Origin of the sequence: Methylocystis sp. (genome assembly GCF_051062815.1) — a bacterium.
Lineage (GTDB): Bacteria > Pseudomonadota > Alphaproteobacteria > Rhizobiales > Beijerinckiaceae > Methylocystis.
The window spans coordinates 1-41,494 of record NZ_JBPFDU010000018.1 but is presented as its reverse complement, the minus strand read 5'-3'; the positions used below and the strand labels follow the sequence as shown (position 1 = coordinate 41,494).

Below are 41,494 nucleotides of genomic sequence, written 5' to 3'. Positions count from 1 at the left end.
GAACCCGCAGCCTCGTCTTTTTCCGCCTCGGTCATCGGAGATAGTGTCCATCATCGATAGTGGACACGATCCCCGCGCCACGCGCACGACTATCGCCGCCGTCAGCCCCAATCGCCAGACGGCCCTCGGCGGAGGCTTACGCTCTTCGAGGAGTGCGAATGGGGCTGCACGAACGCCGTGTGCAATCCGCCGCCGCAGCCGAAGATCATCACGTGGAAGGTCAGTCCGACGCTCGTCAAGAAGAACGATACGACCGGTGTCTTCTGGAACGTAATCAACGTCATCGGCTGCACCGTTTCGGGCACCAATGGCGACTCGTGGACGACCACCACCCGCGGCTCCTCGAAAGGCAGCGAAGTCTCGCGCGGCATCATCGCTCGCACCACCTACACGCTCCACTGCACGCCGTACCGTGGTGCAAGCTGGACAGATCAGACCGCAGTGGTCAACATCGTGCCAATATTCCAGGAACAGTAGCGATCTATAAACCAAGAGCGATCGCACCGGCTCGCATCCTTCATTCAGGGCGTCGATTTCATCCTTCTCAGCGCGATTATCAGCGAACATACGAGGCGTGCGCACAGAAGCGCCGCCCTATGAGGTCGACTTTGTTCTTGTCTACCTTCTCCGATTCCCCATCCCGGCCAACACTTGCACCGCGCTGATGTAGGTGCAACGTCCCGAATGGAGAGCATCCCTGGGGACGTTCGCGGCACATATTCTATCTGTGGGAGAACCAGAATATTTGCTTAGCATGCCCCCTGAAGGAAGACCCGACGATCAGCAGGTCGAGACGACCGCCAGCGCAATTTATCTAAATTTGCGGAGGCTGCAGCTGTACGTGACATTAAAATCCTACGGCCCTGGCTTCTGGGAGATTTTCGCTTCGACCTCGCCTAAAATGATCGTTAAAGCGGGTAACGACACAGCGTCGGGGATATCGCTCATGCTTACCAACAGATTTGATCCGCCGGAGCTTTACATCGAAGAGATCAACTCGCTGCGAGCCGGGATGGGTGCACAGATGGTAGGCGCGATCTTCGACGCGCTACAGCAGCAACCCGGAGCCTTTCAAATCAGGCTCAATGACAGGTCGCCAATAGTGAGAGATGACGTTACCTGGTGGCAGCGCATCATCTCGACGCATCCGGAGTTCACATGGGTCAGAACCCAATTTTAGAGTGAGGTGGCGACAGCGCGGACGACTGTCAGGAATCCTGCGTGCCAAGCCCACATTGCCATTCCGAAGTATTCATCGAGCATGGTGACGTGCATGGAAGCGATCATTTTCTACGTTCTCCTCATCGACGCGATCAGTGCCAACGTAATGGTGCGATTTGGGAGCGAATGGTACGTGCACAACTTCCGCACGCTCTCCCGCTGGTTTCCACCGGCCGAAGGCTGGGCACTCTATTACCTGGCGCTCGTATTGTGGGTCGGCTCGCTCCTGTACCGCGCCGGCATGCTGTTCTAATCCACACAACAACGCCTGACCGCCCGATCTTCAGCGGCACAAGTGGCTGAGCAGTCTCCCCTCCCCATCCGGCGCGCGACACTGCATGTCATATACGCGCGGGTACTCATGCGAGGCATCTGCTGCGAAATTCTCGCTTCCGTATGTTTGGAGAGGAACATCCGAAGCACGAGAACGAGATCCGCCGCATATTTCGACGCGCCCAAGTCAATCGCCGCACGAATGTCAGAGACAATCATCTTACGTACGGCGCTAGGGTCGCGCTTCAAATTCAAAAGGTAACTCGATAGCAGCGATTGATGCCTCGTCGAAAGGACAGCCCCCATGAAGAGTTCGTTTGTTTCGAGCGCCGCGAACTTTGCGCATTCTTCAAGGGTAATCATCGGTATGACTCCACCTTGGCCGCTCATGGCGACCATATATCGCACTTCGTTTGATGCTGACCTCGCATTGCTCGGTGTGCTGCGCCGCAAAGAAGAGCTGCGTGCGAGCCAGGCGGAGAGCCGTCGAGGAATGATTCTTTCTACCAAGACATTGTGAACCCGCTGTGGCGTCGCTCGCACAATGTCATGAAAACAATTTAATCACATTCCGACGGAACATTTTAATCCACCGCCCGCTCGCGCGTGCTGACAGGCGGTACAATGTACTAGGCAGGCTCCCCCTCGCGCTTCAGCGTGCCGATTCCGGTTCGCTGATAGCGAGGAGCAACCCCAATGATCCGGTCTTTGACACGGAGGCGGCGATGAAGATCGCCGCCGTCTATGAAGCCGTCACCCGATCCATCATCGCCGAGCTTGAACAGGGCGCCGCGCCTTGGGTGAAGCCGTGGAAGAGCGGCAACCGCACCGGGATTCTACCGGCCAATGCCATCACCGGGCGCTGCTACAGCGGGATAAATATCCCGATCCTGTGGCACGCGGCCGATGTGCGCGGCTACACCACCAACGCCTGGATCACCTTCAAACAGGCGCTCGAAAAAGGCGCGTGCGTTCGCAAGGGAGAGAAAGGCACACAGGTTGTCTTCACCAAGCGATTGTCGGTGAAAAAGGACGACGATGCCGACGAGGAGCGCCAGATTTCCATGCTGCGCGCATTCACCGTCTTCAACGTCGCCCAGGTGGACGGCTTCGATGCGCCCGACGCCCCAGCAGCGCCAGCGCCGCCAGCGGGAGCGGCCGACGCGTTTGCCACAGCGACCGGCGCTGACATCCGCCATGGAGGAGATCGGGCATGCTTTGTCCCCTCCCTGGATTTCGTCGCGCTCCCCTACCCCGAGATGTTCGAAACTGAAGAGCAATACCAAGCGACGAAGCTGCATGAGCTTGTGCATTGGAGCGGCCATAAATCGCGCCTCAACCGCGACCTCAATAATCGCTTCGGCACGAAAGCATATGCGGCCGAGGAGCTGGTCGCCGAGCTAGGCGCGGCATTCCTCTGCGCGCATCTCGGTCTGCAGGGGCAGTTGCGCCATGCCGGCTATATCGAGAGTTGGCTGTCACTGCTCAAAACAGACGAGCGTGCGATCTTCACGGCCGCATCGAAGGCATCGCAAGCCGCGGACTATCTGCGGGCGTTCTCGGAAAAGTTGGAGGAGGTGACATGAGTGGCTCGCGCTTCGTGGTCATCGACGGAAAAAGACTGCCGGCCACCAACACAGAAGACGGCGACCGGCAGATATGACGAGCCGACGCTGTTCGAGCGCAAATGATGCGATCTGATCCAAACTCATAGAGCCCCGCGTACGACGCGAGGCTCTCTTCGTCCTATCCTGCGTTAGCGCGAATATGCGCCTGCATGGCCGTCACCGAACCGGCGCACGAGCTTTCCATCGGGCTTGATCTCCAGTTCGAGACGTTCGAATTTCATCGGGTCTTCCGCGTTGGCTTCGAATTTTGATACGACGAGCATGACGGTCTGCCCCTCGTGCGACCAGCAGCCCGTAGCGTACTCATCAAGCGCGCCATAGGCGAGCATATACTCGAACTCGCCGTTTGCTTTGAGCTGAAGCTCTGAACCGACTTCCATCACACCGCGCATATAGTAGTGACCGGCGAGCGCCGCATCGGCGCGCTGGCATTCGGCGGCCGACGCACCCGATATCAAGCCGGCGGTCAACAACAGAAAGAGGGTGCATGCGATGGGCCGGCGAAGGCGGATCATTTCTTTCTCCAGATACAAGACGGCACTGCGGTTGTTCTTTTGTCATGCGCTCAACGGAGCTGCATGGCGGTGCGCCAACGCACAAAGTGACGAGATGAGGCGTGCGTCCCCGGTAGGATATCGGCAGTTCGGTGCTACAGTGCCGAATGCGAGTTTGAAGATGGCTTTCGCCGAGTCTCACTGGGTCGGAATTTGAGGGCAGCTGAATGTGCGGCCGCTTTTCGCAGCAGCTTAGTTGGGCGGAGCTTCAACGTCTTGCCGACCTTGTCGGCCAGCCGCGTAATCTCGCGCCGCGATACAACATCTCGCCGACGACCATGATCGAAGTCATTCGCGTCGCCGGCGATAGCAGCGAACTTGTTCCCATGCGCTGGGGTCTTGTGCCTTACTGGTGGAAGAAATCTCTCAAGGAAGTGCCGTCGACATTCAATGCTCGCGCCGAGCGCGTCACTGATGGGCCGATGTGGCGCAGCGCCTTCAAGTCGCGTCGTTGCATCATTCCCGCGAGCGGCTTCTACGAGTGGACGGGGCCAAAATCGACGCGTATTCCGCATTACTTCAGCGCGCCGGATGGCCGGCCACTCGCCTTTGCGGGGCTCTGGGATAATTGGCGCAGCCCGGAGGGCGAGGACGTTCTTTCGGCAACGATCATCGTCGGCCCGGCCAATGAGTGGATGAGCGCCTATCACAATCGCGAGCCTGTCATCCTCGATTGGCGAGATACAGCGGCGTGGATACGCGGCGACAACCCCGCTTCTCTACTGCGCCCGCTGCCCGAGGATGCGTTGCGCGAATGGGTCGTTTCGACTCGCGTCAACCGTTCAGGCGTCGGCGACGACGACCCGCGCATGATTGAGGCTGCATAGATGGGCTGGCGAGGGCAAGACAATCGAGACCGGGACGAAGCGCGCGAATGGCGCAAGCGCCCTCTGCGCGAGCGCTACGACTGGGTGAGCATAGCAATCTTCGTCACCCTATTGGTGACGTTCATATTCGCTCTGCGCAGCCGCTAATTGCTAGTTGAAATCAGCTTCTGGCCCGCTTCCGGCGGATGCTGCGCGATGATCCGCGCACTCTGATCCAGCAAGAGGCGGCCGTGCGTCTGTTTCGGCATCGCAGCGCTATATGCGGCCCAGCGATTCTGAATTCATCAGTCGCTGCCGATTACTGTCCGGCTTGAATTTCCGCAATGCGCCAGGACCAGACGACCCTCGACGTTTCATGTCGGGCATTACGCTATTTTGGTGCACGCGCCGCGCTGTAAATATGGAAAAATCGGCGGCTGCGCAATTTTGCGCCGAGGCGACAGTCATTTGGCGGATCGGCCTGCTGGTGGTTGGCAGAAGAAAGGAATCAGAACTGTGTCGATCGGCGGGCCGTCGGTTACGCTTACCCGTTCCGCGTCGTCCATCGACACCTTAAGATGCTCGGTCATAATTGACCCAATAATGCGCTGAAAGACTTTTGATAGAAGATTGGCAATCCGGGTTGTTTCTTCGAAAGCCGAATTGATAGCGTATTCCCAATCAGGGTGAGGCTTGAGGTGCTGAATCCCGTCAATGATCACCGTTTCAGAGCCATAAAAAATATTGTGACCCGAATGCTCCTGTCCCAATATAGCTTCGTAAGTGAACCCCGCTGGCATGCACTCGAAAGACTTACGCAGAAGCATCGGATCAGTATGAAAAGAAAATTTTTTGCGCATCTGGGCGATTATATTCCTCGGCCCGAAATACTTGTTGAGCGTCTTTATGTCGTCATAAAAAGCAGCGTCTAAGAGGCTTGAGTTGGACGCTTGCAACTCGTCGACACGAACTACCTTCCGGAAATACTCGTACGCTTCGAAGACATGACCAGCCAGGACACGCAGGAAGAACGAAAGCGAGGTGAAGGCAGCGCTCTTGTCCGGACCATCCCTGCTGGCGTGCACCGTATTCATACAGAACCATAGGTGTTTGGTACAAACATTCATTTCGTTCAGGATTTTTCCTCCTCCTAGCACGATGGATAGCTGCCGATCCGGCAGTGCTTTCAGAGCTTCCTTCTCAATTGTGAACTGGAATAATTTAGGCATTCGGTTCACCAAGCTAATGGCGGCCAACCCTCCGTTGCGCCGATGCTATATCTGGCATCAATCTGCGTCAGATGCGCAAGACCACAAGCCACCTGCAAATATCAAGAATTTTGCCCAAGCGGCACGCTCGCGTGTGTAGCCTAAGCCTTGCAAAGGATAGCTGAAGAAGTCGAGTGTCATTTCGGAACACGACTGGCGGTCCTGCGAAGGACCGCTCAGGGTCAACAGCGGAATCCAGGTGCAAAGCCTCTTCAAGCCTCAAGCAGCTTCTGGCCCGCTTCCGGCGGATGCTGCGCGATGATCCGCGCACTCTGATGCAGCAAGAGGCGGCCGTGCGTCTGCTTCGGGATTGCTGCGCTGTACGCGGCCCAAGCAATCTCGACATTGTTTGCTGCGGCGATCACATTTGAATGCCCGCAGTCATCGATGGCGGTCACCGTGAATGTCAGCTTCGCGGCTTCCCTGCTATCGAGTAGGTCGGCGTATCCTTCGAGCGCCATCGCAACGAACATCGTCGTATCGCGCGCAAACCACGTGTCGCGGTAGCGGCGCGAGATTTCTCCGGCGAGCCACCGCGCATATTCGGCGGTGTTTTGAGGGACGCGTCGCCCAGCCGTCATAGGAACGAACAAAGAACATCTGGCAGGCGTTCGTCAAGTCAGATTCGAAGCGCTCTTCGGTGGATGCACGCCCTTGCGCACCGAAAATATTTTCGTAATTGCGCCCGACTTCATACGTGATGTGTCGTCTCATGACGGCGCATAAGTAACGGTTACAACAGCGATTTCTGGTTATAGGTGGGTGTCCTCTCGAAACGGAGGACACTTTCGTGCAGACCATCGAACTGTTCAGCGGCACCGAATCATTCAGTGCGGTCGCCCGCCACTTCGGCCACAAGACTTTCACCGTCGACAACGACAACTCATTCAGTCCCGACCTTTGCAAAGACATCAATCAGGTCAGCCCTCTAGACCTTCCACGCAAACCCGACATCCTCTGGGCGTCTCCGCCGTGCGAGGGATTCAGCGTCGCAGTCATCGGCAGGAATTGGTATCGCGATGGCCGGCCGAAGACCAAGCGCGCCCGCGCCGCGATCGGTCTCATCGTACGCACACTCGCAGTGATCGCGTCGACGGGGCCGACATGGTGGTTCATCGAGAACCCGCGCGGGATGCTCCGCAAGATGCCGTTCATGCAAGGCCTCACCCGACACACCGTTACTTACTGCCAGTACGGCGACACGCGCATGAAGCCGACCGACATCTGGACAAATGCCTGGTGGTGGACTCCGCGGCCTCCCTGCAAGAACGGCGACAGCTGTCACGAAGCGGCGCCGCGGGGCTCTAAGAGCGGCACACAGGGAATCGCGCTCGCCAAAGACCGCAGCCGCATCCCGCCCGCGCTGTTCGAGGACATCTTCGCACAGCTGAAAGCCTCCAACGACAACAGGAGGGCGGCATGAACCGCCTGATCCTCGGGAACTGTCTCGACACCTTGGTGCGGCTTCCCGACAAGTCCATCGATCTCGTGGTGACCGATCCACCCTACGGCATCGGTGTCGCAAAGAACGGCCATATCTGGGACAGCAAGTTCACTCCAAAGAAATGGGATAACGCCATTCCGCCGAAAGTCTATTTCGACGAGATGCTGCGCGTGAGCAAGCGTCAAGTTATCTGGGGCGGCAATCACTTTACCCATTTCCTTCCCCCCTCGCGATGCTGGCTCGTATGGTGGAAGAACGATGGTCTACCCTGCGGCACCTTCGCTGACTGCGAACTTGCATGGACTTCGTTCGACAAACCCGCCCAAGTTTTCAATAGCCGGTGGCGCGGGTTCGTTCGCGACAGCAAAGAGCCGCGCGTCCGACACCCCACACAGAAAGCGCTCGAAGTGATGAAGTGGTGCATCGCTTCATTCAGCAAGCCAGGCGACACGATCCTCGATCCATTCCTCGGCTCCGGCACCACGGCTGTCGCCGCCAAGCTACTCGGCCGCAACTTCATCGGCGTCGAACAGGACGAGGAATATGTGGCGATGGCGCGCCACCGCTTGCGCCACGCCAACGACAACCATGCGAACGACAACAGGAGGAAGGCATGAGCATCGAAAGCCGAATAGCCGCAGCGAAAGAACTCATCCGGAAGCGCGAGGAGATCGACCAGCAGCTTGCGGAGCTTTTTGCGGGAGGAACGCCGAAGAAGCAGAAGTGCTCGATTTGCGGTAGCACCGAACATACCGCACGCACCTGCCCGCAGAAGTCGCCGGCGGCGTCGAAGCCACTACCCCAGAACTCGCTCCCCGCATCGCCATTCGAGGCCCTGTCGCACTATAGGACGAACGACGAAGAGAGCGCGCAGCTCTGACTCATGGCCGCCATTGCCGCTTGATCGCGAGCGGCACTGACGATCCTAATCAGCAACATCATCGATCAAGACATCGACTGTCGAGTCGCACGCGACGAACTGATTGCCATCGCCGGTGCCGGCAATCGTAAAGCCGCGTCGATCGCATGTGAGCTTTACAACCCCGCCTGAATACACAGTGAGCGCGCCGCCGAAAACCGAAACGTGCGCGCGCTTGCCGTTCGGTATCCGGAAGATGGGGCTGCTCTGCCTGGGCTCAAGATGGAAGGACGTTCCTTTTTCCGCCAGCTTCGGCAGCGTGGCGGGAACGGCGACCGGCGGCGGTTTTGGCGGGACAGGTTCAGCTTTGATCGGTTCCGTCGTCGCAATTTTTGGTGCGTCGGTCGCGGCTTGCGGGGGCACCGGCGCGTCGCTCTGCGTCGCGAGGCGTAGCCCCAGGATCAAAACCCAGATGAAGCAGATCACCGAAATTCCGGTGAAAAGATACCGCAGCCCATCATTGATCGCGCCGTAGGCGAGCACGCCGAACAGCATGAAGAGGACGGCAAAAAGGATGATCAGGAAGACGAGCATGCGACTCGAAGCTACCGAGCGCTTCACTTCGTGTCGAGGCAGGGCCGCGCTCGGCCGGCGTGAGGCGAGCCAAAAGCGAGCCACGCCATTCCGATAAACTGCATAAGGTATTGAAATGATTGGCTGGGGCGGGAGGATTCGAACCTCCGTATGGCGGAATCAAAATCCGCTGCCTTACCACTTGGCGACGCCCCAATGCGCAGGTGAGGCGATAGCGCGCCCCGTCGCGACAATCAACTGCCGGGCGGCGCGGCGAAGCCGCTCACACGGCGATCGCGCCGGCGCTCGCCGCGGCCCGCCGCAGCGCCGCGATATTGTCGGCATAGCAGAGCTGCCCGCCGCGGAAAGCGGCCGAGCCCGCGACGAGAACATCGGCGCCAGCTTCGACGACCTGCGGCGCGGTCAGCGGCGTGACGCCGCCGTCGACCTCGAGATGGATCGCGCGCCGTCCGATCATCTTGCGTATGGCGCGGATTTTATCGAGCTGCGAAGGAATGAAGCTCTGCCCGCCAAAACCCGGATTGACGCTCATCACCAGGATGAGATCGATATCGTCGAGCACATATTGCAGCGCGCTTTCATGCGTCGCCGGATTGAGCGATACGCCGGCCTTCTTGCCGAGCGCGCGGATCGCCTGCAGCGAGCGGTGGAGATGCGGCCCGCCCTCGGCGTGCACGGTAATGACGTCGGCGCCCGCTTCCGCGAAAGCGGCGATATAGGGGTCGACCGGCGAAATCATCAGATGCACGTCGAGCGTCAGGGTCGTCACCGGCCGCAGCGCCGCGACGACGCCTGGCCCGAAGGTGATGTTGGGCACGAAATGCCCGTCCATCACGTCGAGGTGGATCCAGTCGGCGCCGGCGTCAGCCATCGCGCGTGTCTCCTCTCCCAGCCGCGCGAAGTCGGCCGAGAGAATCGAGGGCGCAATGGCGACGCCAGTCATGACGCTACTCCGCCGCCTTCTTGCCGGCGAATTGCGGGTCGAGCGCGCCGCTGGCGTAGCGCTTGGCCATTTCGGAGAGCGGGATCGGCTTGATCTTCGACGCCTGGCCCGCCGTGCCGAATTCCTCGTAGCGCTGCTTGCAGACAGCGCGCATCGCCTCCATCGCCGGTTTCAAATATTTGCGCGGATCGAACTCGCCCTTGTTCTTGCCGAGAACGTCGCGGATCGCCGCGGTCATGGCGATGCGGTTGTCGGTGTCGATGTTGATCTTGCGCACGCCATATTTGATGCCGCGCTGAATTTCGGCGACCGGCACGCCCCAAGTCTGCGGCATCTCGCCGCCCGCGGCGTTGAAGGCGTCCTGCAAGTCCTGCGGCACCGACGACGAGCCGTGCATCACGAGATGCGTGCTGGGCAGGCGGCGATGGATTTCCTCGACGACTTTCATCGCCAGAATGGCGCCGTCGGGCTTGCGCGAGAATTTGTAAGCGCCGTGCGACGTGCCCATGGCGATCGCCAGCGCGTCGACCTTGGTGCGGGCGACGAAATCCTCGGCCTGCGCCGGATCGGTCAGAAGCTGGTCGTGCGAGAGCTTGCCTTCGGCGCCGTGGCCGTCTTCCTTCTCGCCCATGCCGCTTTCGAGCGAACCGAGCACGCCGAGTTCGCCTTCGACGGAAGCGCCGACCCAATGCGCCATGTCGACGACGTTGCGGGTGACGCGCACATTATAGTCGTAATCGGCGGGCGTCTTGCCGTCGGCCTTGAGCGAGCCGTCCATCATCACCGAGGTGAAGCCGAAGCGGATGGCGGTGGCGCAGGTCGCTTCGGCGTTGCCATGGTCGAGATGCATGACGAGCGGAATGTCCGGCCAGATGGCGGCAAGCGCCTCGATCATCTTGGCGAGCATGACGTCATTGGCGTAGGCGCGCGCGCCGCGCGAGGCCTGGATGATGACCGGCGCATCGACCGCCGCCGCCGCCTCCATGACGGCGAGGCCCTGCTCCATATTGTTGATATTGAACGCCGGAACGCCGTAATCGTGCTCGGCGGCGTGATCGAGCAGTTGCCGCAGTGTGATGAGAGCCATTGTCGCCTCCGCTATCTCTTACGTCTTAACTAGCGTACGGGCCGCGTCAGCCACAGCCTCCGCCGTGACGCCAAAATGCTTGTAGAGCTCGCCGGCCGGCCCGCTCGCGCCAAAGCCGCTCATGCCGATGAAGGCGCCGCGCTCGCCGATCCAGCGGTCCCAGCCGAGCCGAACCGCCGCCTCGACCGCGACGCGCGGAGCGCCGCCCAGCACTTCGGCGCGATAGGCCTCGGACTGAGCCTCGAAGAGTTCCCAGCAAGGCATGGAGACCACGGCGGCCTTCAGTCCTTGCGTGGCCAGAATGTCGGCGGCCGCGAGGGCGATTTCAACCTCGGATCCCGTGGCGAGCAGCGTGACGTCGCGCTTTCCCACCGCGTCGCGCAGCACATAGGCGCCCTTGGCGGAAAGGTTTTCGCCAATCGGCCGATCGAGCGTCGGCAGGTTCTGCCGCGACAGGCTCAAGACCGACGGCGTGTGGCGGCTGGCGAGCGCCAGCTCCCAGCATTCAGCGGTCTCGATCGCGTCGGCGGGGCGGAAGACGTGGAGATTCGGCATGGCGCGCAACGCCGCCAGATGTTCGACCGGCTGATGCGTCGGCCCGTCTTCGCCAAGGCCGATCGAATCATGGGTGAGCACATAGATGACGCGCAGGCCCATGAGCGCCGAGAGGCGGATCGCGCCCCGCGCATAATCGGAGAACACCAGGAAGGTGCCGCCGTAGGGCGCGAAGCCGCCATGCAGCGCGATCCCGTTCATCGCCGCCGCCATGCCGAATTCCCGCACGCCATAGTGGATGTAGCGGCCGGAAAAATCGTCGGGCGCGACCTCGCCCATGCCCTTGGTGATGGTGAAATTCGAATGGGTCAGGTCGGCCGAGCCGCCGATCGTCGCCTGCGTCGCGGCGTTGATGACGCCGAGCGCCATTTCCGAGGATTTGCGCGTGGCGAGTTTCGGCTTTTCGGCGGCGAGCGTGGCGCGGAACTCGGCGAGCGGACTGGCGACCTGCGCCGCGACGTCGGCTTTCATGAAGGCGTCGAAGGCGGCGCCCTTCGAGGACGCGGCGCGTCGCGCCTCCCAGGCTTCGCGCGCCTTGGCGCCGCGGCGCCCCGCCGCGCGCCAGGCCTCCAGCACGTCGTCGGGCAATTCGAAGGGCGCGTGCGGCCAGACGAGCGCTTCACGCGCGGCGTCGATCTCCGCCGCGCCGAGCGGCGCGCCGTGGCAGCTTTCCTTGCCCTGCTTGGTTGGCGCGCCATAGCCGATCAGCGTGCGGCAGCCGATGAGCGAAGGCCGCGGATCGGCCTGCGCCGCGGCGATCGCCTGCGCGACCGCTTCGGGATCGTGGCCGTCGACATGGGCGACATGCCAGCCGGCGGCGGCGAAACGCGCCATCTGGTCCGTCGACGTCGCGAGGCTCGTCGGCCCGTCGATGGAGATCGAATTGTCGTCCCAGAAGAGGATCAGTTTCGAGAGCTTCAGATGTCCGGCGAGGTCGATCGCCTCATGGCTGACGCCTTCCATCAGGCAGCCGTCGCCGGCGATCACATAGGTGAAATGATCGACGAGATCGTCGCCGAAGCGCGCCGCCGAGAGGCGCTCGGCGATCGCCATGCCGACCGCGGTCGCGAGCCCTTGGCCGAGGGGACCGGTGGTCGTCTCGATGCCGGCGGCGTGGCCATATTCGGGATGGCCCGCGGTCGGAGAACCGAGCTGGCGGAAGTTTTCGAGCTCTTTGCGGCCCATGCCCGGATAGCCGAGCAGATAGAGCAGCGCGTAAAGCAGCATCGACCCGTGGCCGGCGGACAGCACGAAACGGTCGCGGTCCGGCCAGTCCGGCCGGCTCGCGTCAAACTTCATGAAGCGCTGGAAAAGCACGGTCGCGACGTCGGCCATGCCCATCGGCATGCCGGGATGGCCGGATTTCGCCTTTTCGACCGCGTCCATCGCCAAGGCGCGGATGGCGTTGGCGTAGCGCGTCGGATCGGATTTTGCGCCAGCCGCCGACGCGGAGGTCTCCTTGGCCGCCGTCAATATAGTGTCGTTCACGTCACGCCTTTCCTGCGTCTGACCAGTTCGAGGATCCTTGGAGTAAGGATCAGCTGCATTGCGAGATCAAGCTTATTGCCTGGAATGACGATGGAATTGGCGCGCGACATCCAGCTTCCCGCGATCATCGCCACAAGATAGGGGAAGTCCACCCCTCGCGGATCGCGAAAGCGAATGACGACGATCGATTCGTCGGGCGTCGGAATCGAACGGGCGACAAAGGGATTCGAGGTGTCGACCGTCGGCGCGCGCTGGAAATTTATGTCCGTTTCCGAGAACTGTGGGCAAATATAATGCACATAATCATGCATGCGCCGCAGAATCGTCTCGGTGACGGCCTCGGTCGTATAGCCGCGCGAATGCCGGTCGCGATGCAGCTTCTGCGTCCACTCCAGATTGATCACCGGAACGACGCCGATCTTGAGATCGGCGTAGCGCGCGACATTGACGTCATCGGTGACGACCGCGCCGTGCAGCCCTTCATAGAACAGCACGTCGGTATCGGCCGGCAGCTCCACCCAATCGGTAAACGTCCCGGGCGGCACGCGAAGCCGCGCCGCCTCGTTTTCGTCATGGGCGTAATGGCGGTAGCGGCCGGAGCCCGTCTCGCCGTATTCGCGAAAGAGCGTCTCGAGCTCGGGCAGCAGATTTGCGTGCGGGCCGAAATGGCTGAAATTTTGGTTCCCCGCCGCATGCGCCTCGGTGAGCTTGGCCTTCATCTCCCCGCGATCGTATCGATGGAAGCTGTCGCCCTCGACATAGGCGACCTCGATGCGCTCGCGGCGGAAAATCTGCTCGAACGTCGCCTTGACCGAACTGGTGCCGGCGCCGGACGAGCCGGTGATGGAGATGATCGGATGTCTGACCGACATGGGCGCGCGACCCGGACCCTACGAGCAAGGCGAACTGGACGGCCTGCGGCGGGCCGGCCGACCGCGGGGGCTCCGCCGGCTTGTCGCACGGCGCGCGGGCAAAGGAAAGGCTCCCGCTCCCGGCGGGGACCTGGCAGGCGCGAGGGAGCGGGACGGCGCCACTTGTAGACGTCTCAGCTGCTGCTCGTAGCGGGCGAGCATGGCCGGGCGCTGGTTGCGGAATGGTTGAGAGCCACCCGCCCGCTTGCGTTGGCGACGGCCTATTGACAGCCGATCGCTCTGCATGACATTCGGGTCATATGATCCTCACCGTGAATCTCGCCCTATTTTTTTGGTGGCGCTCTTTCTGAAGAGCGGCGCGTCGTCATTTCGTCAATGATCGACCATCGCCGCCGTGATTCCGCGGGCGTGGTCCTACTCTCTCCAAAATCCCTCGATCCCAGCGGCGTTGCGGCGGCTCCTATGACTGGAGAGCGCCATGAACTTGTCCAACATCGTTCCGTGGGGGCGAAGCTTCGCGGAATATCGCGCAATGTTCGCGCTGTCCGACGCAGACTTGCGAGGAGGCGTGCTGGGTTGCGGGGATGGGCCCGCCAGCTTCAACGCTGATGCCACGACGTTAGGCGCGCACGTCATATCGGTCGATCCCATCTACATGTTCGGCGCCGTCGAGATCGAGGGCGGATCGTCTCGACATTTTCCACGATGATGTCTCAGCTTCGCGCGAAGAGCGAATTGTCGATTACGAGTTTCAACGCGGAGGGAACGTCATGCTCCGGTTGCGCCAAGGACCGCGTGGCCAAGCCGCTGCGACAACCTGATCCAACATCCGCAACGACGCTGGGCGGGCGGAAATGGGAATCGAAGGTGAATATGCCATGACAATGACTTCGCTCATGGTTTACGCCGGCGCCTTGACGCTCGCGGCCGCTACGCCCGGACCTGCGATCGTCTCGATTATCGCGACCGCGATGACCAAAGGCTGGAAGGCCGCGTCGGGATTGGCGCTGGGCGTAGCGATCGGCGATGTGCCCCTGGCGATGTTTGTGCTGTTTGGATTGGCGTTCGTCGCCCACTCCCTGGGATGGATGTTCCTGACAATCAAGGTTGTGGGAGCCGCCTATCTGGTTTGGCTCGGATTGAAACTGTGGCTGTCTTCAAAGCGCAATGAGCCGCAGGGTCCCGATAGCAGTAGCGCTGGGTTCGCTCGAAGCTTCGTCATGGGAGTTATGATTTCCCTCGGGAACCCAAAGGCGATGTTTTTCCATGCGGGAATGATTCCCCTGCTGCTTGATATGCGTCATCTCACAATGGTCGACGCGCTCGTCGTGGCGCTGATCATCCTATGCGTTGATCTGACCGTCTGTTTTGCATACGCTTTTGCAAGCTTCAGGGCGCGCGGGTTCTTTCATTCGCCACAACGCATCAAGCTGATGAACCGAGCCGCGGGTTCAGCCATGATCGGAACAGGCATTCTCGTTGTCTCTCGAACTTGATACGAGATGCGTATCGTCGATCCAGCTGGTCCGCTGCGAAGCGCGTCGATTGACGGCGGCTTCAGACTCGCATTCGCGGATCGGCTTTCGATGTCACGACCTGCCGGTTCGCGTTTCATCACCTCGAGGATCCGCGTGGGGGAGGCGCAGGTCGAGGCTTTCATGCGTCAGTTGCGAACGCAGCGAAGATGATGACAGCAGAATTTAAACGCTCATCCGCCAGCCTTCGCCAATTCTCGCCATCGACTGGGAGCTACTCCGCTCCAGCTCTCGAAGGCGCGGCTGAAATGCGCAGGATCGCGATAGCCGAGCATCAAGGCGATCTCGGTGATCGACCAGGATTGGCATAACAGACTCATCGCCCGTCGTTGCAGTTTATTCTTCAAGAGATCTGAGAAGCTCAGTCCGGACTCGGCGAGCCGGCGCTGCAGCGTTCGCTGCGATAAACCCGCCCGACGAACAATGCGGGAAAGGTCAGGGCGACCGTCGAGAAGCTCAAGATCGATCAGGGCGCCGACATTGCCCGGCATGTCATCCGGATCCGGAATGTCGAAGATGCGTTCGAGTTCGCCGGCGCTGAGACCTCGATTCGCATTAAGATGCGGATTGACCGCCATCAGCAGCTGTTGATCGAAAACGATTGCGCCGGGTCTGTCGCAGATTACCGTATCGACGCCCATCTGCTCGTCGATGCGACGCCGGGCGTTGGCGGGCAGACCCCCAACCATGATTCGATCTGGTAGCCAGCCCGCGCCGACGAAATGGCGGATCATGACGATCATGTACCAGAGTGCGAGAATCTCGTTCTGCGGACGTCCATCCGTGGCGGGGTCGGCTAACTCATATGACCAGTGCACCTCGTCGCCGTCTCGTCGGACGGCGAGCCGCGTCGCGCTCTGCATCATATGCGGCAGGCTTGTTCCCGCGCGATGGATCGCTTCCAACAAGGTGGGCGCTTGTATGACCCACTTGCCATAGACTCCTAAGCCCGCGATCGACGTTTGGCGGCCGAGTCGGGCCGCGAAAGCCTCGTCCCGCAATTCGCGCGAGGCGATCGCGAGCAGCCGGAAATGATCGCGCAGAGGCAGAAGCGTATCGGGCGATTCCAGCAAACCGAGGGGAAGCTCGGCGCGGCGAAAGACCCGCTCGATCGAGCCGCCGTTCGCGGTGACGACGCCGGCGATCGGCCCGAGCGTGCTCGCGCGCGTATATCCCTTTCGTCGCATCCATCGCCCTCGCGCGCCACTAAACGTCGGATTTCGGCATGTCCTGGCATGCAGATCTTCGGCGTGAAGCATAGCATTCCGCCATCCGATCACGAACCCGCGCCAGTTACGCCGTTTCGGCAACAGATCAGAACGAGAGATCAGAAAGAAAGCCAATGTGCGTTTATTGTCTCAACCTTTCTCGCGCTGCGACTGGAACGGCATGGGGCGGCGTTTCGCGGCGCGACATATTGCGGCGCGCGATGGCTCTCGGCGTCGCTGCGCCCTTCGCGGCCGAGGCGTCGAAGGCCGTCTTCGCCGCCGAACAGGGCGTTCCGGCGCCGGCGAATTTTAGGAAAGGCGTCGAGGATCTCATCGCCGGGGCGCATCCGCCCGAACTCGCGGACTATCGGGTCTTCGAGATAAACGGCTCCGATCTGCCGTGGACCGATCTCGGCCTTGAGGCCGTGAAAGGTCAACAGATCACCTTTCTCGTCACTGGGCGATGGTGGCTGTCTCGTCAGCATGACCTCTGGTTCCGTCCCGGTCTCGCCTTCCACGCTCGCACGCGGCGTCGACGGCCGATCTTTAGTCCGGGCACGGACACGAGCACCATGACCGCATCGCATGACGGTCCCGTCGAGGTCGCCCGCTTGGCGACGCTGTACGCCGACGCGGACGGCCGGCTTACCATTCCGGAGGAGGTTTATCGCAAGGATGACGTGAAAATGACCGGCCTTGCGCTTCTATGGCGAGGCGACGCCGCTGCTGGCCTCGCGAGCCTTCTCGCGAGCCTTGCCGCGAGCCTTGCCGCCAAGAGTGGCGACGTCGGTGCTCTTGTCGCGACAGAACTCGCGCGCCTGCGCCGTAACCGCAGGCTGCCGGAAGGCTGGTCCAATCTCTTTTTGCTCGGCGGCGGCGAGGAGAGCTTCGTTTGGGACACGAACGGCGAGATCGTCTGCGAGAGCGCGGGAGCCGCTTCCATTATCGAGCGGCCGCTGGCGCTTTCTCTCGCTTCCCGCCCGAAACTCGGCTGGCGTTGGAAAATCGACGAGCTGCCGTCTGCGGCGGCGGAAGATCAGGCGCCCGTTCACGATTATCTGTCCATCGGCGTGAAATTCGACGATGGCCAGGACCTCACCTATATCTGGAGCGCGGCGCTGCCCGAGGGTAAGGTTTTCCGCTGTCCGCTGGCCGGCTGGAACGCCATCGAGACCCATATGATCGTCGGTTCCGGCACGAAGGACCTCGGAACGTGGCGGGAGCTGGAGCGGGACGTCGCTTCCGACTACGCCGCCCATATCGCCGGGTCGGCCAAGGCGATCAGCCATGTCTGGCTGTTGGCGATTACGCCGTTCCAGCGCCGCCGCGGCGCGTGCCGTTTCGCCGACATCAGGGCCGAGACAGCCGACGGCGCTATGCGCAAACTTTAATATCGCGGCTTCAGAGTTATCAACGGACCGCGTGGGCGGCCCTAACGCGCCTCCGACCACGAGAGTGCGTCCGACATCAGCCGATCAGCGCAACATCGAGCTGGATGGCGGCGAGGACTGCTTTGACAGTCCTCTCGCCCTTACCATTTTACGCTCATGGATCTGCCGATCGGCGAACTGTTCATCTTGGGTTTTCGCGACCCGCTCATCCCTGGCTGGCTGCAGGATTTTGCCCGCAGCTTCGGCTTGGGCGGGATCATTCTTTTCGACTACGACTGCACCGATCAGAAATACGAACGGAATGTCTATGGTCCGGCTCAGCTCGAGGAGCTTTGCGAGAGTCTTCACGCTCTCCCCTCGCGTCCGCTGATTTTTATCGATCAGGAAGGCGGCAAGGTCCGCCGGTTGAAGGAAGAGCGCGGCTTTATTCCGCTGCCCAGCGCTCGCCAGTTCGGGCGATTGACCGCCTCGGAACGGCGGGACGTTTTACGCCCGTCCTACGCGCAGATGCGACAGATCGGAATCGATGTGAACCTGTCGCCGGTCGTCGACCTCGACATCAACCCCGACAGCCCGGATGTGGGGTCGGTCCAGCGCAGCTACTCGAGCGATCCCAATGTTGTAAAGGCATGCGTTGAGGCGCTGGCGGAAGTCGCTGGCTCGGTGAATTTGAAACTTTGCTTGAAGCACTTTCCCGGCACCGGCGGCGCGAAGGTGAATCCCCATGACCACGTCATGGATCTTTCCGATTGCCTGACCGACGCGCAAGTGAATGTGTTCAAGAAGCTGATCGCGCGCGTCCCGATGGTTCTGTTCAGCCACGGCATCGTCAACCAATGGGAGAAAGACACGCCGGTCTGCCTCTCCGCCGTCGCGGTGAATAAAATGCGCGGCTGGGCGCCGGACGCCTGCATCCTGACCGACGATCTGCAAATGCAGGGCGTGCAAAAGCTGATGTCGACGGGCGAGGCCTGCGCGAAGGCGGTTGACGCCGGCGCGGATTTTATCCTCATCGGCAACAACATGAAAGACGAGCAGGAGCAGACTGCGGAATTCGCCCGTCGGCTGCTCCAGGCCAGCGCGCAGGATGCGTCGATGCGGGCGCACGCCGAGGCGTCGATCACACGCATACGGAAGCTGAAATTTGGATGAACTGATTAAACCCTACTCGTGCGTCGCATCTTCCCGAATGTACGGCTGGGTCTCTCGAAGGTCCGCCGTCTTTGGCCGCTCGACCATCAAGCTCATCGCGCGACGTAAATGCCCCTCTGCCTCATCCAGCGCCGCCGCCGCCTTGGCGAGCCCGTAGCCCTGCAGCAAGAGAAAGGCGAGCTTCACGCTCCCGCCGGCGCGCTGCAAGGCCTCATGGATCTCCTCGTCGCCGCGACCGGTCAGCCGCGACAGGATTTTTTCGCTCCGTCGGACCAGTTTCTTGTTCGAAGCCTGCACATCCACCATGAGGCCGTCGTAGACGCGCCCGAGCAGGATCATGACGAGCGACGAGAGCAGAATAAGCGTGATTCGCTGGGCGGTTCCCGCCTTCATCCGCGTCGAGCCGGCGATCGGCTCCGCGCCGGTTTCGAGAAAAATCGCATGATCGGCCTCCTGGAGAAGCGGCGTCCCGCGATTGTTCGCGACGCCGATTGTCAAGGAGCCTCTGTTTTTCGCCTCGCGCAAACAGGCGAGCGTAAAAGGCGTCGTGCCGCTTGCGGCCACCGCGATGGTCACATCGGACGCCCCGATCTCATGGCGCCGAACGAGTTCGACCGCTTGGTGGTCCTGGTCTTCGGCGCCTTCAACAGCGTGTAGCAGGGCGGTTTGTCCGCCCGCCATGAGGAGCAGAAGACGATCTTGCGGCCAGCCGAAGGTTGGCATGAGCTCCGCCCCATCCTGGGCAGCCAAGCGACCGGATGTGCCGGCGCCCACGTAGACGAGCCGCCCAGGCCCACGCAGCCGGCGCTCAATCGCAAGCGCCGCCCGCTCAATCGCGGGGCGCGCGGAGCGAACGGCGGCGACGGCGGAAAATTGCCCTTCGATCATGGAATCCAGGATCTCGGCCGGTTCCCAGACGTCGATCTTGGCATAGCGCGGACTTTGGCGTTCGGTCTCCGTCGGGCACATCGGCGCAATTCCAGCTGATAAGCCGCATATGGCCAATGACGGAGAGAGTTCAAGCTAAGCTTCCTATCAGCCAGCTCATGACGCCGGCGCCGACGCGGGAGCTGCGCTGGAACTTGCTTTCCCGCGCGTCCGGCTCAATCTCTGTGCTGATGGGTTTGACCGGACGCCGAAACCAATGACCGTCCTCGACGCGCAGATGATTTCCGATATGCGAGAGGCTCCGGCGGCCGTGCGACGGCAGGGTGACGGGCTCGCCGAGGTTCTCTCTATTCTCGCGGATCGCTTACGGCGCAAGCCGCCTCAAGTCGTCGTCACCTGCGCGCGCGGCAGTTCGGCGCACGCCGCGACCTTCGGCAAGCATCTGATCGAGCGATACCTCGGCGTTGTGGTGGCGCCCGCCGCGCCCAGCATCACGACGATCTATCATCAGCCTCTGCGCCTGGCTGACCAGCTCTTTCTCGCGATTTCACAGTCGGGCGAAAGCAGCGACATCATCGAACAGGCCGCTGCGGCGCGCGCCTGCGGGGCCGTAACCGCCTGCATCACAAATGACCCGGCGAGCGGGCTGGCGCAGGCCTGCGAATTCGCGTTGCCGATGGCGGCGGGCCCGGAACTGAGCATTCCCGCGACGAAGACCTTCGTCGCGTCGGTGGCGGCGCTTGCCCGACTGGTCGCCTTTTGGGCCGAGGACAAGCCCCTCGCGAATGCTCTGAGGTCATTGCCGGATCGCCTCGCCGCCGCCGGCGATCTCGACTGGAGCTGCGTCCTGGAGAAGATTGCTGGCGCGGAAAGCCTGGTCACGATCGGACGGGGTCCGACGCTCGCCATAGCGCGCGAGGCCGCCCTGAAACTCAAGGAAACCTCGGACCTCCACGCGGAATGCTTTTCTTCGGCCGAATTCCTCCACGGCCCGGTCGCCCTGGTGGCGCCTGACTATCCCGTGCTCATGTTTGCGCCGACCGACGCCGCCGCCGCGGGCATGACGCAGCTCGCGGCGGATCTCAGGGCAAAGGGAGCGGCGGTCTTTATCACCTCCTCGGAGGAGCGGACGCCGGACCGGCTTCCCGCATTGCCCCCCGAACATCCCGAAACCGACGCGATCTGTCTGATCCAGAGCTTCTACGTCATGGTCGTCCGCCTGGCCGCGATGCGCGGAAAGAACGCCGACCGGCCGCGCCACCTGCGCAAGATCACGCGCACGCGATGAACGGCTGCTCTCGACGCGCGGTGGCCGCGGACGTCGTCTTCGACGGCGAAAAAAAACATGACGACTTCGCGGTCGTCATCGAAGATACGCGGATCGCGGCGCTGACGCCGCGATCCGACCTCCCATCGTCAGTTGAAGTTTACAACGTCGCTCAAGGCGCATGGCTCGCGCCGGGCTTTATCGACATTCAAGTCAACGGCGGAGGAGACGTCCTTTTCAACGCCGATCCGACGCCCGCCGCTTTGACGAAGATTGCGCAGGCGCATCGCAGATTCGGCGTGACGTCGCTTTTGCCGACGCTCATCACCGACAGCGATGAGGCGATGACGGCGGCGCTTGGCGCCGCAAGCGCAATCATGCCGCGCGAGCCCGGCATTCTCGGAATTCACCTCGAAGGCCCATTTTTGTCTCCGCAAAAGCCGGGCGTTCATCGGCGAGAGTTTATCCGCCGTCCACAAGCCCATCATCGCCAAATGCTCGGCGCGTTTCGCGCGGGCGTATTGCTCGTGACGCTCGCGCCAGAGGAAATGCCCGCAGGCTTCATCGCCGAACTTGTCGCTGCGGGAGCGAAGGTCTCGCTCGGTCATTCGATGGCGACTTATGAGCAAACGCGCGCCGCAATGGCCGAGGGCCTGACGGGCTTCACGCATTTGTTCAACGCAATGCGTCCGCTTTCCGCGCGCGAGCCCGGACCTGTCGCAGCTGCGCTCGAATCGCCCCACGCCTATTATGGGCTCATCGTCGACGGCGAGCACGTCGCCCCGGCCATGCTGGGATTGGCGATGCGTGGCGTTGGGCGTCCCATGCTGGTGAGCGACGCCATGCCGCCGGTCGGCGGGAAGAAAGCAGAGTTCGATCTCCTTGGCGCGCGGATCGCGGTCCGCGACGGCAGTTGCCGCACGCAGGAGGGCGCGCTTGCAGGATCGTCGATCGAGATGGCGAGCGCGGTGCGCAACTGCGTGCGGCTTCTCGGACTGCCTCTGGAGCGGGCGCTGCGCTGCGCCTCTTGCCACCCCGCCGAGTTTCTAGGTCTCGGACGCTCGCTCGGCCGCCTCGCGCCGGGGTATCGCGCCGACATGGCGGCGTTCGACCCTAAGGATATTTCGGTCTCCGCCGCCTGGGTCGCCGGCGAAAGATCGGATTATTGTCCCGGGGCGTAGCTCGTTGGCCACGTCAGAAGCGCGACCGCCTCACTCAAGCGAATCTTGCGCATCCACAAAAGTGCTTGCCGGGCGAAGAACTATATCGCAGAGAATTTCTCACTTCTCGATTCAATGGATTGGGTTGAGCCGCTGCGCTCTTAGGGAGAGACCGATGTCTGCCGATCAAAACTTCCCGTCGGAAAAAGATGGACATTGCGCAACATCTGAGATCGCCGCGCCGCAGATTGTGCGGCCTCTCAATCAGCATGGCCGGGTGGAACGTCGAGAGGTGCTACGCGCCGCGACGGCCGGAATCATCGGGACCATCTTCGGGGGCAAGTCCGCTAACGCGACAGGGCTGTTCTCACGCCTGATGGGAGACTCAGCGTCGGCGGCGGAGGCGAATGCGCCGCGTCTTGCGACGCTCGGCGACTATGTCTGGCTCACCCCGACGAAGCTCGGCGGGGGCGCTCAGGTGCAGGATCTTGCGACCGGCAAGACAATGGCCTGGATCGAATATTGGAATTACGGCGACAGCTGCCCCATCGCCCATCATCTCGCGGCCTTTCCTTCGGCCGACCCGCGCAAGGGTTTCGAATTCGTAAACTCGACTCAGGGTGGGCAGAACGTCCTGATTTATGGCATCCCCACGCAGATCCGGGAACATGGAATGCTCGATCCTTTGTGGGGTCAGGGCAATCAGATCTATCGCGTCGGCTTTGACGGGCAGCAGATGAATTTGCTCGAGAATGTCGCCGAGACCACGGGGATCGGACTTGGCGTGCATACCGTCATCTTCCCGGATGCGTCTGGCTTCACGGTCGCGGACGGGCAAAAGGATGTGGTCGCCTTCTTCAATCGCGCCACCGGAAACCAGAAGACAACGGTGATCGACGCCTTCCGTTTCGACTGGCGTGGAAACGAGCCGGACGGCGTGCTTGAGGACAATTGGTTCAAGGGAGGAACCGTTCGCGTTTCCCGTCTCCTAAAGGCGCCTGACACCGGGCTCTATGATTATCGCGGCGTTAAGGGAAACAAGCTCGATTGGGAGATGGTGCCCATGGGCGAGTATCTCGCCTATTCGGGACAGCTTCCGGGCGACTCGGTGAAGACGCTGACCGGCGCCGATAATTGCGTCCACCATCCAATCCATCCGCTCTCGCTGGTGACGCTTCGCATGTTCGCCGTCGGCGTCGTCATCGACCGCACGACGATGGAGCCAGTTGCGTGCATCTCTTCCCCTGACGGCACGACGAAAGAAAGCATTCCGGTCAAGAAAATCGCCGACGGCATCTGGGACATCAAGCTGGACAATGTCGTGTCGTCGGGACACGAATGCGGCTTTGGACCGCACGGCAAATGGTTCACCATGACGAACAACACCCGCCAAAACAGCATGGGCGTGTTCGATTGTGCGGACCGCGATCCACGCAACTGGAAGCGAGTCACGGAGTTCAAGGACTCGCACTGGGTTGGCTCGACGCCGAGCCCGTTCCACATCACCTATTCGATGGACGGCTCAAAGATGTTTGTCTCGGAGCTGCATCGCAAGCCGGCGAAAAGCGCCATCGTCGTCGTCGACACCAATACATGGACGACAATCAAGCGCTTCGAGAATGTGGGCGTTGACCTGCAGACGATGCATGTCACCTATGACGGCAAATATGTGCTTGCGATCTTCAGCGGATTCCAACGGCTCGAAGCAGGAACCTTCGTCTTCACGCAGGATACGCTGGAGCCCGTTGGCTATATTCCGAACTTTGGCGGTCACCACGACTGCGTTATTGTTCCGCGGAACAATGAGGAACTGATCCACAGCCGCTGCACCACGGTCTGACGGGATTGGCGGAACCGGCGACGAGCCTCTCAAGCGATCGCGGCTACTCAACGAAGCGGCCGCGCCTCGCAAGCCAGCCCGCATCGACCTGCAGATAACGGTTTCACCCATGACGAATCGCCATCGCTCGCGCTTCCTGCTGGTGCGGCTCGGCGCTCAGAACGTCGGACGTCGGCTGCTGCGGAGTCTGTTGCTCGGCTTGGCGGTGATGATCGCCGTCGGGGTTGTCTTCTCCGGCTTTGTCACCGGCTGGTCGCTGCGGGAAGGAATCTTGACGACCTTTTCGCGAATGGGCGCCGATCTCGTTGTCGTGCCGCATGGCGCCTTGGTGAACATCACCAGCACGTTGCTCACGATACAGCCGACGGATCTCGATCTGGATGTCGCGCTGGGCGACAAGCTCAGAGCCGTTCCCGGCGTGGCGAAGGTCGCCGCGCAGCATCTCATCCGCGCGAGCGTCGAGGGGCGCGCGATCAATCTGATCGCCTATGATCAGGCGACCGATTTCACCGTCGAATCTTGGCTGCCCGCGGGGGAGAAACCCGTGGCCGCCACGGGAGGCCTGCTTGTTGGCGAGCGGGTCGCGCTGAAGACCGGCGAAGCCCTGACGATTTGCGGTCGGTCACTGGTCGTGACGGGCCGATTGGGCCGAACGGGCGTGGGTCCCTTTGACGAATCTTATTTCATCACCTTTTCCGCGCTCGACGAACTTGTCGCCGCCGCGATCCGGGCGCGCCCCGCGAACGTCCCTGTTCATCCGCCCGCGTCTTCGCCTTCGGAAGGGGTCGGCGCGACGCATCATGATCACGCCGCGGGACGGGCCGAATGCCTTCCGTCAATCGCGCAGGATCGTGTCTCTGCATTTCTCCTGCAACTGTCGCCCGGCGCCTCGGCGGAGCAAGCGCGTTTCGCCATTGGACAGATCCCGGCAATCAAAATCGTTACGGGCAATCCGATCTTCACCGCCGCGCGCCAATCGCTTGGCAGTCTCTTCTGGGGCGTGGCGATTTTTGCTGGCTTGCTGATGCTGGCGATATTCTTTCTCGTGTCGTTGTTGTTTTCCGCCATTGTCCAAGAGCGCTATCGCGAAATCGGCGTGCTGCGGGCCATGGGCGCGCGGCCGGCGCAGATCATATCGATCACCCTGATCGAGGCGGGGCTCATCACAGGCTTTGGCGGCCTGTTAGGCATCGGCGCGGGTTTCTCGCTGATTTTCGTTTTTGCCCGTTCGCTCGGCTTTTACTTCTCGTCTCTCGGCGTGCCCTTCGACGCGCCGCCTGCCGGAATCATATGGATCGCCGCGGGCGCCGCCGCGCTCTGCGGCGTCGCGATCGGCATCGGGGGAGCTTTTGTCGCCGCTTGGCGGACGCGGCGTCTCGAACCCTATGCGATGATCCAAATGGAAAGCGCGCGATGATTCTTTGCGCCAAGGGTTTGCGGAAGCGCTACGGCGGCGATCCTGGCGTGGACGCGGTGATCTCTGCCGATTTGATCGTCGGCGCAGGCGAGTTCGTTTCGATCGTCGGACGATCTGGCTCCGGTAAATCGACGCTGCTCGCCATGGTCGGCGGGCTGACGCCGCCGACGGAGGGCAGCGTTCAACTGGCAGGAGACGAGATCTGGGATCTGTCCGAGGCGCAGCTCGCCGATGTCAGGCGGGAGCGCATCGGTTTTGTCTTTCAGTTCCCGAGCCTCCTCCCGAATCTTCGGGCCATCGACAACGTCGCCTTGCCGGCGCTACTCGGTGACAACGTGACGCCGGAATGCGCCTATGCGCGCGCGCAAGGCCTTCTCGCCCGCGTCGGCCTGAGCGATCGGATGACAGCCTTCCCAGGACAGATGTCCGGCGGCGAGCAGCGTCGCGTCGTCATCGCTCGGGCTTTGATCAATGAACCGCAATTGCTTCTTGGGGACGAACCGACAAGCGATCTCGACGAGGAGACGGAAGAAGAGATATTCGCGCTGCTCGACGATTTGCGACGAGAAGGAAATTTCGCAGTGGCGCTCGTCACGCATAACCATGCGCTGGCGCAACGCGTTGATCGCATGTTCGAGATGCGGCAAGGAATTCTCCTTCCGAGCGACGCGCCGCGCGGCTTCATCGCTGCGCCGATCCGGCGCCCCGAAGCGTCCGCGTTAAAAGCGCCCGCGCCGATCGGCGCCGATGCAGACGGCGCCCGCGATTTCGAAAAACTCGGTAAAACGCTGTGGGTGACAGCGGGACGCGTCTTCGCCGCCGCGGCGCTGATGTTCGTCCTCGCGTCATCAGCGAATTACGGCGTGGCGCGCTACCAGCAGTATGAACTTGACGCCGGTCGGCAGCGACTCGCCACGCTCGAAGAACTTGCAACGTCCACTTTGCAGAGTGACATCGCGTCGATTACGCAGCTCGGCGACGGCCGTTACGAGGTGACGATTTATCTGGAGAACACAAAGGCCGAACAACCCATTTACGTCATGTCGCCGAGTGTGCAGGGTTTCGTGCAGGTTGGAGTCGGCTGGCAGGAAGCGCCGCTCACGCCGATCGACGACGCGACCGCCGCGGTGCTGAAAGTCACCGGGCGACAGCTCTATCGCTTCGTTCTTGAGGCCCGTCTCACGAAATTCACCGAATTATTGCCGCACTACATGCATGTGCGCTTCAGCAACAACATGCTTGTCAGTCCCGAGAGCACACCCACGAATGAGTTATTTCAGCGCGTCGATAACTATTATGTCTATCTGAAACCGGACAATGTCGACGACGCTACGATCGCAAAAGATGTCCGGTTTCCCGGGCCGCCTCCGCTCTGGATCTGGATGCCGCCGCACTGAAGTCGCGCGCCTTGGCGCCCTTTCTCCAGCATCTCCCTCAAGTCGATGGGCGCAGTCGCGCTCTATGCGGTGGCGGCGGCGTCCAAAATCGCCGCTGCTTCGATAAGGTCGAAGTCGGGAATTCGCGCCTTCGTCAAAGGATCTTCGCCTGATATCCATTGTTCGAGCGCATTTGGCGCGGAGAGCGCGCAATTGAGCGCTCTGTTGACCTCATAGAGTCCCCAAGCCAGTCCGGCGCGCCGCAGCGCCGCCATCAGGGCGTTCTGAACGAGGCTGCGGACGACGAGATGCGGCGTGGAGATCGGCGCTTCAACGGCTTCGCCTCTCACCGCCGCAAGGCATAACGCCTTGTCGAAGGCCGCATGACCGCGGCAAGCAAGCGGACGAATTTTATAGGCGAGGCATAATTCGCCTTCGATCAGCGGGCAGGCATGCTGGGCGGTCAGTCGCTGTTCTTCGGACAGGCCGCCAACGGCCTGATCGGCGTCGGCGATGCGCTTACCGAGCATTATGCCGCGCTCCCGAAAGGCGGCGGCGTTGACGGAAATGAAGCGCGCGAGCAGAAATATTTCCGGCGCTGTCGCGACGACGCGAAGGCGGCAACAGGCCGCGCATTCTCCCTGACAGGCGAGCGCTGGCGCGCCTGCCGCCTGAAGGGCGACGTTTTGCGTGAAGCTGTCAAAAGCTTGCCCGCAGAGCAGCGCCACGAGCTCTGGACGCGCCCGGCAGGAGCCTATCGTTTCGCTGAAGGCATGCGACGCAGCCTTGAAGAAGGCGGAAGGGCTGGTATCTGCGCTCACTCGTATCTTCTCCACCTCGCGCCGGTAAGATGATCAGGGCGAGCACGTAGCCGACAATCGAGGCTGCGCCGGTCCTGCAGTCAACCCCACATGCCAGAGGCGGCGGCCAATGCTAACCAACCGAGATGGCGCTCGTGGACTCCATAGCACTGGAGCTGACACGGAGCGATTTCGAAGAAATCCGATCTCGCAGGCAATCGTCGAACCCTTGCGATGTCGATAGCGACGCGCGCTCATGTCTTGAGCTACGCTCAAGAAAAAAACAAAACGCAAGCGCAATCCAGAAGATGATCATTGCGGCGCCCCAAAGAAAAATACCAAGTTGAGGTCCGTCGTCTCGGCTCGTCACTGCGACCCGTCGCCGAGTTGCTTGATGTGCATAGTCATCAATGTCGCGCTGCGATTGGAGCTTTTGTCGCTCTGGCGGAAGAAGCTGCTTGACGAGATGCCCGCAATATTCACCATGCGGACTTGGTCGCGGAAAGCCCGATGTCCCGCCTGACCTTTCGGGAGCGATCGCTGCGCCATTCGAGCGTTTGGATTCTACGGTAGCACCGCCGAGGCGGGCGCAATTTGGTCGCATCTATTTCTTCGCGCCCCCGGCCCTGCTGTTTTTCGTCACTCCATGAACGCGTACGCCAAACTCCGCCACGGAAGAAAAGATGACTCCGTATCGATCAGCTACGTCAGATTGAAAGAGCCGATACGCTGACCGTATCAATATCCACAGTCATTTGTAAACCAAAACGGGCGCGACGGTCTCGTTCTTTCGCTTTTTCCGGGTAAGCCTCGGTGATTGAATACTATTTCTGTCTGTTCAGTCCTCTGGACTATTATCGTTCCATTGCACGGCGCCGGTGGTCGTGTCCCCGAGTGGAAGGTGAAGCGTTCGTGGCGCTGAAGCCGTTAGCGCGCCAGAGCGCGCTGCGAAAAAGTGGGAACCGGTTTTTAGCATAGAGCGCGCTCTAAACTTTGGGAATCGATCGATTTATCTGCATTTGGGCGATTCCGCCCAAATGCAGCGTGATCTAGTGAGCGGCGTAATTGTCGAGGATCGCATGCGCGAGCTTGCCGGCGGGATCTGCACGTCGAACGACGGGAATCCCTCCAAGGACTCAATCGTCAGACTTTATCCACTAGAATATCGTCTGCAGACGCAGGCCGAGATAGCTCGCCCGCGCCCGCAGCGGATTCCACGGATCGATGATCTGGACGTCGCCCGAGAGCCGCAGCCATCGGGTCACTGCGAAATTATAGAAGGCCTCGACGCCGCCTTCGCTGCGACGATTGATCCGCCGCGCCGCCAGTCCGGAAAGGAGCGGCTGGGTCAGCCCGTAATGGTAATAGCCGACGCCCCAGAGATCGTCTTCGCGGCCCGTCATCAGATTGTTGCCCGCAAGACCGACGAGCATGCTCCATCTGACCGGATTGGGATTGCCGTCCGACAGCGTCGCGAGCGTGAACAGGCCCCAGCCGAGTTTGGGGTTCGTTTCGCTCTGCATCAGATACTGCTGGACGGCGTAGGAGACGAACCAGAAGCCCTTTTTGGTCAAGCCGCGGAGCCGGGCGATCGACTGCCGGGTTTCGCCGATGTCGTCGAGGTCGAAGCCCCTGGCGTTGCTGTAGGCGAAGCGCAGCGTATGGAAGCCGCGGAGGCCGCCGATCTCGACGGGCACGGTCGCCATCAGACCGGCGCCGACGCCGCGCTCGAAGGGGCGCGTGATGACGCGCGGCTGCTGGGCGTTGCGTGGATCGGCGACCATCACCTTGAGGTCGAAATATTTGGTCTTGAGCGCGGCGACGCCGCCCAAGAGATAGGGCGGCGCGATAATCAGCCGGTCCGCGACGCTTTCCGGCGAGCTGACGCCGATGCCGGTCGACGGCAGCGCGAAGGCGCGGTTCATGAAGGTGTCGATGCCGCCGCCGCCGACCAGCGGCGTCTGCGCGGCGAGCGTCAGCATGTTGAACTTGCCGATCGTCACCGAAAGCTCTTCGCTGAGCTCCTGCGTCAGCGTCATCGACAACGCCGAGTGATAGCCGTCGCGCTCGATGAACGCCTGGGCGACGTTGACCGGCAGCAGCGCGAGATCCTGCCGGTTCAAATTGCGGCCGAAGTAATGCTCATATTGCGCGTTGAACTTGAGCCCTTTCCAGAAGCCGAGCTTTTCGCCGTCGACGCGCAGAAACATGTCCATCTTGCCGCCGTAGCGCGCCGTCCGATCGATCGCGCCGGAGGTGATGCCCTGGTAGAACTGCGTGACCCAAACGTCGACGTTGATCCCGAATTTGCGCAGCTGCTCCTTGGGGCCGCCCGGCGTATCGGTCAGCGATTTCTGCTTGGCGAGGGAAACGGCGTCGTCTTTGGCGAGGACCGGCGCGCCCATCGTCGCGACAAGGGCTGCGAGGCTGGCGCCGGCCGCGACGATTAGGCGGCGCGCCCGCGCGCGTCGCCTTTTGGAGGAGGCCGGCCCGCTCCACTCGCTCCTGCGCCACATCGCTTCGGCCTTCCCGCGCGCCAGATCGGTGAATCACATGCGCCGTCGAGATTAGCGGCATCGCCGCGCTTGTCTATTGACGGCGCGCAACAGCCGCGAGCTTTCGCTTCGCCGCGGACGTCCGGCGTCTGTCCTCGGGGCGAAAGCGGCCCGCTTCTTCGTTGACGCCCCGAGCCCCTCTCCCTACTGTGCCGCGCTTCCCGCTACAGATTGGCCAGTTCGCATCCCATGTCCGCACCGCTCCTGTTGTCGCCCGAACTCGTCGAAGCCGCGCGCGTCTCGCCCGCCTGGCCGTTCGAAGAGGCGCGAAAGCTGGTCAAACGCGTGGAAGCCAGCGGTCAGAAGAGCGTGCTGTTCGAGACCGGCTACGGCCCGTCCGGCCTGCCGCATATCGGCACCTTCGGCGAGGTCGCGCGCACCAGCATGGTGCGCCGCGCGTTCGAAGTCATGACCGAGGGCAGGATCGCGACGCGCCTCCTCGCCTTCTCGGACGACCTCGACGGGCTGCGCAAGGTCCCCGACAACATCCCGAACAAAGAACTCGTCGCCGCCAATCTCGGCAAGCCCTTGACCCAGGTGCCGGACCCTTTCGGCACGCATGACAGTTTCGGGGCGCATAATAATGCGCGGCTGCGCGCCTTCCTCGACGCCTTCGGCTTCGAATATGAATTCGCGTCGTCGACGGAATATTATAAAAGCGGCCGCTTCGACGCCGCCTTGAAGCATATGCTCGCGCGCTACGACGCGGTGATGAAGATCATGCTGCCGAGCTTTCGCGAGGAGCGCGCGGCGACCTATTCGCCCTTCCTGCCGATCCATCCGAAGACCGGCATCGTCATGCAGGTCGCGCTGACAGGATATGACGCAGACGCCGGCACGATCTCCTGGACCGATCCCGATACGGGCGAGGCCTTCACGACGCCCGTCACCGGCGGCCATTGCAAGCTGCAATGGAAGCCCGACTGGGCGATGCGATGGTATGCGCTCGACGTCGATTACGAGATGGCCGGCAAGGACCTCATCGATTCGGTGAAACTGTCCGGCGCAATCGTGCGGGCGCTCGGCGGGCGGGCGCCGGAAGGCTTCAACTACGAACTCTTCCTCGACGAGAAGGGCCAGAAGATTTCGAAGTCGAAGGGCAATGGCCTGACGATCGAGGAATGGCTGACCTACGCCAGCCCCGAGAGCCTGGCGCAATTCATGTTTCAGAAGCCGACGGCGGCGAAGCGGCTCTATTTCGACGTGATCCCGCGCGCGGTCGACGACTATCTGAATTTCCTCGACGCCTATCCGCGCCAGGACTGGAAGAACCGCCTCGGCAATCCGGTCTGGCACATCCACGCCGGAGACCCGCCGCAGGCCGAGACGCTGGCGCATGAGGGCGACGCCAAGGGCGTGAGCGTCTCCTTCTCGATGCTGCTCAATCTCGCCGCCGTCGCCAACGCCGAAGACCCGGCCGTGCTTTGGGGCTTTCTGCGCCGCTATGCGCGATCCGCGACGCCCGAAAATCACCCGCGGCTCGACAGGCTCGTGGGCTACGCCGTCGCTTATTTTCGCGATTTCGTGAAGCCGGCGAAAACCTATCGCGCCGCCGACGAGGTCGAACGCCAGGTGCTGCAAAAAATCGATGCGACGCTGCGCGATATGGACAACGCCAGCGCCGAAGAGATTCAGTCGGCGCTTTACGACGTCGCCCGCGCCGCGCCGCGCTACCAGGATTTTAACGCCAAGGGCGCGACGCCGGAGCGCCCCGGCGTCTCCAACGACTTCTTCAACATGCTCTATGAAGTGCTGCTCGGCGAGAAGAAGGGCCCGCGCTTTGGCTCCTTCATCGCGCTCTATGGCGTCGCCGAGACGCGCAAGCTGATCGAGGACGCGCTCAACGGCGCCTTTGTGGCGCGCGAAACCGCCTGATGCGCGTCGCCGAAGCCGACATTGTGATCCATCCCGGCCTCACCGGCGGCACGGAGGATCATTGGTACAGCCGCTGGAAGAAGAAGCTTTCCACCGCGCGGCGCGTGACGCAGCGCGACTGGAGCGCATCATCGCGCGCGGAATGGGTGGACACGCTGACGCGCGACGTCGCCGCCTCCGAGCGTCCCGTCGTCGTCATCGCCCATTCGCTCGGCGTGATCACGACGCTGCATGCGGCGCCGCGCATCGCGGAAAAAGTCGCCGGCGCCTTTCTCGTCGCGCCGCCCTCGGAGGCGGTGATCCGCGAATTGCCGTCGGTCGATTCGGCGTTTCTGCCGATACCGCGCGCGAAGCTCCCGTTCCCTGCGGCGCTGGTCGGCAGCAGCGACGATCCCTACGCCGACCTGCTCTTTGCGCGGCATCTCGCGCAGGATATCGCAGCGCGCTTCATCGACGCCGGCGCCGCCGGCCACATCAATGCCGACAGCGGCCACGGGCCATGGCCGGAGGGCTCGCTCGCCTTCGCCAATTTCATGGCGAAGCTCTAACGCGCCGTCATCAGTTCGGAGTATTGACACGCTATTGGCGATCGTCGACCCTGCCGCACGCGCCGGTCCCGGCTTTCTGGCATCGGCGTCAACGCGATTTTCTGACGGCCGTTATTGAGAAGATTTGAGATGAGCATCACCAAGACGTTCCGCTTCGCCGCCGCGCTTACTGTCGCCATTCTGTTCGCAAGCGCGCCGGCTTCGATGGCGTTCGAACGCGTCGAACAGCCCTCCTCCATTCCCGGAGCCGGTCCTTGGGACCAAAAGGCCTGGAACGACTTTTATGGCACGAGCCAAGGCTCCCGCCTCATCCCCTGGGACTGGATCAAAGCGCTCAAACAGGCTGACGGCCAGCCCTTCCTCGCGGATGGACTGGCCCGCTACGGCTATCTCGCCAACCCCGCGAGCCCGACGCCGGGGCTGCCGGTCGGCTTCGTCGTCGCCGAAGGCGTCTTGGGACCCAGCTGCGCCGCGTGCCATACGCGGCAGATCGAGGTCGAGGGCAAGGCCTATCGCATCGACGGCGGCCCGGCGCTCGCCGACATGGGCGCGCTCTGGGCCGATCTCGACACAGTGGTCGGGAAGGTTCTCGCGGACAGGGCGTCCTTCTCTGAATTCGCCAAGGCCGTTCTCGGAAGCGGCTACGACCCGCAGAAGGAAACCAAGCTGCGCGGCGAAGTCGATCTCTGGTATGCGCGCCACCACGCCATCACCGAGGCGGGCCTGCCCAAAGACAAGCCCTGGGGCGCCGGACGCATCGACGCCGTCGGCATGATCCTCAACCGGGTGGCAGGCCTCGATATCGGACCCGGCCCGACGCATATCATTTTGGGAAATATGCGGAAGGCCGACGCGCCGGTGCGCCCGCCGTTCCTTTGGAACGCGCCGCGGCAGGATCATACGCAATGGCCGGGCTTCGCCGACAATGGCGACCGCATTCTGGCCATGGCCAGAAACGTCGGACAGGTCTATGGCGTCTTCGGCGAATTCTTCCCGGAGAAGGACGCCACGCATCTTCTGGGCTTCAATTACGTCAAGGCCAATTCGGTCGACTTCAAGGGACTGATCGAATTGGAGCGGCTCGTCGAGCGGATCGGTCCGCCGAAATGGCCGTGGCCCGTGGACACGATGCTCGCCGCCCAGGGCAAGCTCATCTATGAGCGTCCCTATGAAGAGGGCGGATGCTCCGATTGCCATGGAATCGATCGAGGGCAGCCGCGGCTGCTCAATCCAGACACCTGGTGCACGCCCGTTCAGGACGTCGGCACCGACGCGCGCGAATATCAATATTTCGCACCGGACTGGAAGGTCGACACCGGCGCGCTGACGGGCGCCTTCATTCCTTTCGTGTCCGAGCCGCTTGGCAGGACCGACGCGCCCGTCTCGGTGCTGGCGACCGCGGCGCGCGGCGCAATCCTGCAACATTTCATTCCGGTCACGGTGAATTCGGTGGAGCGTCAAAGGGCCGACGTGGCGCTCGCGCTTCTGCGGCCCTTGGTTGAAGAACTAAAGGGCGTCTACAAGATTCCGGGCACGCCCGGCGCCGGACGCTGGGCCTGCCGACGCGCGCCCGAGACGCCGGGCAAACTCAAATTTGAATCGCGCGTCCTCGAAGGCATATGGGCGGCGGCGCCCTATCTGCACAACGCCTCGGTTCCGTCGCTCGCCGAACTCTTGAAGCCGCCGCAGGCGCGCGTCACCGATTTCAAAGTCGGCCCGGCCTATGACATTTCCGCTGTCGGCTTGGCCATTGAGCAGCCGAAATCGACCTTCCTGATGAAAACGGACTGCAACAGAGGTTCGGGCGTCAGCCATTGCGGCCATGACTATGGAACGGCGTTGAGCGAGACGGACAAGCGCGCCCTGCTCGAATATCTGAAGACGCTGTGATCGGGGCGGCTCGGGACGCTGCGCCCCGAGACGCTTCCTAGCGAGGTGGCGCCTTTTTCCTAAATCTGCTTTTCCGCGCGACGGCGTCGCCTATATCGACCTTCTTGGCGTCGCTCGACGCGGAGGAAGGACAGGTGGAGAAATCCGAATTCGTTCTCCGGGCGAAACCTCCGCCTGCGGTCGGCCTGTTCGCCGAAGCCCCTTCGCTTTCGGCGCTCGCTGAGCAAGAAGCCGGCTGCAGGCGCTGCCCGCTTTATAAAAACGCCACTCAGGTGGTTCCCGGAGAAGGACCGTCGCGGGCCCGCGTGCTGCTGATCGGCGAACAGCCGGGCGACCAGGAAGATGTGTCGGGGCGTCCCTTCGTCGGGCCTTCCGGCAAGCTCCTCGACATCGCGCTGGAGCGCGCCGGCGTCGCCCGCGACAGATGCTTCGTCACCAATGCAGTGAAGCATTTTAAATTCGAGCCGCGCGGCAAGCGCCGTCTGCATAAGAAGCCCGACGCCGGCGAGATCGACGCCTGCCGCTGGTGGCTCGATCGCGAGCGCGCTTTGCTCCGCCCAGGACTGGTCGTGGCGCTCGGCACGACCGCGATTCGCGGCGCGCTCGGCCGCTCGGAGGCGGTGTCGCGTCTGCGCGGCGACATCCTTGACCTCGATGACGGCGCGCAATTCCTGGCGACCGTTCACCCTTCCTCTCTGCTACGCTTGAAGGATGAATCGGATAAGCGCGAGGCGTGGCGAGGCTTCCTCGCCGATCTTCGGAAGATCGCCCGCTGGATCGAAAAGGACGACGCGCGCGCCTTGGACTAGGAGCGTGGCGCTGATCGCGCCTTTGGCGTTTGCCGGCGCGGCCCACGCCGAACTGCTGAAATTCGAAACGCGGCCCGACGGCGCGAACGAGGCGGTTCGCGCGACGGTGAGGCTCGACGGAACGTCTTACGACATCGCCGGAACGCTCGCGAAGCCGGCGAAGCCGCCAAGCGGCGGCGCGACGTCAATCTTGATCGAGACGCAGTCGAGCGAGGACATAAAACCGCTGGCGCTCGAGCGCGGGCTCGCCGTGCTGACGCTCGATGTCGGCAAGCTCCCCGACAAAGCTCGAGCGCCGGCCTTGCGCGATGTCCTCGGCCATCTTCGCGGCGCGCTCAAAATGAAGCGCGTGCTCGGCCGCGCGCAGGGCTCGGACGCCGACGCAATGTCGGACGCAGCCTCGGCATTCAATGGGCTTTTGCTGCACGACGCGAGCCGCGAGCCCGCCGCCCCGACGCGCTTCATCGCGACCTGGGGCGCCGACGCCTATTGGCGCGAGAAGCCCCGCGTCGAATTCGCGAACGCCGCGCCGCCGAATGGTCGTCGCTTCTATCTTGCCGGAATCGCCGCGTCGACTGCGACGGCGAATTGCGTCGCGCCTACTAACGCGCGCCCCTCGGCCCCCACGCAGCGCGCGCTGTTCGCCGCGTTCGACGAGTGGACGGCCAAGGGCGTCGCGCCGCCAGCCTCGCGCGCGCCGCTCGATAGTGATCTCGCTCCGGCGCAGGATCTGAAATGGCCGAAAATTCCCGGCTTGCCCGCGCCGCCCGAGGGCGCGCGCCGCGTTCCCAGGATCGACGCCGACGGCAATGAGATCGCCGGCCTGCGCCTGCCCGACCTTGCGCTCCCTGTCGCGACCTTCACAGGCTTCAACGCGAAAAAGGACAAGAAAGGCCCGCCTTGCGCCGCTGGCGCGGCGATCCCCCTTGCGGCGACGAAGGTGGACCGCGAAAAAAACGCCGATCCGCGTCCCGCGCTCGTCGAGCGCTACGGATCGCGCGCCTATTTCGTCGCGACCATGCGCGTCATCGCCGACAAGCTCGTCAAGGAGCGGCTGCTGCTGCATCAGGACGCCGACGCCTATGTCGCCGCGGCGCGTTCGGCGCCCTTCTAGCGATTGAGGACAAATATCCCGGCGTTGAGATAGGTGGCGAAGGCCACCCAGAAGGCGGTGGGCGCCAGCGCATATCCCGCGACGCGATCAAGCCGCCAGAACAGGATGATCGTGGCGACGAGGAGCGCCGCCATCGGCAAAATGACGACGAGTCCGAGCAAGGGGCTTCGCGCGTGGAAAAAGGCGAAGGACCAAGCCGCGTTCAGAACGAGCTGCGCAAAAAACACCAAGATCGCGGTGCGCCGGCCTGTCGTGCCCGGCGCGAGCCGTAGAACGCGATAGAAGGCGTAGGCCATCAATATGTAGAGAGCCGTCCAAGCCGGGCCGAACACCCAATTCGGCGGCGTCAACGGCGGCTTGGCGAGGGTCTCGTACCATGGGATGTTCGGCGTCGTCGCGAAACTGCCGAGCAGCGCGGCGGCGAGCACAGGCGCCGCGGCGGCGACTCCTGCGACGAGCCGCGACGGTGGATCCCAAAGCGACGTCGAGCTGCTCATTGCGCCTCTTCGCGCCTTTTCACGCTGCGTCCCGCATATCGGGCGCAGCGCGGCGGCCTCAAGGCTGCTGCAGGGTCGGGAAAAAGACCGGCGTCGCGCCGACGCGGACGCTGTTCTGCGATGCGAACATGTCGTCCTTCAGCCAATTGGGCAGGTCGTCTTCGCGGTGACGGCTGATGAGAGTCTTGTCGCTCTCGCCGAGATAGATGCGAATGCCGCCCCAGACAGCCTTGTAATCATTCTCGCCGACGCGGCTTTCGATGAAGCCGGTGATCGCGGAATGGCCGAGATTCCAGATGAGCGCCTCGCCGCTGAGCGCGGCGGCATGCCGCCCTCCGACGTAACGATGGCCGACCGAGATTTTGACGTTGTAGGTCGGATAGACGCTGATATCGAACATGTCGAAGAAGCGCCCGCGCCGCGGCTGCCACTGATAGGCGAGATATCCCGGTCCATAGCCCAGCGGCGTGAAGAAATGGCCCGCGCTCTCCTCATAGCCGGCGATGCTGGAGAGCGAGAACGGTCCATAGTAATAGGCGCTTTCAGCGCCGACGCGGAAACGCGTGTCGTCGAGACGCTTATCGTGAGCGATCGCTCCATAGCCGCCGAGGAGACCCATGCTTGAATCGCGCCAGAAGGCGTGTCCGGCGCCGCCGCTTACGAAGAAGCCGCGATGCGCCGCCGCGATCGCGTCGACCTGAAAGCCGAAACGATCGCCGACGGGGGCCGTGATCGACCCCATCCCGCCGGCGGAGGCGTTGTTCAAACGCGCGAAGCCCAGCCAGTCGGAGCCGCCGCCAAAACCTTCGAGCTTGCCGTTGACGCCGTCGACGGCGCGATTGGGTCCAGGGTTTTCCGAGAGCGGAGGCTTCCACCAGCTCGGATTATCGGCGCGCGCTGAAGACGCAGCGAGGGCGACCGCCAGAACGGCGAGAAGCTGACGCTTGTATGACATTGCGATTGAAGTCCCGTGCGGTGATCGTCGCGAGCGGTTGACCCTAACGGGCTTCAGCCTCGCTGGCTGTGACATTGCGGCAACAGCCCTCCAAATTAGGATCATCCGACGCATCGAACTCACAGCTGCGTTAAATTAATATTGCGGATCAAGCTTTTGAGCGGCGGAGCCCAGATGTTCGCTCAAATTCTCGCGCGTCGCCGGATCGACAATGGCGAAAGGCGCGGCGACCGCCGCCCCGGCCACGCCGCCGACCGCCGAAACCGCCCCCGCGGTCGCGATTCCAAGGTGATCGCCGATGCCCGCCTGTCCGTCTCTTAGCGGCTGACCCTGCGCCAGCCTGGCGCCGATCGAGCGCACGACCTGGGGGGAGGACGCGAACTTGCTATGCTCCAAAGGATCGCTGGTGGCGATGCCCGTCAGATCGACGACCTTCACCCGATCCCGGTCGAGGACTTCCTGATAGGGGGACGCCTTCGGATCGACCGCGCCCAGACGCGTATTGCCCCAGAAGCGGCGAGACGCGGCAAGCGCGTCATCGTCGCGCGAGGCGAACAGCGTGAAGACGGACGGCCGTATGCCGATTTCTGCGATCTGGCGGCGGAACACGTCAAAATCGACGTCCGGCGAGGCGAGCATGACGTTCTGGATTTTCGATCCGATCTGGCCGTTGCGGATCGCCATCTGGCGCAGCGCTTCGAGCGTCACCCAATTGCCCATGGAATGCGCCAGGATCGAAATCTCGCCGACGTCGCGATCGCGCTGCAGCGCCTGCAGCACGAGCTCCAGGGCGTCGCGCGAATAGCTGGCGCTCTCATGGTCGTAGCCATATTGCAGCAGCCGGCCGCGGGAGGGCCATGTGAACAGCACCGGCGTCACGTCGGCGCGCGAGTCGTGGACGATCTGCGCAAAACGATAGACGGCCTCTTCGAAACGCGTGTTGAAGCCGTGCACAAAGACCAGCACTTGCCGCCTGGGCGTCTTGCGGATGCGGGCGTTGAAGGCCGCGAGCGCCGCCTCCCGACTCAGCACATCGGCATGAACGGTGGTGAACTGGGTGGCGGGATCGGGCGTCGGGGCTTGCGGCCACTGCACGTCGCCGACCGCGCGATTGGCGTCGGGCGGAATGGAGACCGCGATGTCGGCGAAATGGACGCCATGCCCGCGTTCGCCCGAGAACATGACCCCCGGCTCTGACTGATCCGGCTGCCGGGTGGTGACGACCAGGAGGTCGACGACGCTGGCGCCGGGCGCGACCTGATGCGTCGCGACAAGGGTGCCATGCGGCCGGCTCGCGCAAGCGCTGAACGCGAGCGCCAGAAGCGCCGCCAAGATAATCCGCCCGCGCCCCATACGCCGCCCGTACTCAAGTGTTCATGCGCGGCGTCGCCGCTCAGGCGAAGCCAAACACGCTCCGTCCGTCATCTTTGCGGCTCAAATACGACGGTTTGCCCGTGTTGTGCGCAGCCGCACTGATTTCTTGAGAGGAATGCGCCATTATGGCCACGCTCGCACGAGAGGCGAGCGTCGGAGGCGGGGCTGGGACGAATCGCCTCCGACTGCGCAGGGGAAAGCCTCAAAACTTTCCCCTGCCTTTCAACCGCGGGTCAGCGCCTTTTCGATATCCTTGAGCGGATGGCGGGTCAGGTCCTTGGCGAGTTCGCCCACAACCTTGCTTTGCGCCTTGACGGACAGCTCCTTGCGGATCTCGCCGAGCGCCTTTGGCGGCGCGACGATGGCGATGGCGTCCAATTCTCCTGATTCCGCCGCCTGATTGATGCGGTCCGCCATGGCGCGGGCGAAGCGCTCCTCCTCCAGCTCATGCCAGTCGACATTTTGCACGGCGCTGCGGCCTGGCGAGAAAGAGGCGAAGCTTCGGCCGGGACGATCCGTTCCCTGCTCATGCGTCGGCGGATTGTCTTCGACGCGCGTTTCGACGACGCGAAGGTCGAGGAGTTCGGCGTCGCCATGGTTTTGGAAAAACAGCGCCCGGCGGCCGTCTCCGACCAGAACCCAGGCGCCATTGCCGACGGAAAATTCGCTCATGATGCTCCCTCGCCTTCCAACGTCGTCTTATCATTCTCGGCGTCAGGCAAGGCCGCTCGGTTGCGGCGGCCGAAGCCGTCGCCTCATGCAAGCGTCTCGTATCCTCGCGGGAGTTCGGTCACAAGCCCGACAGCCGTTACGCGCTCTTTTTGCGAAGAGCGCTCTAACGCAAGGATAGCGCGCGGCCGGGCGCGTTCAATCCGCGCTTCGCTGGGTCACGCCGCGAGCTTTTCTTCCTTGTCTTCCTTGCCGGGCGCCCGCGTCATCTCCCGCAGCGCGGCGTCGAGCGATCCCGAGCGCTTTCCAGCCTTTACGGCCCTCGCCTGCAGGACAGCGGCTTTGCGCTTGATCGCGCGCTCATTGAGCGCCCAGATCAGCCAGCAGACGCCGGCGATGCTGATGAGCGCCGTATAGGGTTCGCCAATGGCGAAAGACGACAGGAAGGAAAAGTCGGGGGCGCATTCCTTGGCGTATTCGCACGCGTCCGACCAATCCTGAAACCACTGTTTGACCGATTCCATCATGACCTCCTCGCCGCGCAGACACTTCGACGGGCGCGCGCCCCGCCGGTCGAATCGTGTAGCGCAGGCATATGGCGAACATTGTGCGCTGCAGCATATCGCGCGTCAATCGGGCGCGGCCCGGTCAAATTGGCGCACCGCCTTGAAATGAGGCAGAAAACTCGGCGAGGGCGTCTCGCTGACGTCCTGCGTTCTCTCCTTGTCATGCGCGCGTGTTGCGGGCCGCGCGAAGCAAAACGCGAGCCATCGCTGGAAGCCGAAAACGCAGCGATTCAGGGCGCGCCGATGGCGTTTTTCTGACAAAATGGAACTTAAACGCCGCTGGAGACGACAAATGCGGATTGCGCTCGTCAAATCGATGCTTTTATGGGTCGCGGTCGCCCTGGCGCTCTCGGGCTGCGGCGTGAATTATCATTTCAATCCGGGCCCGCGCACATGGCCCGCCGCCGCCGACCCTCCCAACAAATGACGTCTCGCTGTCTTCGCTTAAAACGGAAAACATCATGGCCACGGTTCGACTGCTCGCTGACGAAGACCTCTCGCCCGAAGCGCGCGCCGTCTTCGCCGACATTCGCGCGGCGCGCAAAAGCGACTTCGTCAATAATTTCTGGCGCGCGCTCGCGCATGATCCGGCGACGCTGAAGCGCACCTGGGAGAGCGTAAAAGAGGTGATGGATCCCGGCGTGTTGGAGCCGAAGGTCAAGGAGATGATCTACATCGCCGTCTCCATCGCCCATGCCTGTCCCTATTGCATCCATTCACACACGGCGAACGCCCGCGCGAAGGGCATGAGCGAAGAGGAATATCGCGAAGTGCTGGCGATCGTCGGCATGGCGTCGGAGACGAACCGACTTGTCGCGGCCCTCGGCGTGCCGATCGATGAGGAATATGAGGTGGTGTGAGCGGGGGGCTCGACTGGACTAGGCGCGCTGAGGGCTACGCCAGTAAGCAGTCCTCATCCTGAGGAGGCTCCGCAGGAGCCGTCTCGAAGGACGCGGACTGCGGCGACCAGAAGTTCTCGTCACTGGAGACGCCCCTCGTCCTTCGAGACGCGCGCT

At 62.4% G+C, this 41,494-nt stretch carries 42 protein-coding genes and 1 tRNA gene; 25 read left to right on the top strand and 18 right to left on the bottom strand.

From position 1 onward, the window contains the following. The first annotated feature begins 177 nt into the window (after positions 1–177). From ACR65W_RS02170 to ACR65W_RS02150, 5 genes are all read left to right on the top strand, one after another. The gene (locus tag ACR65W_RS02170) at positions 178–477 is read left to right on the top strand and encodes a hypothetical protein (protein WP_434498835.1); all 300 of its coding nucleotides are present in this window, start codon (positions 178–180) and stop codon (positions 475–477) included. 268 nt (positions 478–745) lie between these two features. After that, a complete protein-coding gene (locus tag ACR65W_RS02165) occupies positions 746–1,180 on the top strand; it encodes a hypothetical protein (RefSeq protein ID WP_434498834.1) in 435 nt (144 codons plus the stop codon). 93 nt (positions 1,181–1,273) lie between these two features. Further along, positions 1,274–1,474: a hypothetical protein gene (locus tag ACR65W_RS02160; protein ID WP_434498833.1), complete on the top strand. Its 201-nt coding sequence runs from the start codon at positions 1,274–1,276 to the stop codon at positions 1,472–1,474. A 324-nt stretch (positions 1,475–1,798) separates the two neighbouring features. Beyond that, entirely contained in the window at positions 1,799–2,014 is a 216-nt protein-coding gene (locus tag ACR65W_RS02155) for a hypothetical protein (RefSeq protein ID WP_434498832.1), read from the top strand. 205 nt (positions 2,015–2,219) lie between these two features. Next, positions 2,220–3,080 (top strand): ArdC family protein, encoded by an 861-nt coding sequence (locus tag ACR65W_RS02150; protein ID WP_434498831.1) that lies wholly within the window; start codon positions 2,220–2,222, stop codon positions 3,078–3,080. A 170-nt stretch (positions 3,081–3,250) separates the two neighbouring features. Here the strand turns inward: ACR65W_RS02150 and ACR65W_RS02145 are convergent, their stop codons facing one another. Next, a complete protein-coding gene (locus tag ACR65W_RS02145; RefSeq protein ID WP_434498830.1) occupies positions 3,251–3,637 on the bottom strand; it encodes a hypothetical protein in 387 nt (128 codons plus the stop codon). A gap of 206 nt (positions 3,638–3,843) precedes the next feature. On the opposite strand from ACR65W_RS02145, the gene ACR65W_RS02140 reads away from it, so the two are divergent. Further along, positions 3,844–4,503: an SOS response-associated peptidase gene (locus tag ACR65W_RS02140; protein ID WP_434498829.1), complete on the top strand. Its 660-nt coding sequence runs from the start codon at positions 3,844–3,846 to the stop codon at positions 4,501–4,503. Positions 4,504–4,946: 443 nt separating this feature from the next. On the opposite strand, the gene ACR65W_RS02135 is transcribed toward ACR65W_RS02140, so the two are convergent. Together ACR65W_RS02135 and ACR65W_RS02130 are read right to left on the bottom strand one after the other, a co-directional pair. After that, the gene (locus ACR65W_RS02135; RefSeq protein WP_434498828.1) at positions 4,947–5,711 is read right to left on the bottom strand and encodes a hypothetical protein; all 765 of its coding nucleotides are present in this window, start codon (positions 5,709–5,711) and stop codon (positions 4,947–4,949) included. A gap of 251 nt (positions 5,712–5,962) precedes the next feature. Then, positions 5,963–6,211: a hypothetical protein gene (locus ACR65W_RS02130; protein WP_434498827.1), complete on the bottom strand. Its 249-nt coding sequence runs from the start codon at positions 6,209–6,211 to the stop codon at positions 5,963–5,965. A gap of 329 nt (positions 6,212–6,540) precedes the next feature. Here ACR65W_RS02130 and ACR65W_RS02125 point away from each other — a divergent pair, with 329 nt between their 5' ends. Genes ACR65W_RS02125 through ACR65W_RS02115 form a run of 3 tightly spaced genes read left to right on the top strand, consistent with a single transcriptional unit; the run spans position 6,541 to position 8,074 of the window. Next, the gene (locus ACR65W_RS02125; RefSeq protein ID WP_434498826.1) at positions 6,541–7,173 is read left to right on the top strand and encodes a DNA cytosine methyltransferase; all 633 of its coding nucleotides are present in this window, start codon (positions 6,541–6,543) and stop codon (positions 7,171–7,173) included. Beyond that, positions 7,170–7,811, top strand: a complete 642-nt coding sequence (locus tag ACR65W_RS02120) for a DNA-methyltransferase (RefSeq protein ID WP_434498825.1) — start codon at positions 7,170–7,172, stop codon at positions 7,809–7,811. The genes ACR65W_RS02125 and ACR65W_RS02120 overlap by 4 nt, the downstream gene beginning before the upstream one ends. Then, the gene (locus ACR65W_RS02115; RefSeq protein WP_434498824.1) at positions 7,808–8,074 is read left to right on the top strand and encodes a hypothetical protein; all 267 of its coding nucleotides are present in this window, start codon (positions 7,808–7,810) and stop codon (positions 8,072–8,074) included. The genes ACR65W_RS02120 and ACR65W_RS02115 overlap by 4 nt, the downstream gene beginning before the upstream one ends. Before the next feature lie 45 nt (positions 8,075–8,119). Here the strand turns inward: ACR65W_RS02115 and ACR65W_RS02110 are convergent, their stop codons facing one another. From ACR65W_RS02110 to ACR65W_RS02085, 6 genes are all read right to left on the bottom strand, one after another. Then, positions 8,120–8,647 carry a hypothetical protein gene (locus ACR65W_RS02110; protein WP_434498823.1) on the bottom strand — a complete coding sequence of 176 codons (528 nt, stop codon included), beginning with the start codon at positions 8,645–8,647 and terminating at the stop codon, positions 8,120–8,122. A gap of 120 nt (positions 8,648–8,767) precedes the next feature. Then, a tRNA-Gln gene (locus tag ACR65W_RS02105) sits at positions 8,768–8,842 on the bottom strand. 67 nt (positions 8,843–8,909) lie between these two features. Continuing rightward, complete coding sequence (rpe, locus tag ACR65W_RS02100; RefSeq protein ID WP_434498822.1) at positions 8,910–9,590, bottom strand: ribulose-phosphate 3-epimerase; 681 nt, start codon at positions 9,588–9,590, stop codon at positions 8,910–8,912. A 4-nt stretch (positions 9,591–9,594) separates the two neighbouring features. Further along, a complete protein-coding gene (gene fba / locus ACR65W_RS02095) occupies positions 9,595–10,677 on the bottom strand; it encodes a class II fructose-bisphosphate aldolase (protein WP_434498821.1) in 1,083 nt (360 codons plus the stop codon). Between the two features lie 18 nt (positions 10,678–10,695). After that, positions 10,696–12,618 (bottom strand): transketolase, encoded by a 1,923-nt coding sequence (tkt, locus tag ACR65W_RS02090; protein ID WP_434498846.1) that lies wholly within the window; start codon positions 12,616–12,618, stop codon positions 10,696–10,698. 98 nt (positions 12,619–12,716) lie between these two features. Further along, positions 12,717–13,592, bottom strand: coding sequence for a phosphoribulokinase (locus ACR65W_RS02085; RefSeq protein ID WP_434498820.1), 876 nt, complete (start codon positions 13,590–13,592; stop codon positions 12,717–12,719). 478 nt (positions 13,593–14,070) lie between these two features. Here ACR65W_RS02085 and ACR65W_RS02080 point away from each other — a divergent pair, with 478 nt between their 5' ends. Together ACR65W_RS02080 and ACR65W_RS02075 are read left to right on the top strand one after the other, a co-directional pair. Then, entirely contained in the window at positions 14,071–14,301 is a 231-nt protein-coding gene (locus ACR65W_RS02080) for a hypothetical protein (protein WP_434498819.1), read from the top strand. Positions 14,302–14,506: 205 nt separating this feature from the next. Continuing rightward, positions 14,507–15,088, top strand: a complete 582-nt coding sequence (locus ACR65W_RS02075; RefSeq protein ID WP_434498818.1) for a LysE family translocator — start codon at positions 14,507–14,509, stop codon at positions 15,086–15,088. Between the two features lie 212 nt (positions 15,089–15,300). Here ACR65W_RS02075 and ACR65W_RS02070 read toward each other — a convergent pair whose 3' ends face one another. Then, the gene (locus ACR65W_RS02070) at positions 15,301–16,314 is read right to left on the bottom strand and encodes an AraC family transcriptional regulator ligand-binding domain-containing protein (RefSeq protein WP_434498817.1); all 1,014 of its coding nucleotides are present in this window, start codon (positions 16,312–16,314) and stop codon (positions 15,301–15,303) included. 155 nt (positions 16,315–16,469) lie between these two features. Between ACR65W_RS02070 and ACR65W_RS02065 the strand changes: the two genes are divergently transcribed. Both ACR65W_RS02065 and ACR65W_RS02060 read left to right on the top strand, forming a co-directional pair. Beyond that, on the top strand, positions 16,470–17,726 hold the full coding sequence (locus ACR65W_RS02065; protein WP_434502239.1) for a DUF3047 domain-containing protein: 1,257 nt from the start codon (positions 16,470–16,472) through the stop codon (positions 17,724–17,726). A 156-nt stretch (positions 17,727–17,882) separates the two neighbouring features. Further along, positions 17,883–18,878, top strand: coding sequence for a glycoside hydrolase family 3 N-terminal domain-containing protein (locus tag ACR65W_RS02060; RefSeq protein WP_434498815.1), 996 nt, complete (start codon positions 17,883–17,885; stop codon positions 18,876–18,878). Positions 18,879–18,890: 12 nt separating this feature from the next. Here the strand turns inward: ACR65W_RS02060 and ACR65W_RS02055 are convergent, their stop codons facing one another. Further along, a complete protein-coding gene (locus tag ACR65W_RS02055; RefSeq protein ID WP_434498814.1) occupies positions 18,891–19,847 on the bottom strand; it encodes an N-acetylmuramic acid 6-phosphate etherase in 957 nt (318 codons plus the stop codon). Between the two features lie 175 nt (positions 19,848–20,022). Here ACR65W_RS02055 and ACR65W_RS02050 point away from each other — a divergent pair, with 175 nt between their 5' ends. The 5 genes from ACR65W_RS02050 (at position 20,023) to ACR65W_RS02030 (ending at position 26,847) form a co-directional block, all read left to right on the top strand. Beyond that, the gene (locus ACR65W_RS02050; RefSeq protein ID WP_434498813.1) at positions 20,023–21,054 is read left to right on the top strand and encodes an SIS domain-containing protein; all 1,032 of its coding nucleotides are present in this window, start codon (positions 20,023–20,025) and stop codon (positions 21,052–21,054) included. After that, complete coding sequence (nagA, locus tag ACR65W_RS02045; RefSeq protein ID WP_434498812.1) at positions 21,051–22,214, top strand: N-acetylglucosamine-6-phosphate deacetylase; 1,164 nt, start codon at positions 21,051–21,053, stop codon at positions 22,212–22,214. Before ACR65W_RS02050 ends, nagA begins: the two co-directional genes overlap by 4 nt. 154 nt (positions 22,215–22,368) lie before the next feature. Then, entirely contained in the window at positions 22,369–24,033 is a 1,665-nt protein-coding gene (locus ACR65W_RS02040) for a hypothetical protein (protein WP_434498811.1), read from the top strand. A gap of 109 nt (positions 24,034–24,142) precedes the next feature. Further along, the gene (locus ACR65W_RS02035; protein WP_434498810.1) at positions 24,143–25,450 is read left to right on the top strand and encodes an FtsX-like permease family protein; all 1,308 of its coding nucleotides are present in this window, start codon (positions 24,143–24,145) and stop codon (positions 25,448–25,450) included. Beyond that, positions 25,447–26,847 carry an ABC transporter ATP-binding protein gene (locus ACR65W_RS02030; RefSeq protein WP_434498809.1) on the top strand — a complete coding sequence of 467 codons (1,401 nt, stop codon included), beginning with the start codon at positions 25,447–25,449 and terminating at the stop codon, positions 26,845–26,847. The genes ACR65W_RS02035 and ACR65W_RS02030 overlap by 4 nt, the downstream gene beginning before the upstream one ends. Before the next feature lie 62 nt (positions 26,848–26,909). Here ACR65W_RS02030 and ACR65W_RS02025 read toward each other — a convergent pair whose 3' ends face one another. Together ACR65W_RS02025 and ACR65W_RS02020 are read right to left on the bottom strand one after the other, a co-directional pair. Then, complete coding sequence (locus ACR65W_RS02025) at positions 26,910–27,647, bottom strand: YkgJ family cysteine cluster protein (protein WP_434498808.1); 738 nt, start codon at positions 27,645–27,647, stop codon at positions 26,910–26,912. Between the two features lie 1,136 nt (positions 27,648–28,783). Further along, a complete protein-coding gene (locus ACR65W_RS02020) occupies positions 28,784–30,142 on the bottom strand; it encodes a carbohydrate porin (RefSeq protein ID WP_434498807.1) in 1,359 nt (452 codons plus the stop codon). A 228-nt stretch (positions 30,143–30,370) separates the two neighbouring features. On the opposite strand from ACR65W_RS02020, the gene ACR65W_RS02015 reads away from it, so the two are divergent. The 5 genes from ACR65W_RS02015 to ACR65W_RS01995 all read left to right on the top strand — a co-directional run bounded on the left by ACR65W_RS02015 (position 30,371) and on the right by ACR65W_RS01995 (position 36,417). Then, complete coding sequence (locus ACR65W_RS02015) at positions 30,371–32,056, top strand: lysine--tRNA ligase (protein ID WP_434498806.1); 1,686 nt, start codon at positions 30,371–30,373, stop codon at positions 32,054–32,056. Continuing rightward, positions 32,056–32,604 (top strand): RBBP9/YdeN family alpha/beta hydrolase, encoded by a 549-nt coding sequence (locus tag ACR65W_RS02010; RefSeq protein WP_434498805.1) that lies wholly within the window; start codon positions 32,056–32,058, stop codon positions 32,602–32,604. Before ACR65W_RS02015 ends, ACR65W_RS02010 begins: the two co-directional genes overlap by 1 nt. Before the next feature lie 129 nt (positions 32,605–32,733). Continuing rightward, complete coding sequence (locus ACR65W_RS02005) at positions 32,734–34,494, top strand: di-heme-cytochrome C peroxidase (protein WP_434498804.1); 1,761 nt, start codon at positions 32,734–32,736, stop codon at positions 34,492–34,494. A 134-nt stretch (positions 34,495–34,628) separates the two neighbouring features. Continuing rightward, on the top strand, positions 34,629–35,303 hold the full coding sequence (locus tag ACR65W_RS02000; RefSeq protein WP_434498803.1) for a UdgX family uracil-DNA binding protein: 675 nt from the start codon (positions 34,629–34,631) through the stop codon (positions 35,301–35,303). 4 nt (positions 35,304–35,307) lie between these two features. After that, entirely contained in the window at positions 35,308–36,417 is a 1,110-nt protein-coding gene (locus ACR65W_RS01995; protein WP_434498802.1) for an alpha/beta hydrolase domain-containing protein, read from the top strand. Here ACR65W_RS01995 and ACR65W_RS01990 read toward each other — a convergent pair. The 5 genes from ACR65W_RS01990 to ACR65W_RS01970 all read right to left on the bottom strand — a co-directional run bounded on the left by ACR65W_RS01990 (position 36,414) and on the right by ACR65W_RS01970 (position 40,439). Continuing rightward, complete coding sequence (locus ACR65W_RS01990; RefSeq protein WP_434498801.1) at positions 36,414–36,914, bottom strand: TspO/MBR family protein; 501 nt, start codon at positions 36,912–36,914, stop codon at positions 36,414–36,416. The genes ACR65W_RS01995 and ACR65W_RS01990 overlap by 4 nt on opposite strands. Positions 36,915–36,972: 58 nt before the next feature. Further along, positions 36,973–37,869, bottom strand: coding sequence for a hypothetical protein (locus tag ACR65W_RS01985; protein WP_434498800.1), 897 nt, complete (start codon positions 37,867–37,869; stop codon positions 36,973–36,975). 135 nt (positions 37,870–38,004) lie between these two features. Continuing rightward, the gene (locus tag ACR65W_RS01980; protein WP_434498799.1) at positions 38,005–39,222 is read right to left on the bottom strand and encodes an alpha/beta hydrolase; all 1,218 of its coding nucleotides are present in this window, start codon (positions 39,220–39,222) and stop codon (positions 38,005–38,007) included. 243 nt (positions 39,223–39,465) lie between these two features. Then, positions 39,466–39,915 carry a host attachment protein gene (locus tag ACR65W_RS01975; RefSeq protein WP_434498798.1) on the bottom strand — a complete coding sequence of 150 codons (450 nt, stop codon included), beginning with the start codon at positions 39,913–39,915 and terminating at the stop codon, positions 39,466–39,468. Between the two features lie 215 nt (positions 39,916–40,130). Next, positions 40,131–40,439 carry a hypothetical protein gene (locus tag ACR65W_RS01970; RefSeq protein ID WP_434502237.1) on the bottom strand — a complete coding sequence of 103 codons (309 nt, stop codon included), beginning with the start codon at positions 40,437–40,439 and terminating at the stop codon, positions 40,131–40,133. Positions 40,440–40,770: 331 nt separating this feature from the next. Here ACR65W_RS01970 and ACR65W_RS01965 point away from each other — a divergent pair, with 331 nt between their 5' ends. Together ACR65W_RS01965 and ACR65W_RS01960 are read left to right on the top strand one after the other, a co-directional pair. Continuing rightward, positions 40,771–40,905: a hypothetical protein gene (locus ACR65W_RS01965; RefSeq protein WP_434498795.1), complete on the top strand. Its 135-nt coding sequence runs from the start codon at positions 40,771–40,773 to the stop codon at positions 40,903–40,905. Between the two features lie 34 nt (positions 40,906–40,939). Further along, entirely contained in the window at positions 40,940–41,338 is a 399-nt protein-coding gene (locus ACR65W_RS01960) for a carboxymuconolactone decarboxylase family protein (RefSeq protein WP_434498794.1), read from the top strand. The last annotated feature ends 156 nt before the right edge of the window (positions 41,339–41,494 follow it).

Bases quoted from the DNA above. Each gene is read 5' to 3' on its own strand.
- ACR65W_RS02055 (WP_434498814.1), bottom strand. From the start codon at position 19,847: ATGTGCCCGACGGAGACCGAACGCCAAAGTCCGCGCTATGCCAAGATC.
- ACR65W_RS01960 (WP_434498794.1), top strand. From the start codon at position 40,940: ATGGCCACGGTTCGACTGCTCGCTGACGAAGACCTCTCGCCCGAAGCG.
- ACR65W_RS01965 (WP_434498795.1), top strand. From the start codon at position 40,771: ATGCGGATTGCGCTCGTCAAATCGATGCTTTTATGGGTCGCGGTCGCC.
- ACR65W_RS02145 (WP_434498830.1), bottom strand. From the start codon at position 3,637: ATGATCCGCCTTCGCCGGCCCATCGCATGCACCCTCTTTCTGTTGTTG.
- ACR65W_RS02085 (WP_434498820.1), bottom strand. From the start codon at position 13,592: ATGTCGGTCAGACATCCGATCATCTCCATCACCGGCTCGTCCGGCGCC.
- ACR65W_RS02030 (WP_434498809.1), top strand. From the start codon at position 25,447: ATGATTCTTTGCGCCAAGGGTTTGCGGAAGCGCTACGGCGGCGATCCT.
- ACR65W_RS02160 (WP_434498833.1), top strand. From the start codon at position 1,274: ATGGAAGCGATCATTTTCTACGTTCTCCTCATCGACGCGATCAGTGCC.
- fba (WP_434498821.1), bottom strand. From the start codon at position 10,677: ATGGCTCTCATCACACTGCGGCAACTGCTCGATCACGCCGCCGAGCAC.
- ACR65W_RS02020 (WP_434498807.1), bottom strand. From the start codon at position 30,142: ATGTGGCGCAGGAGCGAGTGGAGCGGGCCGGCCTCCTCCAAAAGGCGA.
- ACR65W_RS02135 (WP_434498828.1), bottom strand. From the start codon at position 5,711: ATGCCTAAATTATTCCAGTTCACAATTGAGAAGGAAGCTCTGAAAGCA.
- ACR65W_RS02155 (WP_434498832.1), top strand. From the start codon at position 1,799: ATGAAGAGTTCGTTTGTTTCGAGCGCCGCGAACTTTGCGCATTCTTCA.
- tkt (WP_434498846.1), bottom strand. From the start codon at position 12,618: ATGGACGCGGTCGAAAAGGCGAAATCCGGCCATCCCGGCATGCCGATG.
- ACR65W_RS02060 (WP_434498815.1), top strand. From the start codon at position 17,883: ATGGATCTGCCGATCGGCGAACTGTTCATCTTGGGTTTTCGCGACCCG.
- ACR65W_RS02050 (WP_434498813.1), top strand. From the start codon at position 20,023: ATGACCGTCCTCGACGCGCAGATGATTTCCGATATGCGAGAGGCTCCG.
- ACR65W_RS02115 (WP_434498824.1), top strand. From the start codon at position 7,808: ATGAGCATCGAAAGCCGAATAGCCGCAGCGAAAGAACTCATCCGGAAG.
- ACR65W_RS02005 (WP_434498804.1), top strand. From the start codon at position 32,734: ATGAGCATCACCAAGACGTTCCGCTTCGCCGCCGCGCTTACTGTCGCC.
- ACR65W_RS02080 (WP_434498819.1), top strand. From the start codon at position 14,071: ATGAACTTGTCCAACATCGTTCCGTGGGGGCGAAGCTTCGCGGAATAT.
- ACR65W_RS02140 (WP_434498829.1), top strand. From the start codon at position 3,844: ATGTGCGGCCGCTTTTCGCAGCAGCTTAGTTGGGCGGAGCTTCAACGT.
- ACR65W_RS02120 (WP_434498825.1), top strand. From the start codon at position 7,170: ATGAACCGCCTGATCCTCGGGAACTGTCTCGACACCTTGGTGCGGCTT.
- ACR65W_RS02015 (WP_434498806.1), top strand. From the start codon at position 30,371: ATGTCCGCACCGCTCCTGTTGTCGCCCGAACTCGTCGAAGCCGCGCGC.
- ACR65W_RS01990 (WP_434498801.1), bottom strand. From the start codon at position 36,914: ATGAGCAGCTCGACGTCGCTTTGGGATCCACCGTCGCGGCTCGTCGCA.
- ACR65W_RS02150 (WP_434498831.1), top strand. From the start codon at position 2,220: ATGAAGATCGCCGCCGTCTATGAAGCCGTCACCCGATCCATCATCGCC.
- nagA (WP_434498812.1), top strand. From the start codon at position 21,051: ATGAACGGCTGCTCTCGACGCGCGGTGGCCGCGGACGTCGTCTTCGAC.
- rpe (WP_434498822.1), bottom strand. From the start codon at position 9,590: ATGACTGGCGTCGCCATTGCGCCCTCGATTCTCTCGGCCGACTTCGCG.
- ACR65W_RS01970 (WP_434502237.1), bottom strand. From the start codon at position 40,439: ATGATGGAATCGGTCAAACAGTGGTTTCAGGATTGGTCGGACGCGTGC.
- ACR65W_RS02130 (WP_434498827.1), bottom strand. From the start codon at position 6,211: ATGGCGCTCGAAGGATACGCCGACCTACTCGATAGCAGGGAAGCCGCG.
- ACR65W_RS02065 (WP_434502239.1), top strand. From the start codon at position 16,470: ATGTGCGTTTATTGTCTCAACCTTTCTCGCGCTGCGACTGGAACGGCA.
- ACR65W_RS02110 (WP_434498823.1), bottom strand. From the start codon at position 8,647: ATGCTCGTCTTCCTGATCATCCTTTTTGCCGTCCTCTTCATGCTGTTC.
- ACR65W_RS02040 (WP_434498811.1), top strand. From the start codon at position 22,369: ATGTCTGCCGATCAAAACTTCCCGTCGGAAAAAGATGGACATTGCGCA.
- ACR65W_RS02010 (WP_434498805.1), top strand. From the start codon at position 32,056: ATGCGCGTCGCCGAAGCCGACATTGTGATCCATCCCGGCCTCACCGGC.
- ACR65W_RS01980 (WP_434498799.1), bottom strand. From the start codon at position 39,222: ATGGGGCGCGGGCGGATTATCTTGGCGGCGCTTCTGGCGCTCGCGTTC.
- ACR65W_RS02070 (WP_434498817.1), bottom strand. From the start codon at position 16,314: ATGCGACGAAAGGGATATACGCGCGCGAGCACGCTCGGGCCGATCGCC.
- ACR65W_RS01975 (WP_434498798.1), bottom strand. From the start codon at position 39,915: ATGAGCGAATTTTCCGTCGGCAATGGCGCCTGGGTTCTGGTCGGAGAC.
- ACR65W_RS01985 (WP_434498800.1), bottom strand. From the start codon at position 37,869: ATGTCATACAAGCGTCAGCTTCTCGCCGTTCTGGCGGTCGCCCTCGCT.
- ACR65W_RS02035 (WP_434498810.1), top strand. From the start codon at position 24,143: ATGACGAATCGCCATCGCTCGCGCTTCCTGCTGGTGCGGCTCGGCGCT.